We start from the raw sequence: 54,194 nt of genomic DNA, 5'->3' as shown, positions 1-54,194 counted from the left end.
GCACGAGGTTAGTCGGCGACGAAATCGGCTGCCTTGTAGCCCTGAGCAAACAGATGGGCGCGCAGATTGGCGAAATTGATCTGCGTGCCGATGATTTTTTTCACGTTTGGCTTGGCGTGGAAGGCGAGACCGAGGCCTGCGTTGGCCAGCATCGGAATGTCGTTTGCGCCATCGCCTGTTGTTAGTGCGGCCTTGAGTTGAACGCCGCGTTCGGCAGTCAGGGATTCGAGGTGGCTCAGTTTGGCATCTGGGCCAAGAACCGGGGCATCGAGACGACCGGTTATTTTTCCATCCACGATTTCAAGGCTGTTGCCGTAGTTCTCGTCGAAGCCGCAGAGTTCAGCGACCTTCTGGGTGAACCAGGTAAAGCCGCCTGAGACGAGTGCCGTGCGGGCATTGTGCTTGCGCATGGTGCAGACGAGTTCTCTGGCACCTTCCGTCAGGGTGACGGTTTTCCAGACTTCTTCAAGAACAGACGCAGGGTGACCGGCCAGCAGGGCGACGCGCTGTTCGATGGAGGTTTCGAAGTCGATCTCTCCATTCATGGAGGCGCGGGTAATGGCCGCGACCTGTTCCCCGATGCCGAGCAGAGCTGCCATTTCGTCCAGCGTTTCGCCAGTGACGATGGTGCTGTCCATGTCCGCGACTAGAACGGCTTTGCGGCGGCCACGGGTTTTCAGGAGCAGGGCGTCTGTTTGATAGGGCGCGAGGGTTGCGCGGATTGTCGCAGCACTCGCCGAGCCTGGGCCGGGTGTTGGGCATGGAATATCGACAGCTTCCCCGTCCGACAGGACGATGGGGGCCTTGCCCTTCACCAGCGAGCGGGCGACGTCGATGGCTTCTGGTTTGAGGGGGCCAGCCTTGCGGTCGGCAATGAGGGTCAGAACGGAAGGAAGGGACATAAGCTCTCGTAACGGTCCAGCGCGTGTGGCAGGAACAGGGGGATGAACGCCCCGAAGACAGCACTCATTGTGGCTGGCCCGACGTGCTCCGGCAAGTCGGCTCTGGCTCTGGACCTTGCCCGGACTTTCCGGGGGACGGTGATCAATGCGGATTCCATGCAGGTTTATCGTGATCTGCACATTCTGACGGCTCGCCCTGACGCGGCTGATGAGGCCGCTGTTCCGCACCGGCTTTACGGTATGCTGGATGCAGCAACGCCGGGCAGTGTGGCCTGGTGGCGGGTACGGGCGCTTGAGGAAATGGAGGCTGCCTGGGCGGAAGAACGCCTGCCAATCCTCTGTGGCGGTACGGGGATGTATCTTCGAGCACTGACGGATGGGCTGGTGGAAGTGCCCGATCCCGGCGATGAGGCGCGTCAGGAAGCGCGGGCGCTGGCCGAAGACATTGGTCCAGCGGCATTGCATGCCCGGCTTGCGGAGGTGGACCCCGAAACGGCGGAAACGCTTCGGCCGAATGACACGCAGCGGATTTCGCGGGCCTGGGAAGTGTGGCGCGGGACCGGGCATGGTTTGGTATGGTGGCGTACCCAGCCGGGGTTGCCGCCTGCGCCGTGCCGGTTTGTGTCTGTTCTTCTGGACCCGCCGCGTGATGTGTTGCGGCAATCTCTGAATGTGCGGTTTGAACAGATGCTTGAAGCTGGCGCTCTGGAAGAAGTGCGTCGTCTTATTGCGAGGGGGCTGGATTCTGTTCTGCCTGCCATGCGTGCGCATGGGGTTCCGGAACTTGCGGCAGTTCTGCAGGGTGACATGACGCTTGAAGCCGCGCAGCAGGCGGCCGTTCTGGCGATTGGACGATATACCCGCCGTCAGGCCACATGGTTTCGGCATCACGCTCTGGGTGTAGAGGCTGATTCAATGATTTCATTTCAAAGATATGCCCATTTTACGCAAGAATCGAAAACTGAATACGAAAAAATAGAACATTTTATATCTGTACGAGTTGACGGCACACCCCAACCTGTCCTAAATCCCGCGCCTCATACCCCTTAGGAGGATACGGTGACGGCTGCTGCTGAAAGAGACGCAACAACAGGCAACGAAGCGCTGAATGGCGCGGAGGTGCTTCTGCGCGTTCTCGATGAACAGGGCGTAGAGGTAGTCTTTGGCTATCCGGGGGGCGCTGTCCTTCCAATCTACGATGCGCTTTTCAAGCAGGACCGTATTCGCCACATTCTTGTCCGTCATGAGCAGGCTGCCGTTCATGCGGCTGAGGCTTATGCGCGTTCGACGGGCAAGGTTGGCGTTGTTCTGGTGACGTCTGGTCCGGGTGCGACCAATGCCGTGACCGGCCTTGTTGACGCGCTGATGGATTCGATCCCGCTGGTCTGCCTGACCGGTCAGGTGCCGACGAAGCTGATCGGCAATGATGCGTTCCAGGAAGCGGACACGACGGGCATTACCCGTCCGGCCACGAAGCACAACTATCTGGTGCGGACGCCGGGCGCTCTGGCCCAGACGGTGCGTGAAGCTTTTGAGGTGGCGCGTTCCGGTCGTCCGGGGCCTGTGCTGGTTGATCTGCCCAAGGACATCACGGTTGGTCAGGCTCCGCTGACGGCCCCTGCCATGTCCCGGCTGAAGCGTTTCCGCCATCAGGGTGGGCCGGATGCCGAAGCGATTGCCCGCACGGTCCAGGCCATGAAGACGGCCAAGCGTCCGCTGTTCTACACGGGCGGTGGCATCATTAATTCCGGTCCGGAAGCGTCTGAGCTGCTGCGTCGTCTGGCGCGCAAGACAGGTTTCCCGGTGACGTCCACGCTAATGGGGCTGGGGGCGTTTCCGTCTCCTGATCCGCAGTTCCTGGGTATGCTGGGCATGCACGGGTCTGTTGAGGCGAATATGGCCACGCATGGCTGTGATCTGCTGATCGCTCTGGGTGCGCGTTTCGATGATCGCGTGACGGGCCGTGTGGATGCGTTTTCACCGAACTCGTTCAAGGTTCATGCGGATATTGATCCGAGCCAGATCGGCAAGATCATTCGTGTGGATGTGCGTCTCGAAGGGGATGTTCGCGATACGCTTCAGGCGTTGCTGGATGCGTGGGACGACACGCCAGCACCTGATCTGAGCACATGGTGGAACCAGATTGCGTCCTGGCGCAGCGTGGATGGCTTCGGCTTCACGCAGGACATGACGCCGTCTGCGGTGATCCGTCCGCAGCATGCCATTCGTCGTCTGTATGAAATGGCGATGGAGACGGGGCGTGACACGTTTGTGTCCACCGAGGTTGGCCAGCATCAGATGTGGGCGGCCCAGCATTTCCAGTTTGCCGAGCCGAACCGCTGGCTGACTTCCGGTGGTCTGGGAACGATGGGCTATGGTCTGCCGGCTGCTGTGGGTGCGCAGGTAGCGCATCCGGATGCGCTGGTGATTGATATCGCGGGTGAAGCCTCGACCCTGATGAACATTCAGGAACTGGGGACGATTGCGCAGTATCGTCTGCCAGTGAAGATCTTCATTCTAAACAACCAGTATATGGGCATGGTGCGCCAGTGGCAGGAACTGCTGCATGGGTCGCGCTATTCCCAGTCTTACAGTGAGGCGCTGCCAGATTTTGTGAAGCTGGCAGAAGCGTTTCAGGCAACGGGAATGCGTGCGACCTGTGTGGGCGAACTGGATGATGTCATTCGCCGGATGCTGGAGCATGATGGTCCTGTCATCGCGGATATATGCGTGGCGGAAAACGAAAACTGCTATCCGATGATTCCGTCGGGGGCGGCCCATAACCAGATGCTGCTTGGCCCGGATCAGGATTCCGCGGCGGCAGGTCTGACCGAAGAAGGGATGATGTTGGTCTGATGACGGAGACAATCCAGAATTCGGTCATCTCGGTTCTGATTGAGAACGAGAGTGGCGCGCTGGCCCGCGTGGTGGGCCTGTTTTCCGGCCGTGGCTACAATATCGAAAGCCTGACGGTGGCGCTGGTGGATGCCGAGCGCAGTCTGTCACGCATTACGGTTCTGACGTCGGGGACGTCGCAGGTCATTGAGCAGATCAAGGCGCAGCTGAAGCGTCTGATTCCTGTTCATGCTGTGTGTGATCTGATGGAAGAAGGGCCGTATGTGGGCCGCGAGCTTGCTCTGGTGAAGGTTGTGTCCCGCGGCGAAAGTCGTACGGAAGGTCTGCGGATTGCAGACTCCTTCCGGGCACGCCCGGTTGATACGACGGCCACCAGTTTTGTGTTCGAATTGACGGGGTCTCCCGCCAAGATCGACGCTTTTATCGAGTTGATGCGCCCCCTTGGCCTGGCTGAGGTTTCGCGCACGGGGATTGCGGCCATTGGCCGTGGCCCTTCTGTCTTTCACGTTAACGAGGAACATGTCTGATGCGGGTGTATTACGATCGCGATGCCGATCTGAATCTGATCAAGAGCAAGAAAGTCGCGATCATTGGCTACGGCAGCCAGGGTCACGCTCACGCCAACAACCTGCGTGACAGCGGCCTGACCGACATCGTCATCGGCCTGCGTCCGACGTCCTCTGCCGTCAAGAAGGCAGAAGAGGCTGGTTTCAAGGTCATGTCCCCGGAAGACGCTGCTGCGTGGGCCGATGTGGTCATGGTTCTGACGCCGGATGAAGGCCAGGGCGCTCTGTACAAGGATAGCCTTGAGAAGAACCTGAAGCAGGGTGCCGCTCTTGCGTTCGCGCATGGTCTGTCCATCCACTTCCGCATCATTGAAGCCCGTCCGGATCTGGACGTGTTCCTGATCGCGCCGAAGGGCCCGGGCCACACGGTTCGTTCCGAATACCAGCGTGGCGGCGGCGTGCCGTCCCTCGTCGCTGTGGCGCAGAACGCTTCCGGCAAGGCTCTGGACATCGCTCTGTCCTACGCTTCCGCAAACGGCGGCGGCCGTGCAGGCATCATCGAGACGACCTTCAAGGAAGAAGTCGAAACCGATCTGTTCGGTGAGCAGGCTGTTCTGTGTGGTGGCGTTGTTGACCTGATCCGCGCTGGTTTCGAGACGCTGGTTGAAGGTGGCTATGCCCCGGAAATGGCTTACTTCGAGTGCCTGCACGAAATGAAGCTGATCGTGGATCTGATCTACGAAGGCGGTATTTCCAACATGAACTACTCCATCTCCAACACTGCGGAGTATGGTGAGTATGTGACGGGTCCGCGCATCATCACGCCGGAAACGAAGGCTGAGATGAAGCGCGTTCTGACGGACATTCAGGATGGTACGTTCGTTCGTAACTTCATCCTTGAGAACCAGTCCGGCGGCGTTGGCTTCAAGGCTATCCGCGCTCGCAATGACGCTCATCAGATTGAGAAGACTGGTGAGAAGCTGCGTGCGATGATGCCGTGGATTGCCAAGGGCAAGCTGGTCGACAAGGCCAAGAACTGATCTTTACGGGTTGGAGTCCCTCAGCGGTTTTCTGCTGAGGGGCAGGAAAAACACGCGTCTCGGAGTTGGAGGATTTCCGGCTTTGGGACGCGTGTTTTTTTGTTTTGAGGCGCTCCGAATCGTTTTTTAATACGGATATGACAGGTCCTTGAATTATTGGATTAAAAAGCGTTGATGTGTCGGCCCATCCCAAGACGAAGCCTCTTTTGAGAGGGATCTTGGGGTGTTTTTATGCTGCTATCCCAGTTGTGAGGTGCGCCAGACACTGATGAGCGCAATGTATGGAAGCGTGGGCGGACGCCTGTTTCTTCCTAGAATATGACATATTAACGAATCAGGGCAGAAAATCCTTGCATCCGCAGGGAGGGGGCTCTAACACCGCGCTTCTTGGCCCAAGGGGGCGATTTCGCCCAACAGGCTGTCTACTGGTTTGGGGGTACGTGATGAACGCACTTGCTCAACTGGGGATGGTATCGGAACTCCCGAGAGATATCCAGAACAGCGATGCTCACTCTGTTGAAGAGGAGCGCAAGGACTACTTTATTGAACGGGATGGCGAACGCTATGCCGGCAATCACCTGCTGATCGATTTCTGGGATGCCCGGAATCTGGATGATCCGGCACGTATTGATGAGACTCTGTGCGAGTCAGCAATCGCTGCTGGTGCAACGATCCTGCACAGCCATTTCCATCACTTCACGCCGAATGGTGGCGTGTCTGGTGTGATCGTGCTTGCTGAGAGCCACATCTCGATCCACACGTGGCCGGAGCGGAATTACGCTGCGGTTGACGTCTTTATGTGTGGCGCATGTGATCCGAATCTCTCGATTCCGGTCATGCAGCGTCTGTTCCAGGCTGGCCGTATCGAAGTCGATGCCGTGCGCCGTGGACGCGTCCAGGACAGGAACGCTAGCGCGTCCTGATCCTCAGGCAAGGATCGGCCCGGTGGGGCCGGTCCTGCTTCTGCACTGAAATCCCGACAAGGAATTGAAGACCATGGCTGAAACATGGATCAACGAGACCCTGTACCCGGACTGGGGACAGCGTTTTCTGGTCACGCGTGAACTTGCGCGCGTTAAATCTGACTTCCAGGACGTGGTGGTCTTTGAAAGCTCCAGCCATGGTCGTGTGCTGGTTCTGGACGGTGTGATCCAGATCACGGAGCGCGATGAGTTCGTTTATCAGGAAATGCTGACGCATGTTCCTGTTCTGGCGCATCCGTGTGCCAAGCGTGTTCTGATTATTGGGGCTGGGGACGGTGGCGTTCTGCGTCGCGTTCTGGAGCACAAGACCGTCGAGAAAGCCGTTATGGTGGAAATTGACGGTGCGGTGATCGAGCTTTCCAAGCAGCATCTGCCGAATATTGCAGGGGATGCCTGGAACGATCCGCGTGCGGAAGTGATCGTTGGCGATGGCATCGACTATGTTGCCAAGGCTGCTGACGGATCTTTTGATGTCATTATCGTTGATAGCACGGACCCGATTGGGGTGGGTGAAGTCCTGTTTACGGATGAGTTCTACAGCAACTGCGCGCGTATCCTGTCGGATGAAGGTCTGATTGTGAACCAGTGCGGTGTGCCGTTCATGCAGGCTGATGAACTGTATGAGACGAGCCTGCGTCGTGCGAAATTCTTCCCGCATGTCTCAGCGTATGTTGCCGCTGTTCCGACCTATGTTGGCGGCTTCATGACGCTGGGTATGGCCTCCAAGGGCCAGTCACCAAACACGCAGACGCTGGAGCAGATCCGCGCGCGTGCAGAGGCTGCCAATATTCTTGGAACGACGCGTTACTGGACGCCGGAAATTCACGTCGGGTCTTTCAATCTGCCGCCATATATTGCCGAGCACCTTCCGAAGACGGACAAGTAAGGTGCTTTTCCCCTCACTTTTCTAAAAGTGAGGGGGCTTTAAAGACAGCGTTCGAGACTGCTGCTCATCCGTTCCAGAAGCGTTATGAGAATGTCTCGCTCGAGTGGGGTAAAGCCTTTGAAGGCTTCCTTGCTCGCTTCTTCCATGATCGGAATGATTTTCTGGCCTTTCATCAGCCCGTCTGGTGTCAGGCGAATCTGGCTGACACGTTTGTCGTTGGGATCGGTTTCACGCTCGATAAGGCCGTCGCGTTCCATGCGGGCCAGCAGGGTTGCCATGCCGGGCTGCTCGATGCCTGCGAATTCGGCCAGATATTTCTGATTGAGGATTTCCCCTTTTCCTAAAGCGAGAAAGACCGGGATCTGGCCTGCGCGCATTCCGGCGGGTTTCAGTTTCTGCTCCATCAGGCGCGTAAACAGGCGCCCTGTTGTGGTGGCGAGGAATCCGATGGAGAGACAGGGCGCCTGGGTCCGCATGGGGAAATCCGCCTTAGGTGGATAATGTGGATAAAATACATAACATGCTATGTATTTAGTCTGAAAGGCCCAATGTGCCGAAGAAGCCGTTCCCCGACGACATTGGAGGCAGGGGAAACGGCTGATGAGGATTATGGTTTCGTGGTCTGTGGTGTGCTCTGGCAGCGGTGGTCGCGGAACAAAGCCCACTCTTCGCAGGTCTGTCCGGACGGGAGGTGGCACATTCCGCTTTGGCCGGTGGGACCGTTTACGATTTCGAGTGTGCCGCCCTGTTTGATGCAGCTTGCGCTGGCAGGGTTCGGCATGCCGATGATGCGGTGTTCTGGTGTCTTCTGGTTAGGGGAAGCGGCACAGGCCGTGACCAGCAGGAAAGCGCAGCCGAAAAGACTGTTTTTCAGTGTGTGCATATTATGGGGCTGTCCTTGTGAAAAAGCGGACGCTTTTTTCGACTGCGCCCAGAGCTTTTGTTGTTGCGGCAAATTTCTCGAAATGAGGTGTTTTGAGATGTGTATCGAAGGCCGCCTGATCCGTGTAGCGCTCGACCAGCACGATGGTGTTGGGATCTTCGTTTGAAGTGATGACGTCGAAGGCGAGGCAACCGGGTTCGTCTGCGTTGGAACGCTCACTGTCATAAGCGCAGTTTTCCAGAAAAAGAGAGCGGTTCTCCGGATTGATGGAGAATTCTGCGATGACGGTCAGTTCGCCAGCCATTGTGGCTCCTTTCAAAGTCTAAAAATGTCCAGAAATCGTAACGCGGAACAGATCGTAACGATTGCGAAGAAATTGGGAAACTGGCAGGATTAAGTCCGACCAATACGGGAGAGACCAGCTTTTAGAGCTGGCGCCGAAGGAGCAACCGCCCCGGAAACTCTCAGGCCAAAGGACCGAGTTGGTCGGTAAATTCTGGAGAGAGGTGCGCCTGACGTACCCGCCGACGGGATAGCGATCTCAGGCAAAAGGACAGAAGGGGCGGCGTATTCCGGAAACTCCGGGTGCGTCTGCACCTTCATGTTTTGACCGGGCCGGACCTACCCTATGACCGACTCTCTCCAGCGTACTCCTCTTCACGCTCTCAATCTGGAGCTTGGTGCCAAGATGGTGCCGTTTGCGGGTTATGAGATGCCGCTTCAGTATCCGGCCGGGCTGATGGCCGAGCATCTGCACACGCGTAGCAAGGCCGGGCTTTTTGACGTCTCCCATATGGGGCAGATCAGGATTTCTGCCCGTAGTGGTGATGTCCGGGATGCGGCTCTGGCGCTCGAAAGCCTGATTCCGGCTGATTATGCGGGGCTTGCGAAGGGACGGCAGCGCTACGGATTTCTGACCAATGATGCCGCAGGTATTCTGGATGATCTGATGGTCGCCAATATGGGCGATGATCTGTTCGTTGTGGTGAATGCGTCCTGCAAAGAGCAGGATGCGGGGCTGATTGAAGCGGCTCTTTCCAACCGTTGTGTTGTGACGCGACAGTTTGATCGCGCGCTGATGGCGTTACAGGGACCGCAGGCTCAGGAGGCTCTTGCACCTCTTTGTCGGGCAGCGGTCGATATGCGTTTTATGGACGTGATCGAGACGGAGCTTGCTGGTGTTCCGGTGACGCTGTCGCGTTCGGGTTACACGGGCGAAGACGGTTACGAAATTGGCTGTGCAGCCGCGGATGCGGAGACTGTTGCACGGGCGTTGCTGGCCCAGCCACAGGTTCTTCCGATTGGGCTTGGAGCCCGGGATTCGCTTCGTCTGGAAGCGGGGCTTTGCCTGTATGGCAATGATATCGATACGACGACCACGCCGATTGAAGCCTCTCTGGCTTGGGCTATTCAGAAAGCCCGGCGCGAAGGAGGTTCTCGTGAAGGGGGCTATCCGGGCGCTGAAATCGTTCTGCGTCAGGCTCGTGAGGGTGTCAGCCGCAAGCGTGTTGGCCTGATGGCGGAGGGGCGTGCGCCTGTTCGTGCGGGGGCGAAGCTTTTTGCGGATGCGGAAGGCCAGAAAGAGATCGGCGTGGTGACGTCAGGGGCTTTTGGCCCGACGGTCCAGGCGCCGGTGGCGATGGGATATGTCGCAACAGACTACGCGGGAAATGACACGGCGCTGTTCGCCGAACTGCGTGGGAAATTCGTTCCGGTTCATATTCGGGCGATGCCGTTCGTGGCGCCCGGTTTCAAGCGTTAAGCCAAGGAAAAGCAGCGATGACGACTTATTATACCAAATCGCATGAATGGATCCGTCTGGACGGGGAAGAAGCGACCGTAGGCATTACGGCGCATGCTTCTGAAGAACTGGGCGAACTGGTGTTCGTGGAAGCCAAGGACGAGGGCACGGACGTGGCGGCGGGCGATGCTGCTGCGGTTGTGGAATCCGTCAAGGCGGCGTCTGACATTTATGCTCCGGTTGCCGGTGTGCTGTCGGGTTTCAATACGAAGCTGTCCGACGAGCCGACGCTGGTTGGTAATGACCCGGAAGGTGAGGGCTGGATCTTCAAGATGAAGGTTTCCAACCCGGATGACGTGACGTCCCTTCTGACGGCAGAGCAGTACAAGAGCCTCTGACGTTCTGTGATGGGTCTGGCTTCTGTCGGACCCATTTTTCTTTCCCTGCCCATCAAGATTTCCAGAGAACGATACCGTGACGATCCTGTGGCCTGAACAGACCGAAGACTTCAGCTCCCGCCATATTGGCCCACGCTCCTCTGAAATTGCGGAGATGTTGCAGACGATCGGGGCGTCCAGCCTTGATGATCTGATTGACCGGACGGTTCCAAAAGCCATTCTTGATCGTGGTGACCACGGGATTGGCGCGGCGCTGACGGAACAGCAGGCTCTGGCGCGTCTGCGGGAGATTGCGTCCCGGAATCGTGTTCTGACGTCCATGATCGGGCAGGGATATTACGACACGGTTCTTCCGCCGGTCATCCAACGCAATATTCTGGAAAACCCGGCCTGGTACACGGCTTACACGCCGTATCAGCCGGAAATCAGTCAGGGGCGCCTTGAGGCGCTTCTGAACTTCCAGACGCTTGTGGCTGATCTGACAGGGCTCGATATTGCCAATGCGTCCCTGCTGGATGAAGGCACGGCCTGTGCGGAGGCTATGGCGCTGGCCAAGCGTATCTGCAAGTCCAAGTCCGGCCGGTTCTTCGTAGATGCTGATACGCATCCACAGACGCTGGCTGTTCTGAAGACGCGGGCCGAGCCGCTGGGCTGGGAGATTGTGGTGGGTGATCCGGCGACGGATCTGGATGCGGCGTCCGTGTTTGGTGCGCTGCTGTCCTATCCGGGGTCGTCTGGGGCTGTGCGTGACCCGCGGGGTGTGATTGAGGCTGTTCATGCGCAGGGCGGTATTGTTGCCGTGACCTGTGATCCGCTGGCTCTTGTGATGCTGGAAAGCCCAGGGGCTCTGGGCGCGGACATCGCCATTGGTTCCATGCAGCGTTATGGCGTGCCGATGGGTGGTGGTGGCCCGCATGCCGGGTTCATGGCGACGAAGGACGCTTACAAGCGGCATATGCCGGGGCGTCTGGTCGGTGTGTCCCGTGATAGCGCCGGGCGTCCGGCGTATCGACTGGCGTTGCAGACCCGGGAACAGCATATCCGCCGGGAGAAGGCGACGTCCAATATCTGCACGGCGCAGGTTTTACTGGCCGTCATTGCGTCTATGTATGCGGTGTATCATGGGCCGGAAGGGCTGAAGGCGATTGCGGGTCGTACGCATCGTCTGGCGACTATTCTGGCTGCGGGTCTGGAGGCTCTTGGCGTGACGGTTGAGACGGAAACGTTTTTCGACACGCTGACAGTGCAGGCAGGTTCCGATGCACAGGGCATTCTTGCCAAGGCTCTGGACGCCGGGATCAATCTGCGTGATGCGGGCGAAGGACGGATTGGTCTGTCCTGTGATGAGACGACGACGCCTGAGACCATTCGGGCGCTGTGGCAGTGTTTTGGGGCGGACGAGGCGCGTATTGCGGTTCTGGAGCGGGAGCTTTCCGTTGAAGAAGGTCTGCCGCAGGCGCTGTCCCGTCAGGCGGCTTTGCTGACGCATTCGGTGTTCCATGTTCATCGTTCGGAGACGGATCTGCTGCGGTATATGCGGTCTTTGTCTGACAAGGATCTGGCGCTGGATCGGACGATGATTCCGCTGGGCTCCTGCACGATGAAACTCAATGCGACGGCGGAGATGATTCCCATTACCTGGCCAGAGTTCGGGCGGATTCATCCGTTTGCGCCGAAAGACCAGCAGGCTGGGTATGCGGAACTGTTCGCGTATCTGGAGCGGACGCTGTGTGCGATTTCGGGCTATGATGCTGTGTCGCTTCAGCCAAATTCTGGCGCACAGGGTGAGTTTGCAGGCCTTCTGGCGATCCGGGGTTATCATCAGGCGCGTGGGGATATGGATCGCGATGTATGTCTGATTCCGGCGTCTGCGCATGGGACAAATCCGGCCTCTGCCCACATGGTGGGGATGCGTGTTGTTGTCGTGGCCTGTGACAGCAATGGCAACGTGGATGTTGAGGATCTGAAGGCGAAGATCGCGCAGCATGACGGGCGTGTGGCGGCCATCATGATTACCTATCCGTCCACGCATGGTGTGTTTGAGGAACGGATTGTCGAGATCTGTGATCTTGTTCATGCGGCTGGTGGGCAGGTTTATCTGGATGGTGCGAACCTGAATGCGCAGGTTGGTCTGGCACGACCGGGCTTGTACGGGGCCGATGTTTCGCATTTCAATCTGCACAAGACGTTCTGCATTCCGCATGGCGGTGGTGGGCCGGGCATGGGGCCGATTGGCGTGGGGAGCCATCTGGCGCCGTATCTGCCGGGCCAGAACGGGATTGCCGTTTCTGCTGCACCATATGGGTCAGCGTCCATTCTGCCGATTTCTGCGGCGTACATCATGATGATGGGCGATGAGGGGCTGCGCCGTGCAACGGAAGTGGCCATTCTGAATGCGAACTACATCGCGACGCGTCTGGAAGCGCATTATCCGGTACTGTATCGGGGCAGCAATGGCTTTACGGCGCATGAGTGCATTGTTGATCTGCGGCCAATCAAGGATGCAGTTGGTGTGACGGTGGACGATATTGCTAAGCGTCTGATTGACCACGGGTTCCATGCCCCGACGGTCAGTTTCCCCGTAGCGGGCACGTTCATGATTGAGCCAACAGAGTCTGAGGGCAAGGTCGAGCTGGATCGGTTCTGCGATGCGATGATCGCCATTCGGAAGGAGATTTCCGAAGTGGAGGCTGGTGCTGTTGCGATCGAAAGCAGCCCGCTGCGTTTTGCGCCGCATACGACGGCGGATCTGGCGGGTGCGTGGGATCGGTCTTACAGCCGTGAGACCGGATGTTTCCCTGGGGGTGTTTCCACGTCCAAGTACTGGTCTCCGGTGGGGCGACTGGATAATGCCTGGGGTGATCGGAATCTGATTTGTTCTTGCCCGGATATTTCCACTTATGCGGACGCGTAAGCTGGTCTGTTTTTGATGCAAAAGGCGCCCTGAGAGGGGCGTCTTTTTTGTTGGATAGAGGCGAGGGTCAGGTGCTGACTTTGACCCATGTGGCGGACGTCAGTTCTGCAAGGCGTTGCGGTGTGAGGATCACGGAAGCGTTGGTGGCTCCGCCAGCAGGGATGATCTGTTCAAAGGCGCGCAGAGAGTCATCGCAGTACACAGGGAGAGGTTCGGGGAGGCCGAATGGGCAGACGCCGCCCGGTGGGTGGCTTGTCAGGGCCAGAACCTCTTCACCGTTGAGGAAGCGGGGGCGACCGCCGAGCGTTTCTTTCGTCAGGCGGTTGTCCAGGCGTTTTGTGCCTGCCATCACGACGAGAACGGTTCTGGCATTTGGACCTGATCCGACTTTGACGCCGAGGGTTTTGGCAATCTGGTCGGGTTCGACGCCATGTGTGGCGGCGGCTTCTTCGACTGTTGCTGTGGAGCTGCTGGTCACGACGACGGAGAGGTCAGGCGCACGGGTGGCGAGATCTGCTTTGACGCTTTCGAGACTCATGGATGTTGGTTCCGGTGATAGGAAAAGGATGTTTCATGTGAAACATGGGCGAGACTTCTGAAAACCGATCTTTTAGAAACAGGCTTTGGCAGGGCCGTGGATCGGATGTTTCATGACGGTGCTGCGTTTCGTTTCCTGAAGGATCTTATGATGAGCCATTCTGCCTGTGTTGTCGCTATCCTGACTGTTTCTGCTGACAGGGCGCGCGACCTAGAGCTGGAACTGGTGCGCTGCACGGTGGCGTCCCGCAAGGAAGAAGGCTGCCAGCGTTACGTGATCAGCCGGGATATGGAGACGGCAGGACGGTTTACGGCGGAGGAGCGCTGGGCGTCTACGGCAGCATTTGAGCAGCATCTTGAAACGCCGCATTTCCGAGCTCTGGCGGGGCTTCTGGATCGACTGAATGCTACTGTGCAGCTGATGCGTGTGGAGCCTCTGGATGAAATCAGTGACGGGGTCTGAAAGCAGTTTCAATTTCAATGGGAATGTGTCTCTTCTGGGGTGCCGCTGTTGGAGCGACGGAACAGGGATAAAGGAGAGACACCCATGACTGCATCTGTGACGTTCAAGGTTGAGGGCATGTCCTGCACGGGGTGTTCAGGCAAGTTGCAGAAGGCGCTTGAGGCTGTGCCGGGTGTGTCGGCAGCGGAAGTCACGCTGGAGCCGGCTCAGGCTGTCATTCAGTTTGATGAAGCAAAGGTTTCGCCTTCTGCACTGAAAGACACTGTTGAAGATGTTGGTTTTGACGTTGTTGGCTGATTGAAGCCGCATGGCCCATCAGAGCCTGAGATGCAGGCTCTGATGGGCCATAATGAAATGGACGCCTGTTACATTCGTAGCGTTCAATTCTTCGAAAATACGGGCTGCGGGATCCTCCTGACGTTTGAGCGTTGGCTTGACGTGCGTGATGATGACGGGAAGGCCTTGGAGCCTGGTTCCTGCGACCGTTTGCAGATCCTGTAGTTCTTTCTGGACCCAGTGTGGTGTCAGATGGCCATAGAGGTGGCTGGTAGGTTGACTGTTGTCGTAGGAGCATTCCATCAGGATGGCATGCAGGTGTTTCTGATGAACCAGTGGTGCGATGGCTTGCCAGAGGTGATGCAGATTGTCCGAGTGCTGGGGGGTATCTGGGCCTGTATCGCCAAGATAGAGCAGGGCGTCTGATCCGCTGATTAGCAGGAACGCGGTTGATTCCACGCCGCCATGGTTGAGGGGATAAGCCTGAACCTGAAGTGGGGTTTGTGGCAGGGGGACAGCTCTTCCGGGTTCAAGGTCCTGATAATGATACAGGCCGAGGCGGGGTGTGGGGCCGCGGTCGCTCATGTTGGGCCAGACCTGCCAGTTGAAGACGTGTTCCGCCAGAACGGCGTTGACGGACGGAAGTGCCAGAATGGGTTTGGGGACGTCATCTGGCGAGACGGCGACGAGGCCGGCGATATGATCCAGATGGGCATGGCTGATGAGGTAGGCGGTGACCCTGTCATGAAGGATTTCGCCTTCCGGGGACAAGGTCTTTGATGTCAGGGTGTGTGTGTCGAAGGCGCCTGTTCTGGTTGCTTCCTTCAGGCCGTGAAGGATGGTTCCGGCGTCGCAGAGGACACCTTTGTCTGATGTGATTGGACGGATGAAATAGGCGCTCAGGTTTCCGTCTTCCAAACCGCCTTTTGCACCAAGAACCACGATGTCAAAATTCGCTGCCCTGCTACATGCCGGAGCGAGAAAGAACGGAAGCGCTATCAGAAGCTTGTGCAGGCAGGTTACGAAGCGCATGGATGATGGTCTTTCCCGTCTGGGGTGGCGTTATTTCCGGTAGTGAGGAAGTCCGAGCCCTTTGATGAGAGCAAGGGCACGCAGGGCAAAACCGGCCGTAATGGCGATTGCTGCTGCGAGTGTTGTGCTGAGGCCAAGTGTGGTGAGAAGCACATAGCTGCATGAGGAGAGGGCTACGGCCGTCACGTAGAGTTCAGGGCGGATGATGATGGATGGGACGCCTGCCAGAACATCCCGAAAGATACCTCCCATGCAGGCGCTGACGATGCCCATAAGAGCTGCCGGAACGAGGGGAATGCCGTAAGCAATAGCTTTGGCGGAGCCGTACACGCCGTAAGCGGCAATTCCCATTCCATCGAACCAGTCCACGGCGCGTTCTGACCAGAGGCGCCCCGGGGTGAACCAGACAAGCAGGGCACAGACCATGCAGACTGTGATGCCTGTGGAATTGTGTATCCATGCGACTGGGGCTCCGATCAGCAGATCGCGGACGGTACCGCCTCCGACGCCTGTGATGGCGGCGAAGAACATGAATGTCAGGATCGTCAGGCGTTCACGCGCGGCCGCCAGTGCTCCTGAGACGGCGAACACAGCGGTGCCGGCGATATCCAGAACCGGCAGAATGGAAGTTGAGAAAGCCTCGAAGGCGGGGTGCATCATAAGGGATGCCGTAGCAGGGAAACTGCATACAAAAAAGCCCGGCGCGATGGCCGGGCTTTCTCGTTTGACAGATGTCTGTTCGGATCAGACCGAATAGTACATTTCGAACTCTGCCGGGTGCGGCGTGTGCTCGAACTTGTAGACTTCTGCCCACTTGATGTCGATGTAGCTCTCGATCTGGTCCTTGGTGAAGACGCCGCCTTCGAGAAGGAACGCGTGATCTTCCTTGAGGGCTTCAAGGGCTTCACGGAGCGAACCGCAGACCGTCGGGATCTGAGCCAGCTCTTCCTTTGGAAGTTCGTACAGATCCTTGTCCATGGCGTCGCCCGGATGGATCTTGTTGCGGATGCCGTCCAGGCCAGCCATCAGCATGGCAGCGAAGGCGAGGTATGGGTTTGCCATCGGGTCCGGGAAGCGGACTTCAACGCGCTTTGCTTTCGGGTTCGTCGCATGCGGGATACGACAGGAAGCGGAGCGGTTGGCTGCGGAATAGGCGAGCAGCACAGGCGCTTCGAAGCCCGGGATCAGACGCTTGTAGGAGTTGGTGGACGGGTTCGTAAAGGCGTTCAGAGCCTTCGCGTGCTTGATGATGCCGCCGATGTAGTACAGGGCTTCATCAGACAGGTCCGCATACTTGTCCCCAGCGAATGTTGGCTTGCCGTCACGCCAGATGGACTGGTGAACATGCATGCCAGAGCCGTTGTCGCCTGCGATAGGCTTCGGCATGAACGTGGCCGTCTTGCCGTAGGAGTGGGCGACGTTGTGCACGCAGTACTTGTAGATCTGCATGAAGTCAGCGGACTTCACGAGCGTTGCGAACTTCGTGCCAAGCTCATGCTGGGACTGTGCAACTTCGTGATGGTGCTTCTCGATCGGCAGGCCCATTTCGCCCATCGTGGAGAGCATTTCGGCGCGCAGGTCATGTTCGCTGTCCACTGGAGGGACAGGAAAGTAGCCACCCTTGACGACAGGGCGGTGGCCCATGTTGCCTTCCGGGTAGGCCTTCAGGGATGCGCCCGGGCCTTCGATGCTGTCGAGCTGGTACGTGCCGAAGTTCGGGCCCGTGCCGAACTGCACGTTGTCGAAGATGAAGAACTCAGCTTCCGGACCGAAGAATGCCGTGTCACCGAAGCCGGCTTCTTTCAGATAGGCTTCTGCGAGCTTTGCAGTCGAGCGCGGGTCACGGTTGTAGAAACCACCGGTTTTCGGGTCGACGATGTCACAGAACAGGATGAGCTGCGGCTTCGCGGAGAACGGGTCCATGACGGCCGTTTCCGGATCCGGCAGCAGGACCATGTCGGACTCGTTGATGGCCTTCCAGCCTTGGATGGAGGAACCGTCGAACATGAAGCCTTCAACGAAGGTATCATCTTCAATGGTGGAGACTGTCTGGGTCGTGTGGTGCCACTTGCCCTTGGGATCGGTGAAGCGCAGATCGACGAATTCAGCCGCGTGCTCCTGGATCATTTCGAAAACGCGCGCTACGGCTGCGGGGTTCGGTGCCGGCGGCTTGCCAGCTGCGGCTGTGGTCTTGGGTGTTGCTGCCTTGGCGGAAGCGCGGCGCGGAGCAGCGGCTTTCGGTTTGGCGGTGGAAGAAGTAGGGGCTTTTCTGGCCATCGATCTGTCGCCTTGCATCGTGTGAACGGCTTCAAAACGATTACGGGACAATTTCCCATCTGTCGAGTACGACACAGCGCTTCATTTTATCATCTTTTGAAGAAAGGAAATGTCCGGAAACGGGGTTTGAACTGATCGGGTATGGCTTTCGGTCGTATAAGGTATGGGAGCAATGTTCCCTGTTCTGTGTTGTCCGATCGGGAAAACTTTATGATTTCCAAGGCAAGTGGGCTTCTATCTGTGTCATCATGGGGCAAGTGTTTAGAGCCGCCCTTCAAGGACGGAATGGCTTTTCACACGACGCTCCTCCTGCAATGGTGAAAATTCCTTTCTGCTCCTGTCAAAGTCCCGGTTCATGAAAACGCCCAATCGCTATCTTTCGTCACTTCCCACAACTGTGTTCACGGTTATGTCCCAGCTTGCGTTCAAGCATGATGCGATCAATCTGGGGCAAGGGTTTCCGGATACGGAGGGGCCTGCGGATATTATCGCGGTTGCCGCCGAGGCTTTGAAGGATAACCGGAACCAGTATGCCCCGTTGACCGGGTTGCCTGAGTTACGGGAAGCAGTTGCGGCGTCTAACCAGCGTTTCTATGGGCTGGAGATTGATCCCGCGACGGAAGTGGTTGTGACGTCTGGTGCGACGGAGGCTCTGGCAGCCTGTTTGATGGCGGTTGTGGAAGCGGGCGATGAAGTGGTTCTGATTGAGCCGCTGTATGACACCTATCTTCCCATGCTGAAGTTGATCGGGGCTGTTCCGAAATGTGTGCGTTTGCAGCCACCGCACTGGGATCTTCCGGAAAAGGAGCTCAGAGCCGCTTTTGGTCCGAAGACCAAAGCGATGATTCTGAACTCTCCCATGAATCCGGCTGGGAAGGTCTTTTCGCGGGCAGAGCTGGATCTGATTGCCGAACTGGTTCGAGACCATGATGCGTATGTGGTTTGCGATGAGGTGTATGAGCACCTGACGTTCCACGTGAAACATATTCCGTTGATGACGCTGCCGGACATGCGCGAACGATGCATGAGAATTGGCAGTGCAGGGAAGAGTTTCTCCCTGACGGGGTGGAAGGTCGGGTATGTGACTGCTTCCGCTGCGTTAGCGTCTGTGATTGCGAAGGCGCATCAGGTGATGGTTTTTGCTACGGCTCCTAATCTTCAGCGGGCGGTGGCTCATGGTCTGAACAAGGACGATGAGTACTATCAAGGTCTGTCAGCTGATCTGGAACTGCGCCGGGATCTGTTGCGGAATGGTTTGAATCGTCTGGGATTTGAGACGTTGCCTGCCGATGGAAGTTATTTCATCGTGGCGGACATTACGGGCCATGCGCAGGGGCGAACGGATGTAGAGTTTGCAAAATGGCTGGTTGAGCAGGCCGGTGTTGCGACCATCCCTGTTTCTGCGTTCTACGATCCTGGCGGTCCGGCTGCTCCGCAAAACCTGATCCGCTTTGCGTTCTGCAAGAAGCCTGAAATCCTTGAAGAAGCGCTTTGCAGACTGGAAAAGGCTCTGTCCTGAGCCTGCCCTCTTCTCTTCAGCGTCTCGCACACTATCTCTGAACCTCGTTTCGCCCTCTCAGCCAGGAGATCAAGACCATGTCCATTGCCGCAGAAGCGCTGGGGGCTCTTGCCACAACGGATGCCCTGTTTTTCGACCGTCCGGGATCCCGACTGACGCGGGATGGCGCGGAGGCTCTGGTGGCGCAGGGCTTGGAAGGCGTGGATGACGGAGAGCTGTTTCTTGAATATCGCGAGAACGAAGGCATCTCTTTGGATGATGGTACGATCCGGTCTGCCAGCTTCACGACGTCTTCCGGGTTTGGTTTGCGCGCGGTTCTCGGGACCGAAACGGCTTTTGCTCATTCGGACGAAATGAGTGAGGAGGCTCTTGCGCGTGCGGTGAGCACGGTTGGGGCTGTGCGACAAGGGCGTAGTGGCATTATGGCGCCCGGGCCACGGTCTACAAACCAGCGGCTTTATGCTGATGCCAGACCTCTGGAAGGCACGGATTTTGCGGCGCGGGCGGCGGTTCTCGGCGAGATTGATACATATGCGCGGGCACTGGATTCGCGTGTTGTGCAGGTGAGCGCCAGTCTGAGTTCCGAGTGGCAGGCTGTGCAGATCATGCGTCGGGCCGATGCTGGTGGCCGGGTTGCTGATCTGCGGCCGCTGGTGCGTCTGAACGTGTCGGTTGTTGTGGAAAAAGATGGTCGCCGCGAGAGTGGTGGGCATGGGCAGGGCGGTCGATACGAGCTGTCGCGGCTTTTGGATGCCGGAACATGGAAAGCGGCTGTGGATGAGGCGCTGAGGCAGGCGCTTCTGAACCTAGATGCAGCTCCTGCACCAGCTGGTGAAATGGACGTGGTTCTTGGTCCGGGCTGGCCGGGTATTCTGCTTCATGAGGCTGTGGGTCATGGGTTGGAAGGGGATTTCAACCGCAAAGGGACATCGTCGTTTACGGGGATGGTCGGAAAGCGTGTGGCTTCGCCGGGCGTGACGGTTATTGATGATGGCACGTTGCCGGAACGTCGTGGGTCGCTGAGCATTGATGATGAGGGAACGCCGACGGGTCGCACGGTTCTGATCGAGGACGGTATTCTGACTGGGTATTTGCAGGACCGTTTGAATGCACGCCTGATGGGTGTGTCTCCGACCGGGAATGGTCGGCGGGAGTCTTATGCCCATGCGCCGATGCCCCGGATGACGAATACCGTCATGCTGGAAGGGAGCGCGACTACGGAAGAGATGATCCGCTCAACGAAGCGGGGTCTGTATGCGGTCAATTTTGGCGGTGGTCAGGTTGATATTACGTCTGGGAAGTTCGTTTTCGCGGCGTCAGAGGCGTATCTGATTGAGGATGGAAAGGTGACGCGGCCTGTGAAGGGCGCCACTCTGATTGGTAACGGCGCAGATGTCATGAACCAGATTTCCATGATTGGGTCTGATATGGCGCTTGATCCCGGGATCGGGACCTGTGGAAAGGCCGGACAGGGTGTGCCGGTTGGCGTGGGGCAACCGACGCTGAAACTCTCGGGTTTGACGGTTGGTGGGACAGCCTGAGGTTTCTGAATTTCCGGATTTCAAAAATATGAAGGCACGAAGGGTTGGTTGAGAGTTGAGGTGTGTCGAAAGTTGCGTATGGTGGAGGTGGTTTGTTCCATCGGCCAACATAATGGTGCTTCGACATCAATATTCGTACTTTCTCCTTCCTTTTTGCTGTTTTCTGTTGTTTGGAGAGTCTGTCAGTTTCAAGGGCTTTTTCGGCTTCTCAGACTGTTCCTGAGCAATGGTATACGGGATCTTTGTTTTCACCCTCTCCAGCAGAAACAAAAGCTGGTGCTCTTGCTGTTGAACCGTATTTGCAGGGGGCCGTCCCTTCGGGGCGGTTCGATGCGCAGGGAGAAATCCGGCCTGTCACGGCTCAGAGGTCAGTGTCTCAATACACATTGATCAAATATGGTCTGACGGATCGGCTTTCGATCTATTCGTTACCGACATTTTCCTATGGATGGGGAAAAGGTCAGAGCAGTACGGGCGTAAAGTTCAATGATCTGCCAATTGAGCTTCATTATAATATTCTGACAGCGCGTCCGGCACGGTATCGGCCCTCCGTGACGGCTTATCTGGGGTTTATTGCTCCTACGAGGAATTATTCCGGTTTGTCGCAGTCTCAAAATGGTGTGGGGCAGGGTGTCTGGTTTTTGCGCTTCGGGTTCCAAAGCCAGTCTGTCTATCGGCTTATGGGGCACGCTGCACGGTTACGGATTTGGGCTGTGGGGCGGCGGCCTCTCACAACGGCTCATTTACACGATATAACCAGCTACGGAACATCGACTGGCTTTTCGGGAACTGCCCACCCTGGGACGTTTGGTAACGAAGGGGCGTCTTTCGAATATGGCCTGACAAAACGCTGGGTGATGTCTCTGGATCTTTATGGCACTTGGGTCGGCTCGACTGAACTGACTGGGAAATACCGTAAAACCTCACAGCTGGTGCATACTCGGTCGTCCTGGTCAGGCTCTTACAACCTTGGTCCAGCAATGGAGTATAACTGGAGCCCGGCCATGGGTTTTATTGGCGGGGTTATCGTCCCATTTACAGGGCATAATGCGTCTAGAGCCATCATGCCGGAAGTTGCGGTGAATATGGTCTTCTAGACTTGGAATGTCTGATTGAAGAAGGGCTACTGTTATGGGGCATAATTATGCCAAGCCGCTCACCAGCCAAGTGCGTCTGGAGCGCGTTCTCAGTCGGTTGCCTGAGGACTGGGCGTTGCGGATCGAACGGGACGCAGGGAAGGGATGGCGTGTCTGGATGCAACCTCCTGCCCATGATGGGCAGTGGAGTGAACCGCACGATGTTCTTGCCGATGCAATGGAAGAAGTGTGGCGCGCGGTGAGGTAGGGTTCAGAAGGCGGAGTGATAGATCAGCATTGCGAAGACACGGTTCACGAGCGGATAGACAAGGAACTGGATCAGCAGCAACAGGATCATCGGGGCGAAATCCATGCCACCCGTACTGGGTAGGATGTTCCTGATAGGAGAGAGCAGAGGTTCGACAACGCGGGCCAGTGTGTTGAACAGCGAATAGAAAAACCGGTTACGGATATCCAGAACGCCAAAGCCCAGAAGCATGGACAGGATACAGTAAGCCAGAAGGGCCCAGACGAAGGCCTGAATGATCATCAGGATAATGGCGTGCAGGGCAAGCATGCTGAAAACCTCGTCGGCAGTCGCGAAAGACCCGACAGCAGTCGGGCAGAAGCGGGTTTTGTATCTGTCTCTCCGGGAGAGGACAACTCTCTCTCCGAATGCTTGACAGAAACACTCTCTGTCAGAACTATCACAAACACCATGGGGCTGTAGCTCAGTTGGGAGAGCGCCTCGTTCGCAATGAGAAGGTCAGGGGTTCGATTCCCCTCAGCTCCACCATGGAGGCGTTATTTTCCTTGATAAATAGTCATTTATTGAAAAATTACTTCTTCTGACCCACGATAAAACCCATGTTTAATGATGGGTTTTTAGGGGATGTCGTGGGCTGTGGAGGGACGAATTATCGTCCAATCGTAAAAGACGTTGGTCTCCAAGTCGCAGGCTGAGGCCGGTTATCTGCGCCCCAGATAGCCATTGCGGTCGCCAGGACCAGATCGTCATGGATTCCTTCACGCCAGGCTTCCATGGTTTCGTTGCCATGCGATGTCTTCTTGACTCGGAAGCCTTGTAACTCAGCTCGTAGAGCGTCAGACGCTTCGGCCTCCGATGTCAGTTCCAATCGGTCTTCAGCAAAAGCAATGTCCAGGCTGGAAGCGAGCAGCGCTTTTGGCACGTTCACGTCCTGAGACGACACGCGATTGATTCTGCTTCCTCCGGTAATAGATATGCCGGTTAGAGCAATGCCCATCTCCCGCATGGCGTCTACTACAGGGCCGCCTACTCCTGTGCGGTCGACAAAGAGCGACGGAGCCATGGGGGCGGCAGGAAGTTGCGCAAGGATCGACTGAACCGAGCGATAGATATCAGGATAAGGCGTACCACGAGGGTATCGTCGGACATTCACAACCCGGTAACGATTGACCGGTCGTCGAGAGGCAATTTCTGCCATAGGCTGAAAGCGCGTTTTCTGCCACCGGAGTCGCTCACACTTCCAGGCCTCGGCAATGCTGATGGCTGTGAAATCCTGTGACTTCCCCAGATCCAGTCCGACCGTATAGCCGGACAGGCTGCCCGGAGTGATTTCGTACCGGTCTTCGATCAACTGATCTCGAAGCAAATTGTTCGTCATGCAGGGATCTCGAAATTGAGGGAGAGAAGAGGAACCTGTCGGGAAAAGGCGCGCTCAATGGCTTCATCAGAGAAGAACTGGTCGTTGGCCTCCACGAATTTGCAGAAGAACTCCTGCTGGAATTTCCAGGGGCCGTATTCAGCGCGCATGTCTTCAAGGTATTCCGGGCTGATGCGCGAGACCTGGCTGGCGGTGATGCTTTCCCGCTGCCACTTCGTGTTCATGCCTGACCAAGCTGCATGAAAGTGACCACGTTTACCATTTGGGGTGCTCATGAGGATCAGGCGCCCATTGCTGGTGGCAAGCATTGGGAGAAAGGCTTCGTAAAGCTCATCGGTGACGAATGCGGCTTCGTCTTCAACAATGAGGTTGGGGGCGGAATAGCCGCGGATGCTGTCCCCGTCTCCAGGAAGAGAGACGACACGGGAGCCGTTCTTTAGGCGGATTTCAGTTGCGGCCTCTTTCGTCAGGAGAGGTGGCCTTTCCATGGTATTTATGTAGCCGTGGATCTTGGCCAATAGCTCCGAGGACTGGCGTTGCGCTTTACTGAAAAGAAGAATGAGGGATCGCGGTTGATAAATGGCCGTATGCAGGCTGAGAACTGCCGTGATGGTGGTCTTACCAGCCTGACGGGTGCAGTTGAGTAGAATGCGATTGCTGTTTGAGCGGAGGACGCGTTCCTGCCAAGGGTCAGGCGTGAAACCAAGGCGCTCGACTGCGAATGCTACCGGGTCGAGCGCGTGGACCAGTTCGCGATTAATGTCAGCTTCAATCATGCTCTGTCTGCGCCAATGCCTTCACTACAGCAGCGCGTGCCTCGGGAAAGGGTGTCAGAGCCGTCAGGATATTCGTCTGCACATTGACCCAGGCAGGCGCATTGAAGACGTTGATCACCGTGCCTGTGCGTGTGCCTTCGCCGGTGATGCGGGCAAGACTGTCGAGAACGCCCCGGATTTCTTTTACGGCAGCTAGTGCCGTTCGGGTGTTTCCGCCGTCTTCAGCCTGTTTCAACAGCTTCATGGCCCGTTCGCGCAGATCATCCATCTGAGCAAGTAAGCCAATGGCCTCTTCTGCGTCGCCCTGCCGGAGTCCGTCGACCTTTTGCAAACGCGGAATCAAGTGGGTCTTGTGGTGACGCTCTAAAGCCTTGGCATGAGTGCCAGGAAACGCCTCTGCCACGCTCAGATAGGTCCGGTGAGGATCAATCAAAGCGCGGTCAATGTCGCGGACCAGGGGGTGCGCGCAGATAGTGCATTGGCGGCCCATTTCAGCCTTCCTTCCAATCGTCCACAGAGGGGCAAAAGACGATTGCGTGGACAGTGATACCGTCCACGATTGAAGAGTCTGTTTTGGTAGCCATTATTCGACCACCCACACGTCATTTCTCTCTTTCCAGAGAGCCGCCACAAAAGCTTTCAGAGCAATCAGGGATTGCTTGTCCTGATCAGTCAAAAGGCGTGCAGGGCGAGCGCTGATACGGCCCTTGCTACCTACTTCCAATCTGATGCCGCGCTGGTGCAGGCTGTCCAGAAGGATACGAGCGCGTTCCGCAGGTTGAGCAGGAGGCGCCTCAGGGGGCATCGTGGCTTTAACGGATGCGTTGGCGAGTTCCTGTGCTGGCATATCTCGCCAACGAGTAAACTCGTCTGCAGCATTATCTAACTCAACAAGGGTACGAGTATATTCAGCCTGTTTCTTTGCCGGTGCTCGGTTAGCCCAATCAGCATTGATTGTGCGGGAGACCAGGATGGATAGTGCTTGTACTTTTCGGTCCAGAAGATCCCATGGGCAATTGCTTCGTCCGCGTGCATTTTCGTAAATTGCACGAACAGCATGAAATCGATCTTGTATTTCTTGCTCTGGGGTCATTGTGATGCACCTCGAGTGCCATATTTGATCTCCGCCTGTTTCAGCCATTCTTTATCCTGTGCCTGGCGAAAATCGTAGTGCGTGTTGCTGTCCAGTTTTTGCTTTGCAGCCCGGTAATCCGCATCGGACATGGTGCAGGCGTTAGGGATCTCACGTGGAACGAAGGCGGCAGGATACCGCCCTTGGAGCACGGCAACGGCCTTTTCAGGAGCAAGGGCTGGATCAGCGATCTTGAGCAAATCCATATCGATCAGACCGGCAGCCTGGGCCGCCGTTTCGAGGGTATGGGTCATGCCGCACCTACCATCACGGCGCCCTGATTTTTGAGCCAGACGTTAAGATGCTCAATGCGGATCAGGCGACGGCGCCCAACACGGAAAGTCTCAGGTCCTCGCCCGCTGGCAAGAAGTCTTTCCAAGGTAGATTTAGAGATGCTGATGCGGCGCGCCGCTTCCTGCATTGAAATGCAGTCTGTCATATCGGGGTGTGTCCCATTCATGATTTGCATGAGGGGGAGTCTATCGAGACAGTGTTTCGCCTTCATTCTGTTTGAGGGACAAGAAGGGACAAAATGAAGGTTTCTAAAGCCCTATGATGGGCTGTGATGACTTATGAATTATTTGACTCCAATGCCCGATAGACGCCAGACCGTGCAATTCCTAGTTCCTTGGCGATTGCAGCCGCCGAGAGGCCGTCAGCCTTCATCCTGCGGATGGTCTCAGCCTGGGACATGACCGTTCGAGGGCGGCCCTTGTATTTGCCTTCCTGGCGCGCCTTGGCGATGCCTTCCCGTTGACGTTCTAGCATCAGGTCACGCTCAAACTCTGCCACCGCTGCAAGCATAGTCAGCATCAGCTTTGAAGTGGGGCTTGTCGTATCGAGCGTTGTCCCATTCATTGACAGGACAATCAGGCCGCACCCCTTGGTCTTCAATGCTTCAACGTAGGCCAGCAGGTCAGCCGTTGAGCGCGCCATGCGGTCGGGCTTCGTCACCACCAGCACGTCACCAGCACGGATAAACTCAAGCGCAGCCAGCAGTTCAGGGCGCTTTGCATCCTTGCCACTGATCTTCTCAGCAAAGACTTTCTCGCATCCGGCTGCCTTCAAATCCCGGATCTGGGCTTCCAGTCCGGCATCCTGATCAACCGTCGAAACGCGGGCATATCCAATCTTCATAGCGGGCCTCATGTCCTAAAAATCCCTTAGACCCTAGATTGATGCCGTCTCAAAAGTCAAACATAATTTCATAGGACAAGGACTTTCCGTCATTTTGTCCCATCGTTCTCATGTCCCAAATGAGCTTGCCTTTTAGGACAACGGGAGACGTCCTGAGGGATCAGGAGGCAAGATCGTTATGTTTTTACTTGATTGGGAAAATGTAATCGGGTGTCCGGATCGGGACGGCTTAAAAGTGAGCAAAACTGACTGTGTACGAATTTCGTCCGCACAATATGCTCCCACGCACGCTCGCATGGCGCTAAATTGCTCGGGCATGATGGGCGCGTGAAAGACGTAGATTGGGCGCCGCGCGTACGAAGTGTGGCTGACCATGCAGGTGCAGGGCAGGGCGCCCAGGTTTTCGAAATTTCGTCTTCGGCCGCGAAAAATGAGGCAGACGATTTTTGAGAGCGGAAGGGTCTCTTTTCTTCCTCATCCTGAAGATCAATTCAGCCCTTCAAACAAGGCGTCCTGCAGAATTCTCTCTCTTGCATAGCCACCTCCGTTTCAACGTGCTGCTCGGGCAAAGGTTGGTCCCCCCGTTACTCCCCTTTTCGGTAAAACAAAAAGTCTACCTGGGTAAAACATTATGGGATGTTGGATATCCGTAACGGGTAAAACATTAAGTGGGCGGTGTAAGACATTTTGGAAATGTCCGGATGGGTCTGTGTAGGACATTACGGCCGATCTGTATGACATTGTGGGAAATCCCAAATGGGTATTTCGCTGCCGTGAGAGGGCGGTGTCTCCCCCCTAAGATACAACTGCTACCGCATGGATCCTGCACGGAACCCGCAAGGGTGAGTGACCCGCATGCATGGGTCATCTCCCCTATAGGGTTCCGACATCCATGCATGCATGGATCTTGCATGGAAGATGCATGGATCATGTGTCTTCGCCTGAAAGCCAATGTACGTTACCAGGCGAGCCGTCAGGAGCACGTAGGCCTTGTGCTTTGACCCGGTTATCTCCGCGTTTGAATGTTGCTGCTACGAACCCGGCACACATCAGTTCGTCCAGAACCTTCCGTTGCCCTTCAGCAGTGCTGACACCGCTCTCACTCAGAAGGCGTTTCACAGACCGGGCATCCTTTGAAAGCTTCGGGCTCCACGGACCGGTCGGGCTGCCTTTCGCAATCCCTGCCTTGATAGCGTCCATCTGCTCCATGGAGATCATGTCATGCGGCGGGGACCAGGGCACCATGACCGGCACCATGTCACCGTTGTCCAATTCGCGTGACTCCCGCTCGAACCATTCAGCAGTCCCGATTGGAGCGGCATTGATCTTGGCGCCATCAACGCGGGAGAAGAACCGCCGATGGTCAGCCTTGATCCCAAAGTTATTGGCTTCCTCTTCGGTCATGACGGTGACTGTCAGCACGATACGGGCAGCACCGATGACGGACGATGCGCCGCGTGCCACGTCAGGGTCGCCAGCCGTTGCTGAAGAGCCTTTACGAGTGTGATGGAGCAGGACAACCGCCATCTCGTAGCGGATTGCCAGACTGCGGAAATAAGCCATGACAGAGCGGACGGCCGTATTGTCGTTTTCCTCGGCCTCATGAAGCTCAACTAGCGGATCCAGAATGAGGACGTCCGGGCGCATGCTGGCAATCTGCTGAAGCATCTGATGCATGGCTTCTGTGGGAATGAGGGCATGTGTATTCGGGTCGATGGTCAGCAGGGTTCCGATACCATCCGTGCCGATCCGGATGACGTTCTGTCGGAGATCCGCAGATGTGCGGCCCATGTATCGCAGGACACCTGAGAAACGACGGCGCTGCTCGTCGCGGTCATCCTCGACATTGTAGGTCATGACCTTGCGGGGCGGTGTCTGCATACGCCCATAGCGCAAGCCCAGTCCGAGCGCTGCTGCCCATCCAACCATCAGGCTCGATTTACCTGCTGCAGGCGCCCCGACTACTACGGTAACAGCGCCGCGCAGAAGATAGCCAGGAGCAACCCACGGACGTTTGGGGATGCTGCTTTCCTGCCAGTTGTCAGTATCGAATGTCAGGAGCGCCTTGCTCCCTGCCGGACCAAGTGCCTCACGTTCCTTTGCCTGATGCTGTGCAGTGACGGCTTTGTCTGTCGCGCCGGAAACAATCTGGTCCAGAGTGGTGCTCACATGACACCTCTCGATTTCAGCGCGGACGCAATGGTCTTTTGGATTTCCTGAGGCGTGAGGCCCGCTTCCAGTCCGGCTGCTGCCATGGCTTCCGCAATCTGGCTGACAGTCAGGTATCCTTCAGGCACGAAGCGGGCGAGGGAATAGGTTTCTGCATTCAGGCGGTCATTCCGGCCACCTTGCCCGGTTGCTGCAACAGCCCGGACGGCAGCACGCAAGGCACCGGCCGCATATCGGTCCGCATCCTTCAGGCCGTTCTCGATCTTTGATAGATCGGCTTTCGGGGGTGGTGCCGGTGTCAGGGCCTCGATCAGCCAGGCTGGCCAGAGCTGGGGACGGACCCGTTCAATGATTTCCAAGCCTGTAGCAGGCCACCAGATGATGTATCCGCCATCTGCCCTGACATCGACGCCGCGTGCGAGTTTGCTGGCACTGTTCCGCAGACCCTCGCGATGCTGGAAAAGGAGATGCACGCCCCCCGAGCGCGTGCGCTGCATCCGGTGACCGGCAAGCTGAGTGCAGTGCTCGCCATACCATTCGTCAGCCGCTGCGTGCTGCAAGTCGAGATCCAGAACGTCAAAACCGGAAAAGACACCAGTCGGAACGCCGATGAGCGGTCCTGGGCACTGACGCCATAGTGCGAGAGCATCTTTCTCGCCTCGTACAGCGTCTTTGAACCCGTTGCGGCATGCGGGTGCCTTGTCTTCACGGCAAGGGAAGACTGGAAGGCTCCGGGCGAGCATAGCAGCTTTGCGGGCTGCCTCCTCATGAAGAGGGGTTTCCACTTTGAGGGAGGCGCTCATGACTTGCTCCCTTCCGATACGAGGCGGCGAAGGAAAGCTGCGATCTCGCGGGCGGCGTGGGCCTTGCAACAGTGGATGTGCTCATGGTCTGACAAGGACAGGGACCAAGAACCATCGCCACCAGGTACTTGCAGATCCGGATATTGCATCCGGAGCATCATTTTTTCCGTCGAGATCGAAAAATTCTCGTTCTCGAACTGGTCGCAGATCTCAGCTGCGTGGAGCAGGCCGGGAATGAAAGAGGCGTCCATTACAGGTCATCCTCCCGATCCAGATGCTGACGTCCCATCATTATGATGTTCTTCAGCTTTTCTTCTGGGCTCATGCCTTCCTGCATTTTGCAGGCTGCTTCGGCAGCGGTGATGCACCAGTCGTCCTCAAAGCCCTCGTCAACGAGGCCATATTGCTGAAAAGCACCCATGGCCCCCTGGGCAACAAAATGCGGGGCAATCAGCACATCTCCAGCGTCTGTGGCGACTGTTCGAACGCTGTCCTGCCATTGACCGGATTTGGTCATGTTCAAAAAAACCGTTCGCAGGTCGTCCGGCAACGCGGCGGCTGCTGTCAGATCGGCACAGGCATGCCAAGGCAGGGCAACTACGTCATTCGGGGCACGGAAAAAGCGCACGGCGCAGCCGCGGACTTGGCCGATATGGAAGGGGTTATGAAGGCGTTTCATGCTGATGCCCTCTCCTCTTTCCAGGCATCAAGCCTTTCTGTCAGGGCACAAACTGTTCGGCCAATCTGAAAGACCGGCAGGCCATAGGTCCGGCGTAGGTATTTGACCCTGCGCGGGGAAATATCCAGATAGCGCGCAATGCGCTTATCGCCTTGGAGAAGGCAGTTCTTCCCCGTTGCCATCCGCAAGCTTTCGCCGCGGGGCTCAATCTTCATAATAGTCATTGTCTCAGCCTTGAGGCTCAGCCTACGACAAAGCGGCCCTAAACCTGCTCCATACGTAGGGTAGGTTCAGGGATTAGAGGCTTTTGTCTTTTAAGCGAGGCAGAGACGACAGCCATCGGAGGACAGAATCCTTCACGATAAGCGTCGACCGCCCGATTTTAATTGCCTCGATATCGCCGGATCCGATGCGGCGATAAAGCTCGCTACGGCTGAGGGAGAAGATATGGCACGCTTCCCGAACACGAAGCGTTACGCGATCTATTTCTGAGATTTGTTCTGTCATGCCAAGTACGCCTGAAAAGAGATTAATGCTCTTCTCGACCCCCAAGCATCAGCTTGGCACTTCGCCCAGTCATCAGACCACCAGCGGGTAAGCTGGAAAGGCAGCCGATCCGACACTCGGACTTTCAGTTCTCGTCCGGCATCAGCCTGTGTACGAAAACCCCATAGTGTCGACACGTAAATGAATATTACGTGGTTGAACGTCATTCTACACCACGAAATATCTGGGGACAATATTAAATTCATAATACAATCTCCGTGGCTACATTGGTGTAGGAAGACACGACCGGCTCCCCGCGCATGAAGCCTGCGTCAAACGTTAGAAACGCTCCGACGACAATTCCACGATTTATGCTGGCCAATGTATCAGCGGAGACTGTCTGAAATGTGCTCGTGTTGTCTTGCCAAATCTTAAATCCGCCTTTGGTGCGCTGGACGCGATAGACGGAATAAGAGCCCGGCAGAGTTTCCAACACATACTGGCCGTCAGCAATGAAGATGGGCGCGTCTTTCCGGTAGGCGGCATAATCACCACGTCGGAAGGCCGGAGCCATATTCATGTCGTAGATGCGCACAAAGCCGATCTGGTCAGGGCTACCCATGGGAGTGCGTAAAGCTGGTGTGGTGGTCATCGCACGGCCTCCACCTGACGTGGGGCGTGACGGCTCATGACCGGATCAGGTTTCATCATCCCTAAGAGGGCGAGAGCCAGCATGAGGGAGATGCCGAAGCCAGAGACCATTTCAGAAACCAGGCGCAGATTGAGCGCCCCTGCCACGCGAGCAGCGGGCATGGTATAGACGTGCTTAGCCATTGCCGAACTATCCTTCGGTATGTGGTTAGGTCGGACAGGAAGGCTCCTACCCCTTCTGTTCGACCGCTTTATCTCTTGCGAGATGTCATCATAGGTGACACTCTCCTTTTATGAATGCAAGAGAAAATGTCATCAATGATGCTATTTGCCCAGCTCAGGTGAGAGCAGGACGCGCATTGATTGGCTGGACACAAGATAAATTGGCGTCTGAAAGCGGGCTCCCAAAGCGGACCATTGCTCGCATTGAAGGAGGAGAAAGCTCTCCTCGTTCCACTACAATCACTGCCATCCGTACAGCCTTGGAATCCGCTGGTGTAGAGTTTGTGCCTGAGAATGGTAGTGGGGCTGGGGTTAGACTGAGAAAGTGAGTCAAGTTGGCGATAGCGCACTAGTCACCCGCCTTTGGTCCGAAATCGAACAGATCCTATTTGAGCGGACCGCAAGCCTCCATTTTCGAAAAGCCGTTTTGATGGTTTGAGTGGTCATCAGAACATGTAACTTTTCTTGTAATGACATCTGATGGGCGTCACGGCATAGTGCCCCAAAAGGATAGGTGCGGAGTATTGTAAGTGAGCCAGAACGTTCAAACCCTAGTCGGCATAGGGCTATATACGCCTGCCGAAGCTGGGCGTTTGATCAACGTCCGCTCCGCCAAACTTCGTAGGTGGCTTCAAGGCCATGAGGCAAATGGGAAGCATTATTCACCATTGTGGAAGTCTGAAATCGACCTAGACGATGGCAAAGCATACTTAAGTTTCCGGGATATGTTGGAGGCTCGTGTAGCATCCAGCTTTATCGAAAATGGCCTGAGTGCAAAGAAGCTACGCCGAGCTATTGAAATCGCTCAACAGGTTGTTGGTGAGCGGCCGCTCGCGACTAAATGGCTGAAAACAGACGGTCGTTCAGTTTTTCTTCAAGTGGCTGAATCTGAGGCTGAAGAGGACGGAGAGCCAGAATGCTTGGATCTGTTCAGGAGCCAATATGCTTTTGCACGGGTTGTGAAGGACAGTTTGCGGGATATTCAGTTTGACGGGATTTATCCCACAGCATGGTGGCCCCAAGGCGAAAAGGCAGGAGTACTGATTGATCCCGCTCGTTCGTTCGGTAAGCCCATAGAGAAAGAGACGTCAGTTCCGACCGAGCATCTGGCTTCTGCTGTCCGTACGGAAGGTTCGGTGGAGCTGGTGGCTAAGATGTGGGATGTGCCGGTTCGGGCAGTACGGCGGGCTGTTGCCTTTGAGCAAAAACTTTCTGAGCCTGCTCTTGCAGCGTGAAAGTTTTTTTCGACAATTGTACGTCTCCCGTTTTGGCGGAAACATTGAATGGCTTTCTTCACCATAGAAACCATTCAGCTACCCATATTCGAGACCTACCTTGCGGAAGGCATGCGTCCGACGTCGAGTGGATGTCGTTTCTTCAGAATGAAAGTAATGACTGGATTGTCATCACAGGCGATGGGCGTATTCAGAAAAATCGAGCAGAACGTGTTGTGTTCCGGCAAGCGAAGCTACGAGGTTTCGTTTTGGCGCCCGGTTACCAAAAGACACCAGTGCATCAGATCGCGTCAAATTTGATTTGGCGATGGCCTGATATTGAAACCTTTATCAGTCAGGTGGGTGGCGGATCTCTTTTTAAGCTTCCTATGGGAAAAGCTGGAAAGTTTGAGCAAATGCCACTTTGACAAATGCCACGGCAGGAACTGTTTTCAAGCCACCTCTCCCAGCCGCGGTAACCGAGCAAAGTAAGCTTCCACAGAGCGCGTCACGATCCTTGTAGAGCGTCCCACCTTCACGGCCTGAATGTCTCCCTGGCTGAGCATCCGGTAAATCCCTGAGCGGCTAATGTTGAATCGCTGGGTGATGAGAGGGATGCTGGCGTATTCAGGGAAGTCATTCAGGGTGTGCATGGTTTGTTCTCCATAGTTACCCTGCAGAGGGCGGTGGCTATGGATTTAGTCTGATGGATCAAGATTTCGAAACGCAAGGATCTTGATCAGAAATTTTCAGGTGCTCGCACATAACGGATGCGGATTCTTTAAGTCCTAGGCAGCAGACTCGACGAGTTCTACATAGGACAAAAGCGCTTTAGGAGAGCTACGATGGATCCGACTTATCATCTTAACGGAGGCTACAAGCCTACTACAAAACGTAATGCCGATTTGAATGGCCCTGATTTCTACCCAACACCAGCCTGGGCTACACACGCCTTAGTTGATAACGAAAGTTTTGAAGGCGAAATCTGGGAGCCCGCTTGTGGCAATGGAGCTATGGCGGAAGTGTTGGAGACGACCGGATCCCGAGTTAGGTCTTCTGATTTATATGAACGCGGTTACGGTGAGTCCGGAGTGGATTTTCTGGAAGCAAACCAGAAGTTTAAAAATATTGTTACTAATCCACCGTTTCATAGTGCAGAAGGATTTATAAAAAAAGGGATAGAACTCTCTGAGAGTAAGTTTGCATTACTTCTTAGGTTGGCTTTTTTGGAAGGAGCTAAGAGAACAAATACTATTTTTCATAAGACGCCACCTGCCAGAGTTTGGGTTTTTAGTGAAAGAATTACTTTCTACCCCGCCGGAATGAAGGCAACTAGTAGTGGGACTACTGCATACGCTTGGTTCGTTTGGGATAAAAATCAAACATCGTCTACTGAGTTAAAATGGTTTGCTCCTGGATACAAATCCCGGTTTCAAGATAATATATCCAAGAGCAAGCACCCTAAAAAGATGTTAGAGCTTTTTTAGGGTCGCTCTGCCCGGATAGCTTAAGCGCTTGTCAGTAATAGCATTCCCATCTTCTCCTCTATGGCAAATGATATTTCTGACCTGCTGCTCCCAGACCTCTTCACCCTCGCGGGTTTTAGATTCTTTAGTATCTTCGGTAGTAAGGGATATGTGGTTTGGTAGATTATATATAATATTCCTTACTTTGTCTTCTTTGTTTGGGAGTGTATCGAGATAGCGTATCACCGCTTTTGCGATGTCCTCTTCTGTAGACCTAGACATAAATTCTCCTTTTGGGCGCACTTGATTGTGCGTCCTATTTAAGAAGAGAGTATGTTAAGATACTTGGCAATAGTAAATTATATTCTCCCAACTCTCCATTAAAGCTCGTCGTTTTGAAAATAAATCGCCACGCCGGTAAGCAGCCTCCACTTTATCACCAATGGCGTGTGCTAACGCCATCTCGGCGACCTCCCTAGGAAAATCCGTCTCTTCAGCCGCCCAGTCTCTGAAGGTAGAGCGCAGGCCATGGACAGTAACATCTTTGGTCCCGGCTGCTGTGTGAAGGGCCTTGGATAGAGCGACGTCTGTTAGAGCTTTGCCCCGCTGTTGCCCTGGGAAGATGAAGTTGCCTTGGCGAGAATTGCGCAGTGGGGAGACAGCCTGCAGGATTTCCAGCGCACCATCACTTAACGGGACACGATGTTCCCGCTTGGCTTTCATGCGTTCGGCTGGAACTGTCCAGATCTTCTGCTCCAGATCAATCTCATCCCACGTGGCAAAGCGGACTTCACCCGATCGGGCAGCAGTCAGACACAAGAACCGGACGGCTTGGGCAGCAAGCCCATTTGATGCTGCGAGGGCAGCCATGACTAGGGCGATGTCTTTCCGATCCACTGCGGCATGATGTTCAACTTTGGCGACCTTTGAAGGAGCGGGAAGGATATTGGAAAGGTGTCCTCTCCATCTTGCCGGGTTCTCACTCTCTCGCCAGCCATGGGTCTTTGCATAGTCCAGGATCCGTTCAATCCGTCCACGGACCCGGCCTGCGGTCTCTGTCTTCTCGGTCCATATGGGGCGAAGGATGTGCAGGACGTCATCTGTATCGACCGCAGATACGAGCTTCTTTCCGAAAGTGGGGAAAACGTGAATCTCGAGAGAACTGGTCCAGACGGGTGCCGATCTCTGATCTTTCCAGGCGGGGGTCTGTTCCTGAATATATCGACGAGCGACGTCCTCAAAAGTCAGTCCGGATTTACGCTTTCGGGCGGCCTTCTCAGCCTTGCGTTCTTCAATCGGATCCAAGCCTTCAGCTATCATGTGTCGGGCTTCTGTTGCCAAACGACGAGCGTCTGCCAAGCCCACGTCGCGGACGGGGCCCAGGCCCATCTCACGAGATTTCCCGGTGATCGGGCTTTTGAAGCGGACTGACCATGCCCGGACGTTGCCTTTGATGGTCAGCCATAGATTGCCTCCGTCTCCATAAACTCCGTCCTTGAGAGAGGCGACGGTTCGGGCGGTTAGGCGGTTTGAAGCGATTCTGGGCATGCACCATTCTACCCTAGAAAATCCGACCCATGATAGAAAACCCACGTTCCAACCCATGTTAAAAAATGGCATCATGGGAGACTTCTAGGGACGTCATGGGATAGTTCTGAAAATTATTCCTATGAAAACATTGACTTAATGGTGGTGCCAGAGACGCCCAGACACATAGATTTGGTGGACCTCAGCTCCACCATGGTGTTTTCTTTAACGGCGGGATGTTTGTGCACTTGGTGCGGGTATACTTGTGTAGGTTAATCCGGGGCGAAGAGGCCCAGATCGAGGTGATGGCCGTTTGAGTAGTTCAGGCCTTTGACGCGCCCATATTCGACGACGCTCATTCCGGTTTTTCCCAGCGCATTTTTGAAAATAGTCTCGTCTTTTCGATCAACAAGCGCGAGGGTGCATTTTGGATTTTTTTGCAAGTAAAGAGCGGCTGCTTCAGGGCCGAGTAGCTGGGTCTGTTCGCCTGCAAGAAAAACCAGACTTGGCTCGGAGTAAGACGTGGAAACCAGCACACTTTGGTCACAGGGTTTCACGTCTTCGAAAAGGGCGGCTACCCGTGGGGCCAGACGGATTGTCTGCAGGTTGGGGATGACAGCCAGGAAAAGACCTGCCTGTGCAATGACTGCAGCGCCCATTGCACAGAAGGCGGCCTGTTGCCGATGCTGGCGCAGCAGCAGAAAAATTGCGGCTCCCATTAAAGGGAGTGTGCCACAGAGAGCTAGGCCTTCGCGCAGAGAAAAGACGTGTTCCATCTTGTAAAGCAGGATTGTTCCGGCAACGCAGAAGGCTATTCCGATCATAGCCCAGAGTGTGCCGTATAGTCCTAAAGCGGCCTTACCCAATCGAGATAGCGTGGGCACGGACCAGACTGTTAGGGATGCTGCGGTCAGAATGGCAATGGCTGGATAGGTGGGGAGGACATAGTGCGGCAGCTTGGTTGCGATAAGCTCGAACACGATCCAGTGGGGAATGATCCAGCTTAGCAGGAAGCGGACCTGTGGAAGTTTTCTGTTTTTCCAGATGGCGGGCAGGGCCAGAGCTGCGAAGAGCGATCCGGGCCAGAATGCCAGTGCAAACACCAGGAGGTGAAAGCCGGGAGGAAGTCCGTGTGCTTCCTGACCGTGCGCGACTTTGCCCAGAAAGTTTCGGCCGATGGCGCGTGAGAAGAATTCACCATGGCTGACGACGTCAATTGCGATGCACCAGGGAACGACCACGGCGAGCATGAGGAGCCAGCCCCAGTGGGGGCGGAGGCGGGACCACCATGTCTTGTTCCGTTCCACGGCCCAGAGCGCGAGAGGGGTGCCGAAACCGGGAATGAGAACGACTGGTCCTTTGAGCATGAGTCCAATGCCCAGAGCCAACCAGTAACCGCAGGCGACCGGAATCGGAGTGGGGATATTTTTCTGGCGATCGGTGAAGGCCCTTAGAAGCATTGCTTCAAAGCACAGCACATCGAGCAGCAGGACAGTGTCGATCGTCGCCATATGGCTCTCGGCGACGAAAAGCGTCGAGACCATCAGTAGGCCAGCAGCCATCAGGCCCGTAGTTGAGCCAAACAGGACTGTTCCCATCCAGGCAGTGAGTGGAACAATGAGTGTGGCTGCGAGAAGGCTTGGAACACGGTAGGGCCAGGTTTTTCTGAGAACGCCTGGGTCCAGAAATGTCTTGGCGATTTGTGCTGAAGAGGCTTCAAGCCAGTAGATGCCGGCCGGCTGAAGGTAGCGGGGTTTATCCTGAAAACGGACATCCACGAAATTGCCGGAGGTCAGCATTTGCTCCGAGGCTTCCATGTATCTCGGCTCGTCGCGGTCAAGCGGAGGAAGCGTCATGCGTCCTGACAGAGCGAGCAGGAAGGTGACCAGCCCAAGGAGGGCATAGTGCCGGAATGTCAATTTCATGGTGAGGCTCCGTTCCGGTCCATCACGGAATGGTGGACGGAGACGGGCCCAAAGGCCATCCCCTATCGTGGATGGATCAGTGTTCGGTCAGATGATCGGGCAGGTGAGTACGGTTCTGTAGCCACATGACACCCAACAGATCGCGGATGCCAACAAGAGCCCGATTGAAGTTGGTGTATTTGGAAGAACCGTGCAGTCGCGCACGATGCTGGACTTCATGGCAGATCAGCGGTGCACCGTAATGCCCGAGCAGGGCTGGCAGGAAACGATGGACACCCTCGAACTGCGGAATACGCAGAAACATCTCGCGGGAAAAAAGCTTGAGGGGCGCACCGGTATCCGGACAGCCATCGTTCAGAAGTCTGCGGCGCAGGCCGTTTGCCAGTTTTGTGGCGACGCGGCGCGACAGTCTGTCATTCCGCTTGCGGCGCACTCCGACAACGAGCGGAGGTTGAGTGTTGGCTGTGCGGGCAAGTTCCAGCATCCGGATGATGGAAGACGGATCGTCCTGCCCATCACCATCGATGGTGGCCATCCATTCCCCATGGGCCGCGGTTGCGCCTGTTCTTAGGGCTGCGGATTTTCCAAGGCGCCGTGGGTGGCTGATGATTCTGATATTGGGAAGATACTGTTGCCGGGCTTCGAGAAGCTTCTGGACGGTGGCGTCTGTGCTGCCATCGTCAACGACAACAATTTCAGTATTTTCCGGAAGGCGGTCAAGAACTCCTGCGAGTTCCTGACACACCGGGAGTATATTTTCCGCCTCGTTCAATACCGCCATGACAATCGAAAGAGTCACGGAGGCCTGCGATGGGCGGAGGGCAGTCATAGGCTCAGGCCGCGGAACGGCGGAGAGCTTCCGGAAGGTTCTGAATGCTCTGCTCAATCAACTGGGCAGCAACGTCCGGGCTTTCGGAAAGACGGGAAGCCACAACGTCACGTGCTGCGGAAATTGCGATTGCTGTCGCACGTTCCTGAACTTCGCGGATGGCAGCGCGTTCGGCGGCTTCAATGCGATCGTGAGCCATCTTCTCGTAACGAGCTGCTGCTGCTTCTGCTTCGTGACGGGCGCGTTCTGCAAGAGCAGCTGCTTCCGTCTCGGAGCGGGCGATCATGGCCTGCGTTTCAGCAAGCGTCTTCTCGCGTTCGCGGGTGGCATCTTCCAGCATCTGTTCGGCTTCACGACGAAGGCGTGCTGCTTCGTCAAGATCACGACGGACGCCCTCGGCGCGGGCATCAAGATGACTGGTGATCACGGTCCAGAGCTTGCGACCAAAGATCACAAAGAACAGGACAAAAGCCAGGGCGGTCCAGAAACGGGGTTCGTGGAACATCGTCGTCTCCTTAAGCGCTGACGCGTTTGACGGCGCTGGCGATAGTCTGCTCGTCCTGGTCCCCGATCAGGCGGGAAACGAGGTTCTGGGCGGTACCGGTAGCGATTGCTGGCAGGCTGGACAAAGCCTGTTCGCGGGACTGGGCGATCCGTGCTTCGGCGTTCGCGACGTCAGCTTCGAGACGCTTGGCGGTTTCCCGTGCGTGCGCTTCGGCGCTGAGGCGAGCCTCGTTCTGGATGCGCTCTACATTGGCCCGGGCCTGTGCGGCCGCTTCATGGCGGGTGCTCAGAAGTTCGGCGCTTGCGCGGTCAGACTCTGCTTTCGCACGGCGGGCAATATCGAGATCATTCTGGATGCGGGTGCGTCGGTTGGACAGCACGCGCTCGATCCGCGGCAGAGCGGAGCGGCTGAGGACAATGTAGAAGCCGGCAAAAATGACGGCTCCCCAGACGACCTGTCCGATCAGCAGCGGATCATGGACGTTCAGCTGGGGCATGCCCGCAGCCACAGCTCGGCCCGGCACAGCCGCCAGCGGAGCGGCGAACAGGAAAAGACGTGGCGTGCGGTGCATGTTCGACCTCAGGCGAACAGGATCAGGAAGGCGATCAGCAGCGCGAACAGAGCAACAGCTTCCGTCAGAGCGAAGCCGAGCATGCCGAGGCCGAAAACGTGCGGGCGGGAAGCCGGGTTGCGAGCAATGGAGCTCACAAGCGTCGAGAAGATGTTGCCGAGGCCGATGCCGACGCCTGCGAGGGCGATTACTGCGATACCGGCGCCGATTTCACGAGCGGCTAGAACGTCCATGGTCAGGTTCCTTTAGGGTCGATACAGGGGTTGTGCCAAACCGCGCTCAGTGAGCGACGGCCTCGCGCAGATAGATGCAGGTGAGGATGGCGAAAACGTATGCCTGAAGCACACCCACCAGCAATTCCAGAGCCGTCAGCGCAATGTTGATCGCGATCGGGGCAACGGCCAGAATATGACCGAAGAAGCCCAGACCGGCGAGCATGATTGTGAAGCCGGCAAACACCTCGAGCAGAACGTGACCGGCCACCATATTGGCGAACAGACGGATCGACAGGCTGACGGGGCGAGAAAGAAAAGACAGGATCTCGATCGGCACAAGCAGCGGTGACAGCCATACAGGGGCGCCGGCCGGCATGAAGTGCTTGAAAAAGCCCAGACCCTGAAAGCGCAGGGAAGCCAGGATCGAGATCAGGAATACCGTGACGGCCAGCGCAAGTGTGACTGCGATATGGCTCGTGTAGGTAAAGGAGAAGGGGAGAAGGCCGAGGTAGTTACCGGCCAGAATGAAGAAGAACAGAGCGAACACGAATGGGAAGAAAGCTGCGCCCTCTTCGCCCATTGTGCCGATGGCGAGGTCGTGAATGAAGTCATAGCCGATTTCGGCTGCGGCCTGGAGACGACCGGGAACGACGGAGGCCGGACGCATTCCGATGAAGAGGAATGCAAGCACCAGCACAACGGCGATCAGCATGAACAGTGGAGACTGTGAGAACCGCAAAGCTTCGCCCAGAGATCCGAGAACCGGATGGAGCTCGAACTGTCCGAGCGCGTCAATCGTCGATCCGGCTGCCACGCTGGCTTCTCCCGTCATCTTTTGGCTCGGGTACCATGCCCGGCCCATTCAACACTCGCCAGACATTCATCATGCCGGCACCAAAACCCAGCAGGGCAAAAAGCAGCAGGAACAAGACCCTGTAACCCAGCCAGCGGTCAAGAGCGTAACCTAACGCCACTCCAACCGCCAGACCGGCAACAAGCTCGGTTCCAACCCGGATCGCAACACCGAAAGACGCATAAGTTGATGTGTCTTCGTCGGTGGACTTTGTGGAAAACTCTTCCGCCCGAGGGTCAAGCTTCTTCCTTGCGCGCTTCAGGCGCTCATCGAAAGAACCGTTCTCATCGGAAGGGGCGTCTGCCACGCTGTCTGATCCCTTACCCTGTGCGCGTCCTTCTCATCCGGGCAAAATATCCGGATTCCTTCTCAACGCAGGCGCTAGCTACCGACGAGTCCGCGGGCTGTCAATGTATTCCAGCCACGCGAAGGCCTGTAGACGCCATTTCTTCATCAACTTACCAGTCTGAGCCGTCGCCCGCGTGGGCTATCGCCTGAAGAGTGATCGAATGGCAGCATGGGAGACGGATCTTCCGAGCTGGGTTCAATCTGGGGAGCGTCAGGCATATGCTGTCCGAGATAGGCTTCGGACAATGTGCGGAAGGCGTAGTCGAGCATGGATGAGGCGTAAGCCGCACCTGGATCGCCCTCGACCGTTCCGGCAGGACCGAAGCGCGTATAGGCGAATCGCTCCACAAAAGCTTCAAGGGGGGCGCCGAATTGCAAGCCAATGCTGACGGCCTGACCCAAACAGTCCATGAGGCCGCGGGCCATGGGGCTTTCGCGGGTTGGGATAATGCTGATTTCTCCCAGGGTGCCGTCTTCAAACTCACTTGTGCGCATGAACAGATTGTGTCCGCCAACGGCGGTTCTTTGTGTAAACCCTGTCTGCCGCATGGGGAGTGGTCGACGCACGCCGCGCTCAAGTTTTGCCCTGAGGTTGGCAAGTTCCGGTTCGGGTAGTTCTGGCAGAAAATCGACGGATTTTTCCAGAAAGCGGTGCATCGCAGCGTGAGCTTCCGGGCGTGTTGGTGGCAAAGGGGTTTCGCCAGCCAGAGCCAGAGCCAGAGCGGATTCCGGAGTCAATCCGCGATGAGCGAGGCGCGCAAGGGTTGATGCACGGAGGTGACCGTCATCCCGTAGTGGGGAGAAAACAGGAGCCAGTCCGCAGGCTTCCACACCAAGAAGTGCATCTACGGCGCCGGGAGCGGAAAATCCTGTTTCAATCGGGGACAGGTGACGCCCTTCCTGGGTTGCGCAGGCTTGTGCGGCCAGTCCTCGAAGATCGGGAAGGGCCTTGCATTCCGGAATGGAGGGCAAGGGGAGGTCTGTGCCTGCGCGGGCTATGCTTGTAGCAAGGGCGGCAATGGCCTTTGCGGCATTGCGTCCGTCTTCGCTGTCATAATCCAGCCCCATGGAAGCCAGGCAGGCATCCAGATCCGTGAGCAGAAGAAGGCCAGCGGATTCTTCTGAGGGATTGACTGGCAGGTCGAACAGCGGAAGTTCGCCGGTGCGTTCGATCCGTGTGGTTGCGTGTAGTCGACGCAGGGAATCACAGGCCAGTTTGAGGCAGGCGACAAAATGTTCGGGCGCGAAGCCATCATCCTGCACGAATCCGGACAGGCGAACGATAAAGCCGGGCATTTCGTCGGTATGGCGTTCCCAGAGGGCAATATTGGGAGCCAGTTGTCGCATAAGAAGAAGGCATGACAGGCTGCGACCCGGTGATGGGGTGTTGGCTGGTGTGCCCGGGAGTGGTGGGCAGGCGTCAATCATATCAACCCAGCGTGCAGCCTCCGTTGAAAGGCGGAGAGGCCCACCACTTTGTGTGATCTGGGTCAGAGCCTGGGCGGCGTCATCCTCCCAGGCAGCCGGAAGGGTGACGGAGCGCGTGGCGCTGTCGTCCGGATCGGTCGTGACCCGAAGCGTTCGCATCCGAACGCCGGTCCAGTGAAGACGGGCTGTCATGCTGCGAATCTACGCTTCGTCTCTGCGGCTCGGAAGCCGGAAAACAAGCCATTTTGCCGTGTTAATGGGTGGGAACATGGGGATATGGGGGATAACATTTTCAGAGGGGGATGATCTCTGTTTCTCAAGGGAGGGTTGGACGGACGCCACGGAGTCCGCTAGTGCAGGAAAATGATTTTTTCGAAGGTGACGTCATGAGCGCAGCCATGGGAACAGCGCGTCCTGCCGCTCGTCAGGACCGGCTGGAACTGCTTGCCGGACTGCTGGTGCTGGTTTTTCTGGCCGGAATGCTTGTTCTGGCCATGCTGGGGCATCATCAGAGCAATGATGGGGGCTACCAGGTCCATGCGTCTTTCAGCCAGATTGATGGTCTGAATGTCGGTTCGGATGTCCGTCTTGCGGGTATTACGGTTGGGCATGTGACGTCGGAAGTGGTTGATCCGAAGACCTTTCAGGCGAAGGTGACGTTCACGTTGTCACCGGATGTAAAGCTGCCGACGGATTCTGCTGCGATCGTTACGTCTGATAGCCTTCTGGGTGGCAAATATATTGCGCTGTCTCCTGGGGGCGCTGATGCGACGGTCAAGGCTGGCGGTGCTCTGACGGAGACGCAGGGGTCCATTAGTCTGGAACAGCTTCTGAGCAAGTTCATTTTCTCCGTGACGGATACGCTTCAGAAGGCCCAGAAGACGCAGGCTGCTCAAACGCAGAAGCCTGCTGGTAGCTTGTCGGACGAGCCGTGACATCGGCTGATTTCCCTTGGCTGGATCACGATGGGCAGCCGGTGGCCTGTGTTGAGAAGGTGCGCGTGCTGCGGGAAAATGATTCCGAGCTTCGGCAGGCTCTTCAGGATGCATTTGAGGATGGAATTCTGATGGGCGTTTCGCCTGAGGCGATGCGTCGGTCCTTTACGGCGATGCTGGCAGATCTTGTGGATCCGACTGCCAAGGGAAAAGAGTGATGATGGTTAAGCGTTCTTTTTCTGTTGGTATGGTGCTTCTGATGGTTGGCGCATCATCATGGGCTCAGGCTGCAGTTGGGGTTGCACCTCCGGCAATGTATCCGGCTGATCTTTGGCAGGGTCGTACACAGGCAGTTATTCGTGTTCTGAACCGTCTGGACGCACATATCGAGACGTTGACTGTTCCGGTCGGCGGGACTGCGACTTACGGGACGCTTTCCGTGGCTGTTGAAGCCTGTGTCAGTCGGCCTGAGACGCTTCCGGCGGATGCGGGTGTTCTTTTGCATCTTCGTGACACGGGAGATTCTGCGCGTGCGCCGTTCGATGGGTGGATGCTGCAGAATGAGCCGTCTGTCGCGACTTATGGCAGCCCCCTGTATGATGTGCGTGTTGTGTCCTGCGCTGGAGACAAGGTTGCGCCGGATGCGGGCCCATTGCCGGCCATAAAAACGCCGCAACTCACTGACACAAATGCACCAGAGGAAGAAGGAGGGGATGATCAGTCTCATTCCTCGCCGTCCTCTGAAGGGGGGCCGGTGCCTTTGGCTCCGGATACGCATTCCCCCATTCCTCTCGCACCTCCAAGCGGTGGGGCACAGTCTCTTGTGCCGTCTGCGCCGCAGGCTCCGCCTTCCGGGCAACCGTTGCCCCCTCCTGAGGCTGATCCCGGTCTAGAGTAAAGGGAGAGTGGCGGAGCGGGGATAATCCTGACACTGGAAAGAGATAACTGACTCATGATCCAGGTTCCTTTTCCGCCTTCCAAGGCAGCGCTGCTGCTGGACTTCGATGGAACGCTTGTTGATATCGCTCCGACACCTGAAAGCGTTATTGTTCCTGCTGGTTTGACGGAAGATCTGCTTCGGCTGAAAGATCTTCTGGGTGGGGCTCTGGCGATCGTGACAGGGCGGCCGATTGCGCAGATCGATCATTTCCTTCCCGGAATTCCGTATGCTGTTGCAGGTGAACATGGTGTCGCTATGCGCAAGTCACCGGTGCACGATGTTGATCATCGGGTTCTGCCTGCTGTTCCCGCGGACTGGCTGGGCGGCGCCGAAGACATCGTGGCGCGATATCCAGGTGCCAGTGTTGAGCGCAAAAGGGCAGGGATGGTTCTGCATTATCGGCAGAATCAGGATGCGGAACCGGCCTTTCGGTCTCTGGTTGGTGATTGGGCGGCTGAGCCGAATGGTTTTCGGCTTCAGGATGCGCATATGGCCATCGAGTTGCGCCCTCTGGGGGTGGATAAGGGCGGAGCAGTCCGTGAACTGATGGCTGAAAATCCTTTTCAGGGCCGGTTGCCACTCTTTGTCGGTGATGACGTTACAGACATGGATGGAGTGAGGGCTGCCCGCCAGATGGGGGGTGATGGCTGGCTTATTCCTGATGATTTTCCTGATGCAGCCACATTCCGCCGGTGGCTGCATGATTTGTCGGAGGGACATGGATGGGGCGCCTGATTGTTGTTTCCAATCGTACACCAGCGCCCGGAGAGCGGACGCAGCCTGCCGGAGGGCTGACTGTCGGGCTGTATGATGCGGTTCAGACGCGTGACAGTTTGTGGTTCGGGTGGTCTGGTGAACAGGATGACGACGCGATGGAGCGTCCTGTTACGGAAGAGCGCGTGGGGAATGTGACGTACGCCACATTCGACATGACGCCACGGCAGTATGACCGGTTCTATCTGAACTTCTCGAATGGTGTTCTCTGGCCACTCTGTCATTACCGAACACAGCTCATGCGTTATACGCGTGAGGATTGTGAGGCGTATTACGAAGCCAATGCCGTATTCGCGGATCGTCTTGTGCCGCTTCTTAAAGAAGACGATACGATCTGGATTCACGATTATCATCTTTTTCCGCTGGGGCAGATGTTGAGAGATCGTGGCGTTACGGGGCGGATTGGTTTTTTTCTGCACATTCCGTTTCCACCCTGGAGTGTGGCGCGTCTTCTTCCGCAGTTGAAGAGATTGCTGGAAGGGCTTGCGGGGTGTGACAAGATTGGGGTTCAGACGCCTGAGGATGCTCAGAATTTGCGGGGGTGTTTTGAGGCGTCAGGTCTGACAGCAGATGTTGAGGCTGTGCCGATCGGGATTGATCCGATCCGGTTCAGGCAGCAGGCGATTGAGAGTGCCGCAGCAGAAGAGGTCGAACAGATTGTCGACAGTCTTGTTGGCAAGCGTCTGATTATCGGTGTGGACCGTCTGGATTATTCCAAGGGTCTTCCGGAGCGGATGCGTGGCTATGAAATGCTGTTGAAGAATTATCCGGAGTATCGTGGAAAGGTCACGTTTCTTCAGATTACGCCGGTGTCACGCACAGGTGTCGAAAGCTATCGGCTGCTCAAGGAGGAGCTGGACGGGTTGGTCGGGACGATCAACGGCGCTTATGGCACGCCGGATTGGGTTCCGATCCGGTATACGACCTGGCCGATTTCCCGGAATGTTCTGGCGGGGCTCTATCGGGTCTCGGATGTCGGGTACATTACGCCGCTGCGCGATGGTATGAATCTGGTCGCCAAGGAGTTTGTGGCGGCGCAGGATTCCAAGGACCCTGGGGTTCTTGTGCTATCTCGTTTTGCGGGAGCTGCGCCTGAAATGCCAGAAGCGTTGCAGGTGAACCCTCTGGATGCCGAGGGGATGGCAGATGCGCTTCATGCGGCACTGACCATGGACGTGGAGACCCGTCATGAGGCATGGTCCGCGCTCTATGGCGAAGTGTCCCGCAATACGGCGGGAAGCTGGGCCAAACAGTTTCTTGATAGCCTGGAGGCTTCCCGACCATGACCCTGACTGGAACGAAACAGCCCGATATGACCAGGATTCTGGGAGGGTTGTTCGTTCTGGCTGGTCTGGCTGCTTTGGGGACCGCTTGGTTTGCAGAGCACAGGCTTTTGCTTGCGCCCTGTGAGCTTTGCCTTTGGGAGCGTCGGCCATGGCGTGTTCTGATTGCGATTGGGGTTCTGACTCTTGCCGTGCCGCGACGTTATGCGCGCTATTCGGTGTTGGCCGGGCTGGTGTGTGTGGCAGTCAGTATTGGTTTGGCGGTTTTACACGCTGGTGTGGAGCACAAATTCTGGCCAAGTCCGGCTCCTGAATGTCGTGCGCCAGTTTTTCATGGGGGAAGCTTCAAAGACTGGATGGCGTCCATGCCATCGCGCCCGAACAAGCCTTGTGATTCCCCGGATTATCTGTTCGGCCTTCCTGTTTCCATGACGGAACTGGGGGGGCTGTATGCTGTCGCCGTTTTTGTGCTGGGTAGCCTCGGAACCGTACGGTTGTTCCGGTCCCGAGGCTGAAGTCTTCAGAATCTCGGGCGACCTCGGCCGAAGATCAGGCTGATGACCAGCAGAACGAGGAAGATGAAGAACAGGATCTTGCCGATATAGGCGAAATCTGCCGAAATTCCTCCGAAGCCCAGGACGGCGGCGCAGAGCGCGAGGATGAGGAAGACAATTGTCCAGCGAAGAAGATCCATGGGTAATGTCTCCTGTGTCATGATGTTCCGTCCATTGGAGGAACGGGGATGAGCAATGCAGAACGGCGCAATGTCATTCCGGTTCAATTTCGCAACGGCGCTTTCATGACGACGGCACTCAATACATGATCCGCCTCCCAGGTTTTTCTGTCCCGAAAGAAGCAACATGACCGGATTCCGCTCTCTCTATCATCAGGGCTTTGCGCGGATTGCAGCCTGTACGTTGCCTGTTTCGTTGGCCGAGGCGCAGGTCAACGCAGAGCGGGTTCTGGAGGTTTTAAGAGACTGTGACCGTCAGCGGGTTGCTGCTGTTGTTTTTCCAGAGCTTGGGCTGACCGGGTACACGCTTGATGATCTTCGGTTCCAGGATGTGGTGCTGGAGGAGGCGCGGTCGGCCCTGATCTGGCTCGCGGAGCAAACGGCGTCTCTCATGAGTGTCGCTGTTGTGGGCGTGCCGCTGTGTCGCGGCGATCTGCTCTATAATTGTGCGGCTGTTCTGCATCGCGGGCGTATTCTTGGTGTTGTTCCAAAATCCTATTTGCCCCGGTATCGGGAGTTTTATGAGCCGCGCCAATTTACGTCAGGATTGGGGACGACGGGCAGTATCCGGATTGATGGGACGGAAGTGCCTTTTGGGGCTGATCTTCTGTTTGCAGCGGAAGATCAGACCGGGCTGACACTGGGCGTTGAGATCTGTGAGGATCTGTGGGTGGCCAATCCGCCGAGTGGTCGTCTGGCGCAGGCCGGTGCGAGCATCATTCTGAACCCGTCTGCGTCTCCGGTGACGATCGGGCGGACGGATGATCGATCGCTGCTGTGTCAGGCGCAGTCCATGCGGACGCTGACGGCTTATGTTTATGCGGCTGCTGGGGAAGGGGAATCCACGACGGATCTTGCCTGGGATGGGCAGGTGTCCATTCATGAGAACGGGCGTCTTCTCGCGCAGTCTGATCGGTTTCCGCAGGGCGAGCGGCTTGTTGTCGCGGATGTTGACCTGGATCTGTTGCGACAGGAGCGTTTGCGGACCGGGCAATTCGGGGTGGGATGTGAAAGTATCCGCACGATTGGTTTCGAACTGGGAGCGCCTGTTGAGGATCTTGGGTTGAAGCGGGACGTCCCTCGTTTTCCGTTCGTGCCGTCCGACATGAAAACGCTTGCCCGGGATTGTTATGAGGCCTGGACCATTCAGGTCAGTGCGTTGTGTCAGAGGTTGAAAGCCAGCGGCGCGCAAAGGGCCGTTATTGGTGTTTCGGGAGGGTTGGATAGCACGCTGGCTCTTCTGGTTGCTGCGAGGGCGGCAGATGAACTTGGTTGGCCCCGGACGCATGTGCTGGCGTACACGATGCCGGGTTTTGCGACAGGCACTGAAAGTCGTGGGCTGGCGCATGCTTTGATGGATGCGCTGGGCGTGGAGTCCAATGAACTGGATATCCGACCGGCTGCGGAGACCATGCTGGAGGGGATTGGTCACCCATATGCAGAGGGGAAACCGGTTCATGACATTACGTTCGAAAATGTTCAGGCAGGGTTGCGAACCGATTTCCTGTTCAGGCTGGCTAATCACCGCAATGGGATTGTGATCGGTACGGGCGATCTGTCCGAGCTGGCGCTGGGTTGGTGCACATACGGCGTGGGAGATCAGATGTCCCATTACAATGTTAATGCCGGAATGCCGAAGACGCTGATTCAGCATGTTATCCGATGGTTGGCGCGGGAAGGCGAGTTGGGGGCTGGCACCGCTGACGTTCTGGAGAAGATTGTCAGTGCTGAAATCTCGCCAGAACTGGTGCCGGATACGGGGCAGGGTATTCAGAGTACGGAGCAGAGGATTGGCCCGTATGCCCTTCAGGATTTCACACTGTTTTATGTTCTGAGATATGGTTTTCGCCCGTCCCGTATCGCCTTTCTGGCCGAAAAGGCGTGGGGAGATGTTACGATGGGCTCCTGGCCTGCGCATTATCCGGAAGATCGGCGGATTTCTTATGATCTGGCGGAGATCTGTCACTGGCTTGAAGTGTTTATTCTTCGGTTTTTTGGGACCAGTCAGTTCAAGCGCTCAGCTATGCCAAATGGGCCGAAAATCGTTGCTGGAGGCTCACTTTCGCCGCGTGGGGACTGGCGGGCTCCATCGGATAGTAACGCACGATCCTGGCTAAAAGAGCTAAAACAGAACACGGCTATGTGAACTTTCAAACTTTTCAGGGGTTGGGGGTTCCGTACCGTGGCTTTCATGCCAATATGTTGAAGTACGATTTTATCTAACGGAGATTTGTCCGTCATGGCTTACGCTACGACCAACCCTTATACGGGTGAGACGCTGAAGACTTTCCCGGAAGCAACCGACCAAGAAGTTCAGCAGGCGATTACTGACGCGTATGAGGCTTTCAAAAGCTGGCGCGATGTGTCTTTTGCAGACCGCGCCAAGGTCATGAGTGCTGCTGGTGCGATCCTGCGCCGCGATATTGATAAATATGCCAAGCTTCTGACCCTTGAAATGGGCAAGCTTTATGAAGAAGCCAAGCTGGAGACGATCCTCTCCGCTGAAATCTTCGAATATTATGCCAAGAATGCTGAAGAGCTTTTGAAGCCAGAGAAGCTGCCGGTTGCTGATCCGAAGGAAGGCGAAGCCATCCTGATCCATCAGCCGCAGGGTATCGTTTTTGCGATCGAGCCCTGGAACTTCCCGTATTACCAGATCGCCCGCATCATCGCGCCGCAGCTTTCTGCTGGTAATACGGTTCTGCTGAAGCATGCTTCGAACGTTCCACAGTGTGCGGCAATTTTCGATGATCTGATGATCGAAGCTGGCCTGCCGAAAGGTGCGTTCAAGAACCTGTATGCAGCCCGTCATCATACGGCTGTGATCCTGAATGACCCGCGTGTCTGTGGTGTTGCTCTGACAGGCTCTGAAGGAGCTGGTGCCATTGTTGCCAGCACGGCAGGTCAGGCGCTTAAGAAGGCCACCATGGAACTTGGCGGTGCCGATGCGTTCGTGGTTCTTGAAGATGCCGACGTTGAGAAGGCTGCCAAGTGGGCTGCGTTCGGCCGTCACTGGAATGCTGGTCAGGTTTGCGTGTCGTCCAAGCGTCTGATTGTTGTAGATTCGGTCTACGACCAGTTCCTGGAGATCTACAAGGCTGAGGTTGCCAAGCTGAAGGCTGGCGATCCGATGGATCCGTCCACGACGTTGGCTCCCCTGTCCTCGCAGAAGGCGGCTGACGATCTGAAGGCTCAGGTTGAAGAAGCCAAGAAGCACGGCGCTGTTGTTGAAGTGATCGGTGCACCTGTTCCAGAGAAGGGAGCATTCTTCCAGCCGCTTCTGATGACGAACCTGCATGGTGACAATGAAGCCCGTCACTGGGAGTTCTTCGGTCCGGTTACCCAGCTTTATCGTGTGAAGGATGAGGCTGAGGCGATCCGCGTTGCCAATGACTCTCCGTTTGGTCTGGGTGGCTCTGTCTTCACGAAGGATACGGCTCGCGGCGTGAAGGTTGCCGAGAAGATCCACACGGGTATGGTTTACGTGAATCACCCGACGATGGTGAAGGCTGATCTGCCGTTCGGCGGTGTAGCCCGTTCTGGATACGGTCGTGAACTGATCGGTCTGGGGATCAAGGAATTCGTCAATCACAAGCTGATCGACGTTGTTGATATCGACGCTCCATTCTGAGGTTGTGATGGTCAGGGGAAACTCTGGCCATTCAACCAGAAAAACCCCGGACAGATAATCTGTCCGGGGTTTTTTTATGTCATCGGGAAAGTGTTTAGAGGCGTTGTTCTGGGGCTTCTGCCGTCAAATTAATCCACGGGTGACGCGATTTGACGTAATTGACGACGCGCGCCTTATGAGCGGCCTGCTCCGTAGAGAGATTTGTCATGGAATAAGTATGCTGGCGGTAATCGGCCAGAATGGCTGGAACCTGACGGCCAGGCAGGCCAAGTTCGGCTAAAGTGCACCAGAGATCAAAGTCTTCCCATCCCATGGCTTCACGTGAAACATAATAGCCGCCAGCGGCAGCCCAAGCCCATTTTGCAATCATTGCCATTGCATCCACGCGGTTTCCCGAGACGAGCGAAAGCGGATTGAAGGGAAGGTCGCCAAGAACTGCAAAAGGGCCTCTGCCTGGTGATACTTCCTGAGGACTAAGTGGGAGCGGTCCACTTTCGTTGAAGCACTGGATAAGGGGATAAGCGTACGCGATTCCGAATGTCATAGCGGCGTGAAGCGTTTCGCAGGCATCCGGACGCAGAAGATTGTCTGCATCCAGTTGCATGACGCAATCTGTCTCTGCGGTATCCATTCCAATGTTTCGTGCTCCTCCCAGTCCGGCATTGCGGAGAGAGCGCTTCAGGATCAGTCTGTTGAAGCGTGTTACATTTCGCTCCATCCAGAGGCGTATCAGGTCTACGGAGCCATCTGTTGAGCCGTCATCAACCACAATCAGATCAAGTTGAGAAAGTGTCTGAGCTGAGACAGAATCCAAGGCATCCAGAATGTAGTTGTCGTAGTTGTAGGATGTGATGACGACGGTGACGTCAGCTTCTCCAAAAACGTCGTGATGAAAAAGTGTTTCGTTTTCTGGAATGACAGGTAGAGGGCGATGCTCCAGATGTTTGCGGGCAAGAAGCAGTTCGCCAGCTTCGGCTGCTTCTTCGTCTCCTTGTAGTGAGGAGATGGCAAGTCTTATGCGTCGCGTCTGTGCCTCTGGGCTGAAGGGCCACAGTACATCATGATACGCATCACGAGCCATGCGCTGCCGTCGTTCTGGGTCATCAACCAGCGAAAGAAGGGCGGCAGTCCATTCTTCTGGGGTTGCGGCAAGAAGGCCGGTTTCGCCGTGCCGAACCAGACGTTTGAACGGACCTGTTGGAGAGACGATCGAAGCACTTCCTGCAAGGGAGGCCTCCAGAAACTTGATCTCGCTTTTTGCTTCGCAAAAGACATTCCCGACTTCGAGAGGGGCAATAGAAATATCAAACCGTCCGAATTCATCGGGAAGATCCGGGAGAGGAACTGTTTCCCGCCATTCGATCTGGCTGCTCAGGTTTTGGAATTCTGGAAACTCTTCCAGAAGGAGCATGCTGGACTGACTGGCTTTCTCCCGAAACAGAACGAGTCTGACGTTTGGGCGCTGTGACAGAACATATGCGATAGAAGGGGCGGCTATGGCAAAATCACGCTGATGTGTTCTGGTGCCTGTGGCGTATCCGATGCGAATGAGGGTGTCACCTGCTGCGGAAAGGTGAAGTCCCTCTTGAAGGCGACGATTTAGACGGGAGCGGCGCAGAGTGTTTTTGTCATAGGTATTGGGAAGAATGTGTACCACCGGTCGCAATTTGTGCATCGCGTGGGCGAGTTCCCGGGTTGTGGCTGACCCCTGATCACAGCGCATCAGGGTGCGGCGAACATCCGTAAAGAAGTGTTCAATTCTTTCCTCGGTTGTTCCTATCGACCTTATACCGTCAATCAGATCTATGCGGGCATAGTGAGGAACGAAAACAATATCGTCGGCGTCGAAGATGGTTTTGACGTTCTGCTGCTGGGCTAGATCAAGCATTGTGCTGACATGCCCACTGTATTCTACCCGCCAGAGTATCATGACGTCTGCCCAGCAGATGTCATCGTAGCTGACGTTTGCACAATCCTGAACGCGAGCTTCAAACCCGGCGCAGCGTGCGGCTTCCGCGTTGCGGTAGCAGCGATAAGTCACGCCGGGAGTGTTGGCTTCGCCTGCAACAAAGAGAATGCGCGGTGTTGCAGCAGGAGAAGAGAATTCTTCGTCAGAAGGCAGAAGCGTCTCTACGAAGGCGGTTTCTGCGCCGGGTGGTATGGGGTCGGACAGGCAAGGTGTTGAGGGTGAGGGTAGATCTTGTAGGACCAGCGGTTCGGGGAGCGTTGGTATGTAAGGTATAAAGGGTGTTCGCAGGGCTCTCAGAAGTCTGCGCCAGACAGGAGCAGGACGGTGAAGCAGGTCTCTGAGTGCTTCAAGTGCTTGGTGGCTTAGTGCCAGTTTTGTGTTGAACGACGCATAGGACTGTTGGAGGTATGTGTAATATTTTTCAATTTCTTCTTGTCTAAAAAGAGAAATTTTGAGTTGATGTTTTGTATTGTCGAGTTGTTTTTGAATATCATTCAGCTTCTCATGAAGGGAAATATTTTCTGAATGAATGTGTTGATATTTTTTAGATAGAGATTGAATAACAGATTCTTGGTTAGAAATATTTTTTAATGAGGTACGCGTATTGATTCGAAGGGCGCGTGTAGTCTCTTCTGCTCTCTGGAGGGTATGAACTGTTGTAATGAGTGCATTCTGGGCTTGGCGCCCTTCCAGATCGTGGGCGAGAATCTGGCGTATTTTTTGACGAAAGCGATGGGCCGGTTCAGATATTTCATTCAGAAAAGAAAGTGCAGAATCCTGAGAAGAAATCCGGATATTCAGACAGTCTGAGAGAAATATGAACTCTTTCTTTGGGTCGAACTCAGGGCCTATGACAAGTGTATTTGCACAAGTTTGATCTGGGATGTCTTCATGATCGTAATGACAAGAAAGGGAAAATTCATTTTCTTGTGTAGTAGAAAAGATATTTCTTAAATCTGGGATGAGATCTTTCTGAAATTTTTGAAGAGAGGGGCTAATTTTCCGGTTCAAGTCGTTGGATAGGCGTATGAATGGCTGATTCGATCGCGTCTTTTTCTCCAAGAACAAAGTGAGCCAGCATAGAAAGCGTATGGCCTGCTCGTCATATGCAGACAGTGAGGCGCTGTTATCTGCCTCTTGTGATTTTTCTGCGAGAAAGAAAGCCAGTTCGGCCAGAGCCTGATCTTGGTGAACTGGAAGAGTGCAGGAAGAATGATCAATCACGGAATGCAGCTTTAAGGATTCTGGAAGAATTGCACAGAGGGGAAATGAAACAAAAAAATCAAACTTGTTCACAATACTCTGTTTTTTATGGAATATTGAAAAATTCTCAACAAGAAAACAGAGTAAATTTTATATAGCCATTGCAACCTTTGTTAAAATGCAATCTTGTGCTCTGGGGCATTCCTGCCCCGACTCATTCTGTGGCTTTGGCGGCTGAGTGGGAAAGAAGCACTGTTTGCGGGTCTGTGTGTTGCCCGATGAACGTTAGCAGAGTCGTGTGGGTACCAAGGTGG

Annotated in this window: 64 protein-coding genes, 1 tRNA gene and 2 riboswitches; of the genes, 28 read left to right on the top strand and 37 right to left on the bottom strand. The window is 55.9% G+C overall.

What is annotated here, in order from left to right; translation table 11 throughout:
• Window positions 1–8 precede the first annotated feature (8 nt).
• Entirely contained in the window at window positions 9–902 is an 894-nt protein-coding gene (gene serB, locus GJA01_RS05685) for a phosphoserine phosphatase SerB (protein ID WP_062503380.1), read from the bottom strand.
• 42 nt (window positions 903–944) lie between these two features.
• On the opposite strand from serB, the gene miaA reads away from it, so the two are divergent.
• The 6 genes from miaA to speE all read left to right on the top strand — a co-directional run bounded on the left by miaA (window position 945) and on the right by speE (window position 7,173).
• The gene (gene miaA, locus GJA01_RS05680; RefSeq protein WP_062503378.1) at window positions 945–1,952 is read left to right on the top strand and encodes a tRNA (adenosine(37)-N6)-dimethylallyltransferase MiaA; all 1,008 of its coding nucleotides are present in this window, start codon (window positions 945–947) and stop codon (window positions 1,950–1,952) included.
• Between the two features lie 9 nt (window positions 1,953–1,961).
• Window positions 1,962–3,758: a biosynthetic-type acetolactate synthase large subunit gene (gene ilvB, locus GJA01_RS05675; protein ID WP_062503376.1), complete on the top strand. Its 1,797-nt coding sequence runs from the start codon at window positions 1,962–1,964 to the stop codon at window positions 3,756–3,758.
• Complete coding sequence (gene ilvN, locus GJA01_RS05670) at window positions 3,758–4,285, top strand: acetolactate synthase small subunit (protein WP_062503374.1); 528 nt, start codon at window positions 3,758–3,760, stop codon at window positions 4,283–4,285. Before ilvB ends, ilvN begins: the two co-directional genes overlap by 1 nt.
• On the top strand, window positions 4,285–5,304 hold the full coding sequence (gene ilvC / locus GJA01_RS05665; RefSeq protein WP_010504460.1) for a ketol-acid reductoisomerase: 1,020 nt from the start codon (window positions 4,285–4,287) through the stop codon (window positions 5,302–5,304). Before ilvN ends, ilvC begins: the two co-directional genes overlap by 1 nt.
• A gap of 443 nt (window positions 5,305–5,747) precedes the next feature.
• A complete protein-coding gene (gene speD / locus GJA01_RS05655; protein ID WP_010504462.1) occupies window positions 5,748–6,227 on the top strand; it encodes an adenosylmethionine decarboxylase in 480 nt (159 codons plus the stop codon).
• 73 nt (window positions 6,228–6,300) lie between these two features.
• A complete protein-coding gene (gene speE / locus GJA01_RS05650; RefSeq protein ID WP_023944404.1) occupies window positions 6,301–7,173 on the top strand; it encodes a polyamine aminopropyltransferase in 873 nt (290 codons plus the stop codon).
• Between the two features lie 38 nt (window positions 7,174–7,211).
• Here speE and GJA01_RS05645 read toward each other — a convergent pair whose 3' ends face one another.
• The 3 genes from GJA01_RS05645 to GJA01_RS05635 form a co-directional block, all read right to left on the bottom strand.
• The gene (locus GJA01_RS05645; RefSeq protein WP_062503371.1) at window positions 7,212–7,649 is read right to left on the bottom strand and encodes a MarR family winged helix-turn-helix transcriptional regulator; all 438 of its coding nucleotides are present in this window, start codon (window positions 7,647–7,649) and stop codon (window positions 7,212–7,214) included.
• A gap of 131 nt (window positions 7,650–7,780) precedes the next feature.
• The gene (locus GJA01_RS05640; protein WP_062503370.1) at window positions 7,781–8,056 is read right to left on the bottom strand and encodes a putative hemolysin; all 276 of its coding nucleotides are present in this window, start codon (window positions 8,054–8,056) and stop codon (window positions 7,781–7,783) included.
• A gap of 1 nt (window position 8,057) precedes the next feature.
• Complete coding sequence (locus GJA01_RS05635) at window positions 8,058–8,360, bottom strand: putative quinol monooxygenase (protein ID WP_034880839.1); 303 nt, start codon at window positions 8,358–8,360, stop codon at window positions 8,058–8,060.
• Between the two features lie 95 nt (window positions 8,361–8,455).
• Window positions 8,456–8,546, top strand: a riboswitch (glycine riboswitch).
• A riboswitch (glycine riboswitch) is annotated at window positions 8,547–8,623 on the top strand.
• Between the two features lie 61 nt (window positions 8,624–8,684).
• Between GJA01_RS05635 and gcvT the strand changes: the two genes are divergently transcribed.
• From gcvT to gcvP, 3 genes are all read left to right on the top strand, one after another.
• Window positions 8,685–9,818, top strand: a complete 1,134-nt coding sequence (gene gcvT, locus GJA01_RS05630; RefSeq protein ID WP_062503369.1) for a glycine cleavage system aminomethyltransferase GcvT — start codon at window positions 8,685–8,687, stop codon at window positions 9,816–9,818.
• A 17-nt stretch (window positions 9,819–9,835) separates the two neighbouring features.
• The gene (gcvH, locus tag GJA01_RS05625; RefSeq protein WP_048842819.1) at window positions 9,836–10,195 is read left to right on the top strand and encodes a glycine cleavage system protein GcvH; all 360 of its coding nucleotides are present in this window, start codon (window positions 9,836–9,838) and stop codon (window positions 10,193–10,195) included.
• A 76-nt stretch (window positions 10,196–10,271) separates the two neighbouring features.
• Window positions 10,272–13,109: an aminomethyl-transferring glycine dehydrogenase gene (gene gcvP / locus GJA01_RS05620; protein ID WP_062503368.1), complete on the top strand. Its 2,838-nt coding sequence runs from the start codon at window positions 10,272–10,274 to the stop codon at window positions 13,107–13,109.
• A 67-nt stretch (window positions 13,110–13,176) separates the two neighbouring features.
• Here gcvP and GJA01_RS05615 read toward each other — a convergent pair whose 3' ends face one another.
• The gene (locus GJA01_RS05615) at window positions 13,177–13,647 is read right to left on the bottom strand and encodes a YbaK/EbsC family protein (protein WP_010504474.1); all 471 of its coding nucleotides are present in this window, start codon (window positions 13,645–13,647) and stop codon (window positions 13,177–13,179) included.
• A 105-nt stretch (window positions 13,648–13,752) separates the two neighbouring features.
• Here GJA01_RS05615 and GJA01_RS05610 point away from each other — a divergent pair, with 105 nt between their 5' ends.
• Complete coding sequence (locus tag GJA01_RS05610; protein ID WP_062503367.1) at window positions 13,753–14,109, top strand: putative quinol monooxygenase; 357 nt, start codon at window positions 13,753–13,755, stop codon at window positions 14,107–14,109.
• 84 nt (window positions 14,110–14,193) lie between these two features.
• A complete protein-coding gene (locus tag GJA01_RS05605; protein ID WP_062503366.1) occupies window positions 14,194–14,406 on the top strand; it encodes a heavy-metal-associated domain-containing protein in 213 nt (70 codons plus the stop codon).
• 18 nt (window positions 14,407–14,424) lie between these two features.
• On the opposite strand, the gene GJA01_RS05600 is transcribed toward GJA01_RS05605, so the two are convergent.
• The 3 genes from GJA01_RS05600 to glnA form a co-directional block, all read right to left on the bottom strand.
• The gene (locus GJA01_RS05600; protein WP_062503365.1) at window positions 14,425–15,417 is read right to left on the bottom strand and encodes an MBL fold metallo-hydrolase; all 993 of its coding nucleotides are present in this window, start codon (window positions 15,415–15,417) and stop codon (window positions 14,425–14,427) included.
• A 30-nt stretch (window positions 15,418–15,447) separates the two neighbouring features.
• Window positions 15,448–16,077 carry a trimeric intracellular cation channel family protein gene (locus GJA01_RS05595; protein WP_062503363.1) on the bottom strand — a complete coding sequence of 210 codons (630 nt, stop codon included), beginning with the start codon at window positions 16,075–16,077 and terminating at the stop codon, window positions 15,448–15,450.
• An 84-nt stretch (window positions 16,078–16,161) separates the two neighbouring features.
• Window positions 16,162–17,544 (bottom strand): type I glutamate--ammonia ligase, encoded by a 1,383-nt coding sequence (gene glnA, locus GJA01_RS05590; RefSeq protein WP_023944416.1) that lies wholly within the window; start codon window positions 17,542–17,544, stop codon window positions 16,162–16,164.
• A gap of 505 nt (window positions 17,545–18,049) precedes the next feature.
• Here glnA and GJA01_RS05585 point away from each other — a divergent pair.
• From GJA01_RS05585 to GJA01_RS05570, 4 genes are all read left to right on the top strand, one after another.
• Window positions 18,050–19,213 (top strand): aminotransferase, encoded by a 1,164-nt coding sequence (locus tag GJA01_RS05585; protein ID WP_062503361.1) that lies wholly within the window; start codon window positions 18,050–18,052, stop codon window positions 19,211–19,213.
• Between the two features lie 77 nt (window positions 19,214–19,290).
• Window positions 19,291–20,754, top strand: coding sequence for a metalloprotease TldD (gene tldD, locus GJA01_RS05580; RefSeq protein ID WP_062503359.1), 1,464 nt, complete (start codon window positions 19,291–19,293; stop codon window positions 20,752–20,754).
• Window positions 20,755–20,996: 242 nt separating this feature from the next.
• Entirely contained in the window at window positions 20,997–21,851 is an 855-nt protein-coding gene (locus GJA01_RS05575) for a hypothetical protein (protein WP_062503357.1), read from the top strand.
• A 34-nt stretch (window positions 21,852–21,885) separates the two neighbouring features.
• Window positions 21,886–22,098, top strand: coding sequence for a hypothetical protein (locus tag GJA01_RS05570; protein WP_062503355.1), 213 nt, complete (start codon window positions 21,886–21,888; stop codon window positions 22,096–22,098).
• Window positions 22,099–22,101: 3 nt separating this feature from the next.
• On the opposite strand, the gene GJA01_RS05565 is transcribed toward GJA01_RS05570, so the two are convergent.
• A complete protein-coding gene (locus GJA01_RS05565; RefSeq protein WP_062503353.1) occupies window positions 22,102–22,407 on the bottom strand; it encodes a YggT family protein in 306 nt (101 codons plus the stop codon).
• Window positions 22,408–22,550: 143 nt separating this feature from the next.
• Between GJA01_RS05565 and GJA01_RS05560 the strand changes: the two genes are divergently transcribed.
• A tRNA-Ala gene (locus GJA01_RS05560) sits at window positions 22,551–22,626 on the top strand.
• A gap of 121 nt (window positions 22,627–22,747) precedes the next feature.
• On the opposite strand, the gene GJA01_RS05555 is transcribed toward GJA01_RS05560, so the two are convergent.
• The 15 genes from GJA01_RS05555 to GJA01_RS05480 form a co-directional block, all read right to left on the bottom strand.
• The gene (locus GJA01_RS05555) at window positions 22,748–23,476 is read right to left on the bottom strand and encodes a hypothetical protein (RefSeq protein WP_062503351.1); all 729 of its coding nucleotides are present in this window, start codon (window positions 23,474–23,476) and stop codon (window positions 22,748–22,750) included.
• Window positions 23,473–24,252, bottom strand: a complete 780-nt coding sequence (locus GJA01_RS05550; RefSeq protein ID WP_062503349.1) for a terminase large subunit domain-containing protein — start codon at window positions 24,250–24,252, stop codon at window positions 23,473–23,475. The genes GJA01_RS05555 and GJA01_RS05550 overlap by 4 nt, the downstream gene beginning before the upstream one ends.
• The gene (locus tag GJA01_RS05545; protein ID WP_062503347.1) at window positions 24,245–24,742 is read right to left on the bottom strand and encodes a hypothetical protein; all 498 of its coding nucleotides are present in this window, start codon (window positions 24,740–24,742) and stop codon (window positions 24,245–24,247) included. The genes GJA01_RS05550 and GJA01_RS05545 overlap by 8 nt, the downstream gene beginning before the upstream one ends.
• 93 nt (window positions 24,743–24,835) lie before the next feature.
• Window positions 24,836–25,099, bottom strand: coding sequence for a hypothetical protein (locus GJA01_RS05540; RefSeq protein WP_048842943.1), 264 nt, complete (start codon window positions 25,097–25,099; stop codon window positions 24,836–24,838).
• A 242-nt stretch (window positions 25,100–25,341) separates the two neighbouring features.
• Window positions 25,342–25,638 (bottom strand): hypothetical protein, encoded by a 297-nt coding sequence (locus GJA01_RS05535; protein WP_062503343.1) that lies wholly within the window; start codon window positions 25,636–25,638, stop codon window positions 25,342–25,344.
• Window positions 25,635–25,823 (bottom strand): helix-turn-helix domain-containing protein, encoded by a 189-nt coding sequence (locus GJA01_RS05530; protein ID WP_062018498.1) that lies wholly within the window; start codon window positions 25,821–25,823, stop codon window positions 25,635–25,637. Before GJA01_RS05530 ends, GJA01_RS05535 begins: the two co-directional genes overlap by 4 nt.
• Before the next feature lie 131 nt (window positions 25,824–25,954).
• Complete coding sequence (locus GJA01_RS05525) at window positions 25,955–26,521, bottom strand: recombinase family protein (RefSeq protein ID WP_062503341.1); 567 nt, start codon at window positions 26,519–26,521, stop codon at window positions 25,955–25,957.
• 927 nt (window positions 26,522–27,448) lie between these two features.
• Window positions 27,449–28,690, bottom strand: coding sequence for an AAA family ATPase (locus GJA01_RS05520; protein WP_062503339.1), 1,242 nt, complete (start codon window positions 28,688–28,690; stop codon window positions 27,449–27,451).
• Entirely contained in the window at window positions 28,687–29,493 is an 807-nt protein-coding gene (locus GJA01_RS05515) for a bifunctional DNA primase/polymerase (RefSeq protein WP_062503338.1), read from the bottom strand. The genes GJA01_RS05520 and GJA01_RS05515 overlap by 4 nt, the downstream gene beginning before the upstream one ends.
• Window positions 29,490–29,744 carry a hypothetical protein gene (locus GJA01_RS05510; protein ID WP_062503336.1) on the bottom strand — a complete coding sequence of 85 codons (255 nt, stop codon included), beginning with the start codon at window positions 29,742–29,744 and terminating at the stop codon, window positions 29,490–29,492. The genes GJA01_RS05515 and GJA01_RS05510 overlap by 4 nt, the downstream gene beginning before the upstream one ends.
• On the bottom strand, window positions 29,744–30,172 hold the full coding sequence (locus tag GJA01_RS05505) for a hypothetical protein (RefSeq protein ID WP_062503334.1): 429 nt from the start codon (window positions 30,170–30,172) through the stop codon (window positions 29,744–29,746). Before GJA01_RS05505 ends, GJA01_RS05510 begins: the two co-directional genes overlap by 1 nt.
• On the bottom strand, window positions 30,169–30,387 hold the full coding sequence (locus GJA01_RS05500; protein ID WP_099282297.1) for a DNA-binding protein: 219 nt from the start codon (window positions 30,385–30,387) through the stop codon (window positions 30,169–30,171). Before GJA01_RS05500 ends, GJA01_RS05505 begins: the two co-directional genes overlap by 4 nt.
• Window positions 30,388–30,469: 82 nt before the next feature.
• Window positions 30,470–30,679 carry a helix-turn-helix domain-containing protein gene (locus GJA01_RS15730; RefSeq protein WP_062503330.1) on the bottom strand — a complete coding sequence of 70 codons (210 nt, stop codon included), beginning with the start codon at window positions 30,677–30,679 and terminating at the stop codon, window positions 30,470–30,472.
• A gap of 241 nt (window positions 30,680–30,920) precedes the next feature.
• A complete protein-coding gene (locus GJA01_RS05485) occupies window positions 30,921–31,310 on the bottom strand; it encodes a S24/S26 family peptidase (protein WP_062503328.1) in 390 nt (129 codons plus the stop codon).
• A complete protein-coding gene (locus GJA01_RS05480) occupies window positions 31,307–31,492 on the bottom strand; it encodes a hypothetical protein (RefSeq protein ID WP_048842955.1) in 186 nt (61 codons plus the stop codon). The genes GJA01_RS05485 and GJA01_RS05480 overlap by 4 nt, the downstream gene beginning before the upstream one ends.
• 110 nt (window positions 31,493–31,602) lie before the next feature.
• On the opposite strand from GJA01_RS05480, the gene GJA01_RS05475 reads away from it, so the two are divergent.
• The 3 genes from GJA01_RS05475 to GJA01_RS05465 all read left to right on the top strand — a co-directional run bounded on the left by GJA01_RS05475 (window position 31,603) and on the right by GJA01_RS05465 (window position 33,173).
• The gene (locus GJA01_RS05475; protein ID WP_082067401.1) at window positions 31,603–31,860 is read left to right on the top strand and encodes a helix-turn-helix domain-containing protein; all 258 of its coding nucleotides are present in this window, start codon (window positions 31,603–31,605) and stop codon (window positions 31,858–31,860) included.
• A gap of 201 nt (window positions 31,861–32,061) precedes the next feature.
• A complete protein-coding gene (locus GJA01_RS05470) occupies window positions 32,062–32,766 on the top strand; it encodes a hypothetical protein (protein ID WP_048842956.1) in 705 nt (234 codons plus the stop codon).
• Window positions 32,763–33,173 carry a PIN-like domain-containing protein gene (locus tag GJA01_RS05465; RefSeq protein ID WP_048842957.1) on the top strand — a complete coding sequence of 137 codons (411 nt, stop codon included), beginning with the start codon at window positions 32,763–32,765 and terminating at the stop codon, window positions 33,171–33,173. The genes GJA01_RS05470 and GJA01_RS05465 overlap by 4 nt, the downstream gene beginning before the upstream one ends.
• A 24-nt stretch (window positions 33,174–33,197) precedes the next feature.
• Here the strand turns inward: GJA01_RS05465 and GJA01_RS05460 are convergent, their stop codons facing one another.
• Window positions 33,198–33,398, bottom strand: a complete 201-nt coding sequence (locus GJA01_RS05460; RefSeq protein ID WP_062503327.1) for a helix-turn-helix domain-containing protein — start codon at window positions 33,396–33,398, stop codon at window positions 33,198–33,200.
• Window positions 33,399–33,590: 192 nt separating this feature from the next.
• On the opposite strand from GJA01_RS05460, the gene GJA01_RS05455 reads away from it, so the two are divergent.
• Window positions 33,591–34,232, top strand: coding sequence for a hypothetical protein (locus GJA01_RS05455; protein ID WP_062503326.1), 642 nt, complete (start codon window positions 33,591–33,593; stop codon window positions 34,230–34,232).
• Here GJA01_RS05455 and GJA01_RS05450 read toward each other — a convergent pair.
• The 10 genes from GJA01_RS05450 to GJA01_RS05405 form a co-directional block, all read right to left on the bottom strand.
• On the bottom strand, window positions 34,218–34,493 hold the full coding sequence (locus GJA01_RS05450) for a hypothetical protein (RefSeq protein ID WP_062018531.1): 276 nt from the start codon (window positions 34,491–34,493) through the stop codon (window positions 34,218–34,220). The two genes, GJA01_RS05455 and GJA01_RS05450, sit on opposite strands and share 15 nt — an antisense overlap.
• Before the next feature lie 54 nt (window positions 34,494–34,547).
• A complete protein-coding gene (locus tag GJA01_RS05445; RefSeq protein WP_062503324.1) occupies window positions 34,548–35,759 on the bottom strand; it encodes a tyrosine-type recombinase/integrase in 1,212 nt (403 codons plus the stop codon).
• Between the two features lie 251 nt (window positions 35,760–36,010).
• A complete protein-coding gene (locus tag GJA01_RS05440) occupies window positions 36,011–37,663 on the bottom strand; it encodes an ArnT family glycosyltransferase (RefSeq protein ID WP_062503323.1) in 1,653 nt (550 codons plus the stop codon).
• A 76-nt stretch (window positions 37,664–37,739) separates the two neighbouring features.
• Window positions 37,740–38,492, bottom strand: coding sequence for a glycosyltransferase family 2 protein (locus GJA01_RS05435; RefSeq protein ID WP_062503321.1), 753 nt, complete (start codon window positions 38,490–38,492; stop codon window positions 37,740–37,742).
• A 4-nt stretch (window positions 38,493–38,496) separates the two neighbouring features.
• On the bottom strand, window positions 38,497–38,997 hold the full coding sequence (locus GJA01_RS05430) for a F0F1 ATP synthase subunit B family protein (protein ID WP_023944425.1): 501 nt from the start codon (window positions 38,995–38,997) through the stop codon (window positions 38,497–38,499).
• Between the two features lie 10 nt (window positions 38,998–39,007).
• On the bottom strand, window positions 39,008–39,568 hold the full coding sequence (locus GJA01_RS05425; protein ID WP_061929101.1) for a F0F1 ATP synthase subunit B family protein: 561 nt from the start codon (window positions 39,566–39,568) through the stop codon (window positions 39,008–39,010).
• Window positions 39,569–39,576: 8 nt separating this feature from the next.
• Window positions 39,577–39,801: an ATP synthase subunit C family protein gene (locus GJA01_RS05420; RefSeq protein WP_010504497.1), complete on the bottom strand. Its 225-nt coding sequence runs from the start codon at window positions 39,799–39,801 to the stop codon at window positions 39,577–39,579.
• Between the two features lie 46 nt (window positions 39,802–39,847).
• Window positions 39,848–40,597 (bottom strand): F0F1 ATP synthase subunit A, encoded by a 750-nt coding sequence (locus GJA01_RS05415; protein ID WP_010504500.1) that lies wholly within the window; start codon window positions 40,595–40,597, stop codon window positions 39,848–39,850.
• Window positions 40,575–40,943 (bottom strand): AtpZ/AtpI family protein, encoded by a 369-nt coding sequence (locus GJA01_RS05410; protein WP_010504503.1) that lies wholly within the window; start codon window positions 40,941–40,943, stop codon window positions 40,575–40,577. Before GJA01_RS05410 ends, GJA01_RS05415 begins: the two co-directional genes overlap by 23 nt.
• Window positions 40,944–41,089: 146 nt before the next feature.
• Complete coding sequence (locus tag GJA01_RS05405) at window positions 41,090–42,604, bottom strand: TSCPD domain-containing protein (RefSeq protein ID WP_062503320.1); 1,515 nt, start codon at window positions 42,602–42,604, stop codon at window positions 41,090–41,092.
• A gap of 161 nt (window positions 42,605–42,765) precedes the next feature.
• On the opposite strand from GJA01_RS05405, the gene mlaD reads away from it, so the two are divergent.
• Genes mlaD through GJA01_RS05375 form a run of 6 tightly spaced genes read left to right on the top strand, consistent with a single transcriptional unit; the run spans window position 42,766 to window position 46,859 of the window.
• Complete coding sequence (mlaD, locus tag GJA01_RS05400) at window positions 42,766–43,347, top strand: outer membrane lipid asymmetry maintenance protein MlaD (RefSeq protein WP_062503319.1); 582 nt, start codon at window positions 42,766–42,768, stop codon at window positions 43,345–43,347.
• Complete coding sequence (locus tag GJA01_RS05395; protein ID WP_010504509.1) at window positions 43,344–43,565, top strand: hypothetical protein; 222 nt, start codon at window positions 43,344–43,346, stop codon at window positions 43,563–43,565. The genes mlaD and GJA01_RS05395 overlap by 4 nt, the downstream gene beginning before the upstream one ends.
• Window positions 43,565–44,245 carry a DUF2155 domain-containing protein gene (locus GJA01_RS05390; RefSeq protein ID WP_253783213.1) on the top strand — a complete coding sequence of 227 codons (681 nt, stop codon included), beginning with the start codon at window positions 43,565–43,567 and terminating at the stop codon, window positions 44,243–44,245. Before GJA01_RS05395 ends, GJA01_RS05390 begins: the two co-directional genes overlap by 1 nt.
• A gap of 54 nt (window positions 44,246–44,299) precedes the next feature.
• A complete protein-coding gene (otsB, locus tag GJA01_RS05385; RefSeq protein WP_062503316.1) occupies window positions 44,300–45,022 on the top strand; it encodes a trehalose-phosphatase in 723 nt (240 codons plus the stop codon).
• Window positions 45,010–46,347, top strand: a complete 1,338-nt coding sequence (locus tag GJA01_RS05380; protein WP_062503315.1) for an alpha,alpha-trehalose-phosphate synthase (UDP-forming) — start codon at window positions 45,010–45,012, stop codon at window positions 46,345–46,347. Before otsB ends, GJA01_RS05380 begins: the two co-directional genes overlap by 13 nt.
• On the top strand, window positions 46,344–46,859 hold the full coding sequence (locus tag GJA01_RS05375; protein WP_023944432.1) for a disulfide bond formation protein B: 516 nt from the start codon (window positions 46,344–46,346) through the stop codon (window positions 46,857–46,859). The genes GJA01_RS05380 and GJA01_RS05375 overlap by 4 nt, the downstream gene beginning before the upstream one ends.
• 5 nt (window positions 46,860–46,864) lie before the next feature.
• Here the strand turns inward: GJA01_RS05375 and GJA01_RS05370 are convergent, their stop codons facing one another.
• Window positions 46,865–47,038 (bottom strand): DUF1328 domain-containing protein, encoded by a 174-nt coding sequence (locus GJA01_RS05370; RefSeq protein ID WP_026017668.1) that lies wholly within the window; start codon window positions 47,036–47,038, stop codon window positions 46,865–46,867.
• A gap of 166 nt (window positions 47,039–47,204) precedes the next feature.
• On the opposite strand from GJA01_RS05370, the gene GJA01_RS05365 reads away from it, so the two are divergent.
• Entirely contained in the window at window positions 47,205–49,223 is a 2,019-nt protein-coding gene (locus GJA01_RS05365) for an NAD(+) synthase (protein WP_062503314.1), read from the top strand.
• A gap of 93 nt (window positions 49,224–49,316) precedes the next feature.
• Window positions 49,317–50,708: an NAD-dependent succinate-semialdehyde dehydrogenase gene (locus GJA01_RS05360; protein WP_062503312.1), complete on the top strand. Its 1,392-nt coding sequence runs from the start codon at window positions 49,317–49,319 to the stop codon at window positions 50,706–50,708.
• A gap of 94 nt (window positions 50,709–50,802) precedes the next feature.
• Here the strand turns inward: GJA01_RS05360 and GJA01_RS05355 are convergent, their stop codons facing one another.
• Complete coding sequence (locus GJA01_RS05355) at window positions 50,803–53,973, bottom strand: glycosyltransferase (RefSeq protein ID WP_172794459.1); 3,171 nt, start codon at window positions 53,971–53,973, stop codon at window positions 50,803–50,805.
• Window positions 53,974–54,194: the final 221 nt, after the last annotated feature.

Source organism: Gluconobacter japonicus (genome assembly GCF_002723975.1).
Taxonomy (GTDB): domain Bacteria; phylum Pseudomonadota; class Alphaproteobacteria; order Acetobacterales; family Acetobacteraceae; genus Gluconobacter; species Gluconobacter japonicus.
The sequence above is the reverse complement of the archived record's forward strand: the minus strand, read 5'-3'. Positions and strand labels throughout refer to the sequence as shown.

Coding starts and splice junctions, on each gene's coding strand:
- GJA01_RS05645 (WP_062503371.1), bottom strand. CDS start 7,649: ATGCGGACCCAGGCGCCCTGTCTCTCCATCGGATTCCTCGCCACCACA.
- GJA01_RS05555 (WP_062503351.1), bottom strand. CDS start 23,476: ATGACGAACAATTTGCTTCGAGATCAGTTGATCGAAGACCGGTACGAA.
- GJA01_RS05505 (WP_062503334.1), bottom strand. CDS start 30,172: ATGAAACGCCTTCATAACCCCTTCCATATCGGCCAAGTCCGCGGCTGC.
- GJA01_RS05450 (WP_062018531.1), bottom strand. CDS start 34,493: ATGTCTAGGTCTACAGAAGAGGACATCGCAAAAGCGGTGATACGCTAT.
- GJA01_RS05525 (WP_062503341.1), bottom strand. CDS start 26,521: ATGAAGATTGGATATGCCCGCGTTTCGACGGTTGATCAGGATGCCGGA.
- GJA01_RS05510 (WP_062503336.1), bottom strand. CDS start 29,744: ATGGACGCCTCTTTCATTCCCGGCCTGCTCCACGCAGCTGAGATCTGC.
- GJA01_RS05445 (WP_062503324.1), bottom strand. CDS start 35,759: ATGCCCAGAATCGCTTCAAACCGCCTAACCGCCCGAACCGTCGCCTCT.
- GJA01_RS05460 (WP_062503327.1), bottom strand. CDS start 33,398: ATGCACACCCTGAATGACTTCCCTGAATACGCCAGCATCCCTCTCATC.
- GJA01_RS05570 (WP_062503355.1), top strand. CDS start 21,886: ATGGGGCATAATTATGCCAAGCCGCTCACCAGCCAAGTGCGTCTGGAG.
- ilvC (WP_010504460.1), top strand. CDS start 4,285: ATGCGGGTGTATTACGATCGCGATGCCGATCTGAATCTGATCAAGAGC.
- GJA01_RS05550 (WP_062503349.1), bottom strand. CDS start 24,252: ATGATTGAAGCTGACATTAATCGCGAACTGGTCCACGCGCTCGACCCG.
- GJA01_RS05500 (WP_099282297.1), bottom strand. CDS start 30,387: ATGAAGATTGAGCCCCGCGGCGAAAGCTTGCGGATGGCAACGGGGAAG.
- GJA01_RS05515 (WP_062503338.1), bottom strand. CDS start 29,493: ATGAGCGCCTCCCTCAAAGTGGAAACCCCTCTTCATGAGGAGGCAGCC.
- serB (WP_062503380.1), bottom strand. CDS start 902: ATGTCCCTTCCTTCCGTTCTGACCCTCATTGCCGACCGCAAGGCTGGC.
- GJA01_RS05370 (WP_026017668.1), bottom strand. CDS start 47,038: ATGGATCTTCTTCGCTGGACAATTGTCTTCCTCATCCTCGCGCTCTGC.
- GJA01_RS05480 (WP_048842955.1), bottom strand. CDS start 31,492: ATGGCTAAGCACGTCTATACCATGCCCGCTGCTCGCGTGGCAGGGGCG.
- GJA01_RS05430 (WP_023944425.1), bottom strand. CDS start 38,997: ATGTTCCACGAACCCCGTTTCTGGACCGCCCTGGCTTTTGTCCTGTTC.
- ilvN (WP_062503374.1), top strand. CDS start 3,758: ATGACGGAGACAATCCAGAATTCGGTCATCTCGGTTCTGATTGAGAAC.
- GJA01_RS05535 (WP_062503343.1), bottom strand. CDS start 25,638: ATGACCCATACCCTCGAAACGGCGGCCCAGGCTGCCGGTCTGATCGAT.
- GJA01_RS05375 (WP_023944432.1), top strand. CDS start 46,344: ATGACCCTGACTGGAACGAAACAGCCCGATATGACCAGGATTCTGGGA.
- GJA01_RS05615 (WP_010504474.1), bottom strand. CDS start 13,647: ATGAGTCTCGAAAGCGTCAAAGCAGATCTCGCCACCCGTGCGCCTGAC.
- GJA01_RS05405 (WP_062503320.1), bottom strand. CDS start 42,604: ATGACAGCCCGTCTTCACTGGACCGGCGTTCGGATGCGAACGCTTCGG.
- miaA (WP_062503378.1), top strand. CDS start 945: ATGAACGCCCCGAAGACAGCACTCATTGTGGCTGGCCCGACGTGCTCC.
- GJA01_RS05640 (WP_062503370.1), bottom strand. CDS start 8,056: ATGCACACACTGAAAAACAGTCTTTTCGGCTGCGCTTTCCTGCTGGTC.
- GJA01_RS05595 (WP_062503363.1), bottom strand. CDS start 16,077: ATGATGCACCCCGCCTTCGAGGCTTTCTCAACTTCCATTCTGCCGGTT.
- glnA (WP_023944416.1), bottom strand. CDS start 17,544: ATGATCCAGGAGCACGCGGCTGAATTCGTCGATCTGCGCTTCACCGAT.
- GJA01_RS05485 (WP_062503328.1), bottom strand. CDS start 31,310: ATGACCACCACACCAGCTTTACGCACTCCCATGGGTAGCCCTGACCAG.
- GJA01_RS05545 (WP_062503347.1), bottom strand. CDS start 24,742: ATGGGCCGCCAATGCACTATCTGCGCGCACCCCCTGGTCCGCGACATT.
- gcvT (WP_062503369.1), top strand. CDS start 8,685: ATGACCGACTCTCTCCAGCGTACTCCTCTTCACGCTCTCAATCTGGAG.
- speE (WP_023944404.1), top strand. CDS start 6,301: ATGGCTGAAACATGGATCAACGAGACCCTGTACCCGGACTGGGGACAG.
- GJA01_RS05380 (WP_062503315.1), top strand. CDS start 45,010: ATGGGGCGCCTGATTGTTGTTTCCAATCGTACACCAGCGCCCGGAGAG.
- GJA01_RS05635 (WP_034880839.1), bottom strand. CDS start 8,360: ATGGCTGGCGAACTGACCGTCATCGCAGAATTCTCCATCAATCCGGAG.
- tldD (WP_062503359.1), top strand. CDS start 19,291: ATGTCCATTGCCGCAGAAGCGCTGGGGGCTCTTGCCACAACGGATGCC.
- gcvH (WP_048842819.1), top strand. CDS start 9,836: ATGACGACTTATTATACCAAATCGCATGAATGGATCCGTCTGGACGGG.
- GJA01_RS05455 (WP_062503326.1), top strand. CDS start 33,591: ATGGATCCGACTTATCATCTTAACGGAGGCTACAAGCCTACTACAAAA.
- GJA01_RS05530 (WP_062018498.1), bottom strand. CDS start 25,823: ATGACAGACTGCATTTCAATGCAGGAAGCGGCGCGCCGCATCAGCATC.
- GJA01_RS05420 (WP_010504497.1), bottom strand. CDS start 39,801: ATGGACGTTCTAGCCGCTCGTGAAATCGGCGCCGGTATCGCAGTAATC.
- GJA01_RS05360 (WP_062503312.1), top strand. CDS start 49,317: ATGGCTTACGCTACGACCAACCCTTATACGGGTGAGACGCTGAAGACT.
- otsB (WP_062503316.1), top strand. CDS start 44,300: ATGATCCAGGTTCCTTTTCCGCCTTCCAAGGCAGCGCTGCTGCTGGAC.
- GJA01_RS15730 (WP_062503330.1), bottom strand. CDS start 30,679: ATGACAGAACAAATCTCAGAAATAGATCGCGTAACGCTTCGTGTTCGG.
- GJA01_RS05440 (WP_062503323.1), bottom strand. CDS start 37,663: ATGAAATTGACATTCCGGCACTATGCCCTCCTTGGGCTGGTCACCTTC.
- speD (WP_010504462.1), top strand. CDS start 5,748: ATGAACGCACTTGCTCAACTGGGGATGGTATCGGAACTCCCGAGAGAT.
- GJA01_RS05565 (WP_062503353.1), bottom strand. CDS start 22,407: ATGCTTGCCCTGCACGCCATTATCCTGATGATCATTCAGGCCTTCGTC.
- GJA01_RS05390 (WP_253783213.1), top strand. CDS start 43,565: ATGATGGTTAAGCGTTCTTTTTCTGTTGGTATGGTGCTTCTGATGGTT.
- GJA01_RS05540 (WP_048842943.1), bottom strand. CDS start 25,099: ATGCCAGCACAGGAACTCGCCAACGCATCCGTTAAAGCCACGATGCCC.
- GJA01_RS05610 (WP_062503367.1), top strand. CDS start 13,753: ATGTTTCATGACGGTGCTGCGTTTCGTTTCCTGAAGGATCTTATGATG.
- GJA01_RS05435 (WP_062503321.1), bottom strand. CDS start 38,492: ATGACTGCCCTCCGCCCATCGCAGGCCTCCGTGACTCTTTCGATTGTC.
- GJA01_RS05425 (WP_061929101.1), bottom strand. CDS start 39,568: ATGCACCGCACGCCACGTCTTTTCCTGTTCGCCGCTCCGCTGGCGGCT.
- GJA01_RS05585 (WP_062503361.1), top strand. CDS start 18,050: ATGAAAACGCCCAATCGCTATCTTTCGTCACTTCCCACAACTGTGTTC.
- GJA01_RS05475 (WP_082067401.1), top strand. CDS start 31,603: ATGAATGCAAGAGAAAATGTCATCAATGATGCTATTTGCCCAGCTCAG.
- GJA01_RS05600 (WP_062503365.1), bottom strand. CDS start 15,417: ATGCGCTTCGTAACCTGCCTGCACAAGCTTCTGATAGCGCTTCCGTTC.
- GJA01_RS05605 (WP_062503366.1), top strand. CDS start 14,194: ATGACTGCATCTGTGACGTTCAAGGTTGAGGGCATGTCCTGCACGGGG.
- GJA01_RS05365 (WP_062503314.1), top strand. CDS start 47,205: ATGACCGGATTCCGCTCTCTCTATCATCAGGGCTTTGCGCGGATTGCA.